The sequence below is a fragment of the Microbulbifer agarilyticus genome (assembly GCF_020171345.1).
Classification (GTDB): Bacteria; Pseudomonadota; Gammaproteobacteria; order Pseudomonadales; family Cellvibrionaceae; genus Microbulbifer; species Microbulbifer agarilyticus_D.
In genome coordinates this window covers 461,371-519,041 of record NZ_JAIUZM010000002.1, presented here as the reverse complement: position 1 = coordinate 519,041, position 57,671 = coordinate 461,371, and the positions used below count along the sequence as shown (strand labels likewise).

The following is a 57,671-nucleotide window of genomic DNA, read 5'->3' as shown; positions in this document are numbered from 1 at the left end:
AGCAAATTGATGCACTCATGGCCAAGGTACGCCCGTGGGCAGAGTCGCACTTCGAGGATATTCACGCGGTCGAAGATGTTCAGTGGGAGTTCCACCTCTACCCAATCCACGGTATTGGCAAGTAAGGTATTTGGGGAAGACAACCGGGGGAGACTGATCCCCCGCGCTCTCCGAACACGAATAATGATAACGACTGCAAGAGTACCGTATGGACAAGCGCCTTCTGATATTAAAAGCATTTCAGCTTACCCTGCCGCGCGCCGCTGCGGGCTGGCTATTCGCGCTGCTCACAAGTAATTTCAATCGTATTGCCATTTACGACCTCGGCATCACCGCCGTGGTAATTACCAGCCTGCTGGGGCTCTATCATTTCCTCTCCCCATTCCAGGTTATTTACGGTCGTATCGCAGATAGGATTCCAATCTTTGGGCTCCATCGAACCCCCTATGTATTGATTGGCATGACGGTCTCCGCGATCGCGGTCGCCACACTACCCTACATTGTGGTTCCCATGTCGCAAACACCCAACGAATTTCTCGGGGTGACTTTTCCATACATCACGTATATCGCCGCATTTATCGTTCTGGTTATCTTCGGTATTGGTTTTGCCGGAGCCGGCGCCAACCACCTGGCACTGGTTGCCGAAGTGATTCCCGAGCGCAGCCGCGGACTCGTGACCGCGCTGATCTGGACCATGCTCATCGTCGGCATGATCGTGTCGCTGCAGTTCATTCGCCACTATATGCCCGTCTACGATGAGCAGACTATGCGTGATCTGTACCTGCTTTCTATTCCGGTAGTGGCAATCACCACGCTGCTCGGTTTGATCGGTGTCGACAAACCACGCACAGCGGAATCTGCTGCCGCATCGGATAACAAACTGGACGCGGAAGAACACGCTAGCCTGAAAGACTTCGCAGTGGATGTCGCCAGTAACTCGACGGTTAGAAACTTCTTCGCCTTCATCTTTCTGTTTATGTTTGGCTACAGCCTGCAAGACAACATTCTGGAAGTCTTTGGTGCTGAAGTACTACAGATGACGGTCGGCGAAACTGGCCGCTTCCAGCAAATTTGGGGCACCGGTGCAATCATCGGCATGTTCTTGATGGGATCTCTGGTGTTTCGCGGTGGTATATCCAAGATCAACGCTATCACCTTTGGTATCACCGGCATTGGCTTCTCGATGTTCGCTCTGACCGTAGGCGCCTACCTCCCTTCAGAAACCCTCGTTAACTATTCGCTTGTCAGTATGGGATTCTTCAATGGATTTGCTCTGGTAGGCACGCTCACCAGCATGATGGAGTTCACGACAGACAAAGAGCGCGGTGCTTATATCGGCCTTTGGGGACTGGCCATCGCATTTGCCAACGGCCTCGCCTCCATGGCTGGCGGCCAGCTGGTGACCTCGTTGATCGAAAGCGGCATGTTCAGTGCCTCAGACGGCTTCGCCATCATCTTCTTCGTTGAAGGACTTATCAGCCTGTACAGCCTGTACTTCCTGTGGCGAGTGAATGTTGAGAGCTTCCACAAGCGCATCAGCAAAGATGGTCTCAGTAATGCCATGGCGTCTGACCTTGGTTAACCCTGCAAATAATTCAAATAAAGGTGCATCGAAATGAAAGTAAGTGAGGGTCAGGCAAAATTGCAGTTTACCCTGCAAAAGATCGCCATCGCCTGGAGCTTTTGCATGGTGGTGACGAGCTTCAACCGCATCGCCATTATTGAAATGGGGTTGCCGGCTGCAATCATCTCTCTACTGATCGGGGTCTACACCTTGTTCGGCCCTATCCAGCCAATCATCGGCCGCATGTGCGAGCGCTGGCCGATCTTCGGCTATCGCCGTACTCCATACATGCTACTGGGCACCCTGCTCGGCAGCTTTGCATTCCCGCTGATGCCCGGCGTACTTGTCGATATGCAGGCGGGCAGCACCCTGGCGTATTTCTACTGCCTGCTGCTGTTCTGTGCTTTTGGTATCTGTATTGCCATGCAGGCAAATGTGTTCCTCGACCTGCTCAACGACGTCACCACCAAGGAAAGTCGCTCACGCGTGGTCACCCTCACCTGGACGGTACAGGCCCTGGCCATGGCGGGATGGGCGTGGGTGTTTGGTGCACTGATGCCGGTGTACAGCCTGGAGGCCATGCAGGACCTCTACAACCTGACCCCGATCGTGATGATCAGCATTACGATTCTTGGCCTGATCAAACTGGAAACCCGACTGACGCCGGAACAGCTTCAGAAAATTAAGACCAACCCGCCCAAGCCGGTAAAACTACTTGAGCCGATGAAGGAGTCCATGGCGGTACTCGCCTACAACCATCAGGCGCTGCTGTTTTTTGTATTCATTATCTTTTCCCTGCTGTCGGTATTTCTGCAAGACATGTTGCAGGAACTGTGGGCGGCGGACCTGTTCGGCCTGGCTGCGGGTGAATCCACAATCTATCAGCGCTTTTACAACGGTATTCAGACTGTCGGTATGGCGGCTTGCGGTATCTTTGTCGGCGTAACGGCGAAAAAGCGCTTACAGGCAAAGAAAGCGGCTGGTCTTTCCGTCGAAGATGAAAAAACCCTGCCACTAGATTTCGGCAAAAAACTGATGCTGATTGGTGCATCGCTTTCCATTGTCGGATTCGGTCTACTGGCCTGGGCCGCCTGGCTACAAAACCTGACCCTGTTCAACGTGTTTTACTGCTACAGCGCCTTTGCGCTCGGGCTTCTGGTATTCCCCTCCATTAGCTTTATGGCAGACATGACCGTCGAAGGCCAGGAAAGCCGCTACCTCGGTTTGTGGAGCCTCGGACAGGTAATTGGCTTATTCCTTTCCTTTACCGTCAGCGGATGCCTGTATTCCCTGCTGGTAGAAAGCCAAGTACTTACCGCCAATATTGCTTTCGCTCTCATCTTTGTCTTGCAGGCACTGATGGTTGTCTTCAGCTACCTGGTTGTACGCAATGTCACCATCGAAGGCCTCAACGACGCAGCAGAAAAAGAACCTGACGCTCCAATTACGGCCGACTTACAACCAACGACCAAATAACACCGAATAAGTAATACCCAAAAACGGGAGAGACATAATGAACATTCAAGATTACCTGGACATTCTCCGCTGCCCGCACTGTACCGCTGAAAACAAGGGCCTCCTGTCTGAAGTGAAAAGTGATTGGCTGGGCTGCAGCGACTGTGGCCGTCAGTATCCGATGGTTGAGGGTATCCCAGTGATGCTTCCTGAAGAAGGTGACAAGTGGCAAGGCGTTGCGGCAAGCGAGCTCCCCACCATCTCGGAGCACGACCGCTTCGTTAACAGCGCTGACTGAAATTCTGGCACCAAGGTGATGGAGCAGATCTGCCACGATCGCTCCATATACCCTTAAGACCGCGCAAGAAATAACAACGAATAAACACAAACGCGACTGACAACAGTGGCGTCCGGCTTAGGTATTGAGATATGTGGAAGACAGACCTGTTTCCAACGCAGCTCGTGGGCAGCTATGTAAAACCCCGCTGGCTGGCAGACCATAACAAGGTTTACCAGAAAGAAGGCACCTGGTGGAACGTAGAACAAGATCTACTTCCTGAAGCCATCGATGATGCTGTGCGCCTGGCAGTCTACGATCAGAATATGGCCGGCATGACATTCGCCACCGACGGTGAAGTACGCCGACAAACCTTCAGCGGCCACTTCTACAGCCTGAAAGGTATCGATCAGGAAAACCCGGAAGAATTCACCAACTTCCACAACGATATTACCGAATATCTGAAAATGAAGCAGAAGGCCACCAATGTCGGTGCCGATCTGAAAAAAGAAGAAGCACCCAAGCAGACCCACAAGGTTTTGTTCCCCGCAGTACGGGAGAAAATCCAGTGGCATGGGCCAATGGTTGTCAGCGACATTCCATTCCTGAAGCGCTATGCCGCAAACCGCAGCAAAATCACCGTGATTGGTCCTGTTACCCTCTCCTACCGACTGGTAGATGCAGGCGTGTACCCAGACCAGGCGGCTTTGTGCTTTGCGATTGCCGATGCCCTGAATCAGGAGCTGAAGGCACTGGCTGCGGCCGGTGTGGATCTGATCCAAATCGACGAACCAGAAGTGCACTTCCGCTACAGCCAGTGCCAGGACTTTGCTGTTGAAGCCATCAACCGCATGGTTCGCGGCGTAGACTGCCTGACTTCTGTGCACGTTTGCTACGGCTACTCAAAGAATATCGCACTCAAAGAACCAAGCCCTATCTACCCGAAAGCGGTATCGCTGGTTGCCGAGTCCGACATTGATGCCATTCATACTGAGTACGCACAACCCGGGCATACACCAGACTTCCTGCAGTCTGTTGGCAACAAGCTGGTTGCCATCGGTGTTCTCAATCTGGACCCACAGGGCCAGGTGGAGGAAGTAGAATCCATTCGCAAGATGATTATTGATGCAATGGAAGTGATCCCGAAAGAGCGCATCAGCCTGGCACCGGATTGCGGCATGTGGTTCCTCGAGCGCGACTTTGCATTCCGCAAAATCCAATCCATGTGTCTTGCTGCAAGCTCCCTCCGAAACCAGTTTGGTTAAAGCTGGAGGATTTGTGGGAACCCGAAAAACCCTTGAGGAACTGGTTCGGCAACTGCAGCTGCAACTGAACCCTGCTGTATCAGTGGACCCGGAGTTTATGGAGAGTATCCGGGTTCACTGCTACAGGGATGTGGCTGACCCAGCTGTATTAGACAACCTGAACAACTGTTTTCAACAGCAGCGCCCTATTCCTCAGTACACCCCAGAAAGCTATACCGCGTTTATTCTATCTAAGCCGTCTTTCACCGACAGCGTGATTGAAATCCATGCGTTGGAATGCCTTGGCGATGATGGTCATCCAAATGGCGAGCTTTGGGTAAAATTGAAGTCTACAGCGGCCCTGGCAGCCGCGCATGATCTTCCGCAGGAGAAGACAGCCTTACCGCTGGCAGAGCTGCAGACTACCCTGCTTGGGGCGGTCGAATTACCCAATGTAACGCCCGCCATTCAATCCAGCGGCCCCGAGTGGCTGTGCAGCACATTGGTGTGTGGCGAAGACACTTGGTTGTTACCAGCCATCGAAACACCACTGGATGTGCCCGAGCGCTTCGCCGGGCACTGCTACATCAAACTCGTAACCGAAAACCACCCTGCCGGGCGAACACTGCGCACAGTATTAGATGAGACAAGTAAATGAGTAAGTATCATGTGTATGGACTGGGCGCAGCCCTGGTCGATACAGAAATTGAAGTATCCGATCAAGATCTGCAGACGCTCAAGCTTGAGAAAGGCCTGATGACACTGGCAGATCGCGAACAGCAACAGCAACTACTTGGCCAGCTGGAAGATCATCTGATCGCCGCGAAGCGCGCCAGTGGTGGCTCCGCAGCAAATACCGTGATTGCCGCCAGCTACTTTGGCAGCAACACCTTTTACAGCTGCAAAGTTGCGGCCGACGACAATGGCGATTTCTATCTCAACGACCTGGATGCTGCCGGTGTCGACTATCACCGCACCCTCCAGCGGGAGTCCGGCGACACCGGGAAATGCCTGGTAATGATTACCCCGGATGCGGAACGCACCATGGTGACCTATCTGGGTATCAGTGAGACGCTCTCTTCCGTAGAGCTGCACCCAGAGGCGATTGCCGCTGCGGACTACCTCTACCTGGAGGGTTACCTGGTAACCTCCCCAACCGGGCGCGCGGCGGCCATTGAGGCCAGCCGAATCGCGAAAGCCAACGGTACGAAAGTCGCCATCAGCCTGTCCGACCCGGGTATCGTGCAGTACTTCCATGACGGACTGCTTGAAATGATTGGTGAGGGCGTCGACCTGCTCTTCTGCAACCAAGACGAAGCCACCGCCTTTACCAAAGTGGACTCCCTGGACGCAGCGGCTAAACAGCTCAAGCAATACGCCAATTGCTTTGCCATTACCCTGGGCCCCGAGGGCGCGCTGGTGTTTGATGGCAACGAAGCGGTAAAAGTCGCCTCCAATCCGGTGAAAGCGATCGATACCAATGGCGCCGGAGACATGTTCGCGGGAGCGTTTCTCTACGCCATCACGCATGGACATGACTTCACCTATGCCGCAACGCTGGCCAATCGCGCTGCGGGCACTGTGGTATCGCAGTTCGGTCCACGCCTGAAGGCTGGACAGCATCAGGAAATTTTGCAGGAGCCGGTTGCGGTCTGACGGCAAGTTCGTACTAGGGGTATCCCGAGCCATCAGGATACCCGTCTTATCTCGTCCTCAATTCTCTCTCAGCTCTTTCCTATCCTCACCGCTGATCGCTCTTCTACCTCACCGCGGCCCTCTCTAAAAACAAACGGGCATAAAAATGCCCGCCGAAGCGGGCAAAGTCACACTCAATAAGGCAAGAATGATTAGAAGCGGTACCCTACTGTCAGGCTGCTCATACGGCCCATACGGTTAACGATGGACGGGGCCTGATTCTGGGTCCAGATAAACGGACGGTAGGCACTGGAGGGCGTGTCATCATCCATCAGATTTTTCACGCTGAGCTGGCCATACCAGCTGTCACCCTCGATACCAGTTACCAGGTTGGTATCCCAGTGATCGTCGATCCACAGGGTGTTTACGGTGTTGATGTAACGCTTGTCCTTCCAGACAGAGCTCAGGTCCATATAGAACTCGGCGCCGTTGGCCATGTCGCGCGAGTAGCGCACGCCCGCATTGAAGGTATTCCGGTAGTTGTTGATCATCGTCTTGCCGGACAAATCACCATCGGAAACCATCAGGTTACTCATGACTTCACAGCCGCCACCGAGGACTGGCAAACAGAACGGGTAAGCAGTCGCATCGAGCCCCATCGCGTCGTAATCCACGTAACCGAAGGTCACACTTTGCACACCCTTAACCACCTCCGCATCGTTGAAGGTGTAGGCTGAGTGGAAGGCCCAGTTATCACTGATCTGGAAGGCAGTCTCGATTTCGATACCACGAATTTCCACCGCACCCAGGTTCGTGGTGATCGCCGCAGGAATGGTGGCACCGTTACTGAACTGGGAGAACTGGCGAATATGCTGGTCATCCCAATCGATACGGTAGGCAGCGATATTCATGTAACCGCGACCATCCAGAACGGTGCGCTTCGCGCCCAGCTCAAAGGTAAGGTTGGTTTCCGGATCGTAGAGCATCTCGGACTCTACCGGTGTACCACCATTGATGCCGCCGGACTTGGTGCCCCTGGCAATATTCAGGTAGAAATTAGTGTATTCATCGTAGGTGTAGGTCGCGATCAGGCGCGGTGACACCCAATCCCAGTCACCTTGAACCTCACCCTGGGCACCGGTGAAGTGCAGGACGTTGTCCGCAACCTTGTCTTCACGGGTATAGCGCGCTTCCACACCCACGTTCAGCTTGTCGGTCACGTCATACGCGAGCGCCGCGAATGCGGAGGTCATCTCGGTGCTGTGGTTGGTCTGGGTAATCTTGGTTGCATTACCGTTCTCATCCACCGCCAGGATGGAAGATGCAATAGACGCGGAGTTAATCTCATCGCCGAACGGGCTGCCGCTCGCCGGCAGTGCGCTGGAGGTCAGCCACTGATCAAGCTCCACTTCGGAATACAGCAAGCCTGCGCTCCACTGCAGTGGGCCAGCATCGTTGGACTGAATGCGGAATTCTTGGCTGAACGCGGTGCGGTCATCATTGGGCTGACCACCGTAGTTGTAAGCCATGACATTCAGCAGATAGGCGTTGGTGCCCCCCAGATTCACAGTCGCAACATGGTTAGGCATCATGTCCGTAGGCGTCACCGGGCCAAAACCGGTATCTACCGGAATCACCGGAGCAAATACCATGGTGGGCGCCATATAAGCGTTGGCGTAGCCCTGCAGGGAGCGGGTCACGGTGTCCGATGCCGCAGTGATGGACGTCAGGGTAACGTCGGCGATATCCCAATTCACGCGCAGGCTGTACAAATCAGACTCATTAGTCACACCGAACGCATTGCCGGCAAAACCGTCCGGGTCGGCCGCCTTGGCTTCACCATAATAAGCACTCGGTGCGCCAGTCACCGCCGCCATCCCGGCTGGGGTCAGCGTGTTAGCACCCGGGATATAGTGCACATTTGGAATCAGGAAAGGCGCACCACCGGTAACCATGGTATTGATCTCAGCGGCGTGCTCGGCGTTGGGCGTTACTTCGTAGCCCGCGTTGTGATGCTCGTGCACATCCACGTGCGCCACGGAGAGGTCAAGTTCGAGGGTGTCAGTCGGGGTAAACACCACGCGCAGGCGCTGTGCTTCGTTGTCGATACCACCCAGATAGGTATCCCCCTGCTTGAAGGTAGAACCGGACTCGGAATCCACCAAATCCAGGCTGACCGCCAGTTTGTCGCCAATGGCGCTGGCGATACGGGCCTCGACGCCCGACTGGCCTTCGGCACCAGTGGTCGCTTCGATCTTGGCTTCGAACTCGTCAGTAGGCTTGGTGGTGATGTAATTCATGGCGCCGGAAAAGGCGTTGCGACCATAGATCGCAGACTGGGGGCCGCGTACCACTTCCACGCGTTCCAGGCCCATCATCGGCATGAACGTAGAAGCGCGGCCGGAGACATAGACACCGTCGACGAACATGGCCACGTTGGTGTCGTCACCGATCAGGCCGGGCTGGCTCATACCGCGAATGGTAATAGCGCCGGTGGCCATGGTGCCCGAGGAATCATAAACAAGACCCGGGGAACTGCGCACCACATCGCGCAAGTCCTGCATGGCGGAACGCTCAATGTCTTTCTCTGAGAAGGCATTGATGGCCACAGGAATTTCCTGAAGGCTTTCCGTCCGGTTACGGGCGGTAACCGTGACTTCTTCTAATACTGGCTGTCCTCGATTGATGTCAGCGTCTGGTTTGACCGCTTCATCAGTAGCTGCCATAGCGGTTGTTGTGAGGCTTCCGGCCACTACCGCAATGTAGAGCGGCTGCTGCTTGAATTTGGACATTGGTCCCTCCGAGGCTCAGTTAGATTTTTTATTAACGCCTGAGTGGTCTGCAATAACTACAAGGGTAAATGCATGAACTGGAATGATCCAATGTCCCTTTGCTGACGTAACCCGTATTTGGCTTTTAATTACATCTCCAACACAGTACCAAGCAGCAAATGTGCTATCAATATAACTTTTAACCCAAACACACGCCTAATTTGAGAAAAGTCAATTTTGGCAACTGTCCTAAATTAGGTATTTCCAACCAAAAGATTTCCGCCCAAGCAGCGGGCGCAAGCTGGCCAACAAACAGCCTCTTAGCACCAAAACAGGTCTCCGAATACCACCGGATGTGGCGCCAAATTAAACCTACCTAGAAAACAAAACCCCCGCTACGACGCTCGCAGCGGGGGCTTTTCACACTAGAGAGCAGATATCGCCTTAGTATTTGTAGCTGTCAGGCTTGTAAGGGCCCTCAACTTCCACGTTGATGTACTCAGCCTGCGACTTGGTCAAGCGGGTTATCACGCCGCCAAAGCCTTCGACCATATCTTTTGCTACCTCTTCATCCAGTTTCTTGGGCAGCACCTTCACGTATAGCTGAGCTGTCTTTTCCTGCTCTGGGAGGTCGGCGAACTTCCGCTCCCACAGGTAAATTTGGGCCAGAACCTGGTTAGCAAAGGACCCATCCATAATGCGTGAAGGATGACCAGTGGCGTTGCCGAGATTTACCAGGCGACCTTCGGACAACAGGATCAAGTGATCGTTTTTACCGCGATCGCGGTAAATCTTGTGCACCTGCGGTTTTACTTCCTCCCACTCGTAGTGCTCGCGCATGAAAGCAGTATCAATTTCGTTATCGAAGTGACCGATGTTACAAACCACTGCGCCATTTTTGAGAGTTTGCAACATGGCTGCGTCACACACGTTGACGTTACCGGTGGTGGTTACCAGCAGGTCAGTAGTGCCGAGTACCGCGGTATCAATATCCGCGATTTCGCCAGTGTTCACACCGCCTTTGTAGGCGGAAACCACCTCAAAGCCATCCATGCAGGCCTGCATGGCGCAGATCGGGTCAATCTCGGTAACCTTTACAATCATGCCCTCTTGGCGCAGTGACGCGGCAGATCCTTTACCGACATCACCATACCCAATAACCAGCGCTTTCTTGCCGGACAGCAGGTGGTCAGTACCGCGCTTGATCGCATCGTTCAGAGAGTGACGACATCCATACTTGTTGTCGTTTTTGGACTTGGTTACCGCGTCGTTTACGTTGATCGCCGGCACCTTCAGCTCGCCTTTGTCGAGCATCTCAATAAGGCGATGAACCCCGGTAGTGGTCTCTTCACTGATACCGTGGATGCGATCGAGCAGCGCCGGGTACTTTTCATGGCACAGCTGAGTCAGGTCGCCGCCATCATCCAGAATCATGTTTGCGTCCCAAACATCACTGCCATCTTTCTCGGCCAGTACAGTTTGCTCGATACACCACCAGAATTCGTCTTCGGTTTCACCCTTCCAGGCAAATACGGGAATACCGGCGGCAGCGATCGCTGCAGCCGCATGATCCTGGGTGGAGAAAATATTACAGGAAGACCAGCGCACCTCTGCCCCGAGCTCTACTAGGGTTTCGATCAGTACCGCGGTTTGGATGGTCATGTGAATACAACCCATGATCTTGGCGCCTGCCAGCGGCTGCGACTGCTTGTACTTGCGGCGCAACGCCATCAGTGCGGGCATCTCCCCTTCTGCGATCGCAATTTCCTTGCGCCCCCACTCCGCCAAGTTGATATCGGCAACTTTATAGTCTGTAAAATTTGTCATTTCTATTTCCAGATTCGCTAGCCGGTAGAGGTAAATCGCACACCTCATCCAACCGGCTTGAATAATATTTCGAGGGAATAAGACCCCCGCACGACTCGCACTGGGGGAACTCAGTTAACCGGCAACCGCACGCTGCAGGGCTTCTACCTTGTCGGTCTTTTCCCAGCTGAAAGCGGTAAAGGTCGTTGATTTTTCCTCACCACCCTCTTTCCAGGTGTAGGTGTGCTCGAACGGCTCGCGCCCGAAGTGGCCGTAAGAAGCCGTCAGCTGATACATCGGATGCTGCAGGTCAAGCACGCGGGTAATCGCGTATGGTCGCAGGTCGAATACCTCGCGAATCGCCTGGATCAGTTGCGCATCAGAAACTTTGCCGGTGCCAAATGTGTTAACCGATACTGAAGTAGGCTCGGCAACACCAATCGCATAAGAAACCTGTACTTCACAGCGATCGGCGAGGCCGGCAGCAACGACGTTCTTGGCAACATAACGGCCAGCATACGCAGCGGAGCGGTCTACTTTTGAGGGGTCTTTACCGGAGAAGGCGCCACCGCCGTGACGGGCCATACCACCGTAGGTGTCTACAATAATTTTACGGCCAGTAACGCCGGCATCACCTACCGGCCCACCAATTACAAAATTACCGGTTGGGTTAATGTGGTACTGGGTACCTTCATGCAGAAGTTCGCTCGGCAACACCTCGAGGATGATGTTTTCCATCACCGCAGCCTTAAGCTCTTCTTGAGAAATGTCTGGCGAATGCTGAGTAGACAGTACTACCGCATCAATCGCTTCCGGTTTGCCATCTTCGCCATAGTGGAAAGTCACCTGACTTTTCGCGTCAGGACGCAACCACGGCAGGATATTTTTCTTTCTCAGGTAAGCCTGACGCTCCACCAGGCGGTGTGAGTAATAAACTGGTGCGGGCATCAGGGTCGGGGTTTCGTTAGTGGCATAACCGAACATCAAACCCTGGTCGCCAGCACCCTGATCTTCAGGTTTTGCACGGTCAACGCCCTGGTTGATATCGACGGACTGTTTGCCAATGGCATTGATCACTGCACAGGTTGAACCGTCATAGCCAACCTCGGAGCTGTTGTAGCCGATGCCCGTAATTACATCCCGCACCACGTCTTCCAGATCGACATAGCAGCTGGTTGTCACCTCACCCACCAACATGGCAAGTCCGGTTTTCACTACGGATTCAACTGCCACACGGGCGTCCGGATCCCGCGCAATAATTGCATCCAGCACGGCATCGGAAATTTGATCGGCCATTTTGTCCGGGTGACCCTCGGAAACAGACTCCGAGGTAAAAACGGAATATTCAGACATAGGTGCATCTACCTTATTAATTGCTTTAATACGGACGCCGACAACAACCGGTGAAGACGCCATACACCCAGTCTACCTAGACAGATCTACATCAAAATATTTTGATATAGTTGTTTTTGATAAATCGCAATTTCCCTCCACATCTCACACGTGGGGGCATGTAATCGTCGGGAAAACCTGAGATATTCACTTCGTCCTATACCAATAAAATCAACGCATCATAGGTCCTGCATGGATATTTCGGCCGCCCTGTACACGCTGATTATTTACAAAGCACTACTGCTGTTAATCGGCTTCTGGTCACAGAAACGCACCACCAATACCAAGGACTATTTCCTCGGTGGGCGCAATCTTGGGCCGGTTGTTGCCGCCATCAGCTACGGCGCCAGCAGCGCCTCAGCATGGACATTACTCGGCATGAGCGGCGTCGCCTTTGTACTGGGCGTTTCCGCGATATGGATCGCCGCTGGTGCTGTCTTGGGCTGCATTTTCAGCTGGATATGGATCGCGCCCCGCTTGATGCGCTACACCCGCGAGAAAGATCAGATCACCCTTACAAGCTTTCTTGCGGAAGATCAGCGTACCGATAAAGCCGACACACATCAGGGTGTTCGCATCGTGGCTTCACTGGTGATATTGCTTTCGTTCGTGGTCTACATTGCTGCCCAATTCCAGGGGGCCGCCACCACGTTTTCTTCCGCATTCGACATGCCGCTTATCGAAAGTCTGATACTCGGTGCCGTGATCATCACCATTTACACCTACCTGGGTGGCTTCTGGGCGGCCAGTATCACCGACACCGTGCAAGGTGGGCTGATGCTGTTTGCAGCGGTATTGCTACCCACCGTTGCATTTATGAATATCGGCGGCTGGGAGGCGATCCGTGAATCCTCGCTGTTCACCCCGAAAGCATGGTCATTGACTGGAAAGAATGTCGGGCTTTCCGCGTTTGGATTTATCGCCGGCAGTCTGGCTATCGGCATCGGCACGCTGGGGCAGCCGCACCTCCTGCATCGCTTTATGGCTCTCAGAGATGCGCGCGCACTTAAGCAGGCGCGGGTGATATCAATCAGCTGGTTTTCCATCGTATTTCTGAGCATGTTCAGCCTGGGCCTTATGGGCAAGATATTGCTGCCCGACCTGCAAGACCCGGAAACACTGTTCTTCGAGCTTTCCTCTTTACTCCTGAATCCGTTGGTAGCCGCGGTATTACTCGCTGCAGTGCTGTCCGCCATTATGTCTACTGCCGATAGCATGCTACTCGTAGTAGCCTCAACAATTTCTTACGACCTCCGGTTGCAACGGCTTATGCCACAACGGGCGCTACTGGTATCACGCCTGTCTATGCTGGCCGTCACCGTCGTCGCCGTACTGATCGCGCTCTTCTTGCCTGCCACGATTTTCGAGCGTGTGCTGTTCGCGTGGATCGCAATTGGCTCCGCGTTTGGCCCCACCATTTTGGCCCGGCTGGCGGGGATGCAACTCGCGCCTGCCAGCGTGATACGCTCCATTGCCACAGGCTTCATACTTGCAGTGGTTCTGTCACTTTTCCCGAACACCACCGGCGACTGGGCGGAGCGCTTGATCCCGTTTACCGCGGCCACGCTGGTACTTTTATTCCCTTTCTTCGTTATGGGGTTGTCCGTACGCGTTAACCGTAAACAAGCAATTGAGTAACGCGTTAATGGACCAAAAATGCCCGCCAGACACTCCCCCATTCCAGGCTTGACGCGAACTCGCCGCTGTCACAAGCACAAAAAAAGCCGCGCAAATGCGCGGCTTTTTTGTGTTCTAACTTTTGTGTTCTAACTTTTGTGTTCTAACTTTTGTGTTCTAACTTTTGTGCTCTAGCTTTTGTGCTCTGACTGTGTTGTCTAAGCTTGGGCGACGCTGTTTGTCGCCCGTTATATCAGACCGGCTCCGTTGACGCCGGCTCCTCCGCCGACGCAGCGACAGCGCGTCGGGTCGGCGCGATCAGCGGTACCGTATCCAAAGCCCACTTGAAGTGTGGGTTCAGGCGGCGCGCAGGCGAAGGAATGGTAAACACCTTTTCTCCTTCATATGGCTTCATCGCCTTGGTATCAATTTTCCAGCCCTTCTCTTCGATATGCTTGCGGCGAATCATTCGCCAGGCGCTCATAAACTTGTCCTGTTCCACCGATACTTCATGTTCGAGAGATTCTGGCAGGTAGTTCGGGGAAAGATCTGCAACAATATCGCCATCCTCGCCAAAGACCCGCTTGGTACGCTTTTTCGCCCCGCCATCGAATATCGGCCACTTGAAGAAGTTGCGCACCTGCACCGCGAATGAGCGTGTGGTGTTTTCATCGATCGGCGTGTTCGCATCAAAGATGATCATCTCCATCCAGGAATTAACCTTGATATGCAAGCGCACACAGTGGCCGGGCAAGTAAAACGCTGGAGTTACATAGGTCGCCGCTTTATCCGCACGGAAAAGTTTGTTTAGACCAAAGTTGCCTTCCAGCTGAGGAGGGTAAAGTACATTATCAGAGGAGCCCCAATACTCGCCGCGATTGACCTTGAGAATTTCATTCTTGTCGGCCATTTCCGGATATCCGAATCCGGGGTGCACAAACGCGGTATGGGCAATATCGATACCATTCTCTACCACCCGATCGACGGAGCCTTCCCAGTTGTACTCTACTTCGACCGGACGCCAATTGGCCTTGTCTTCATACTCTGGGAATTCCGGTATTGGGTAGCGTTCTTCTTCTGGAAGATCACCGAGGAACACCCAAATCATTCCGTAACGTTCTTCTGTGGGATAGGCGTCGATACGCGCGCGTTCTGGGATCGCAGATCCTTCGCCGCGGGATGGGATAAATTGCACCTTACCTTCGGCATCAAACTCCCAGCCATGGTACGGGCAGGCAACACAATCACGCTTGGTGGTCCAACCTTTCGACAGTGAACCCCCGCGGTGGATACAAACATCGCTGAGGCAATTTACCTTGCCGGATTTGTCCCGGAAAAGGACAAAGTTCTGGCCAAGCATTTTCACCCGAACAGGTTTATCTTTTACCGTTTTTGACCACTCCGCCACGTACCAAAGGTTCGTCAACATGATTAGCGCCTCAGTGTGTTATTGATCTCGACATTTTTACGTAATGCTGTTCGTCAACGATCACTTATTTTTCTGATAAAGGTTACGTTTTGTCACGCATTTTTGTGTCAGGCTTCCTGACCTGCATTGAGTAAACTTAAATTGTGCTCACCCAGTTCCGGCAATCGCGTATTTACTAGTGCGGGCTCCTCGAGAAACTTAATTGGCACTCCAAGATGCCGGTTCCCCTGCTCGTCCTCAAAAACCATTTCACGGCTTTTTAAGTGCGGATCGTCCAGCGCCTCATGCAATTGACGTACCGGCGACCAGCAAACATCCAGGCTATCAAACCAGATTTCCCACTCGGCCAGGGTGCGGCGGGAAAACTCAGCTTGCAGATAAGCGATCGCCTCACTCTGCTCACCGGGCGCACGCTTGCAGATTTCTGCGAGCTCAGGACGCCCTAATTTGGCAAACAGGTTTTCAGCAAACTTCACTTCGCTGCCGCCCAGTGTCAAATAGCAGTCATCACTGGTGCGATAAATTCGATACATAGCATTCCCGCCCCAGGAACGCTCATCCTTGACCACCGGAGACCGGCCTTCGGCGAAAACAGGCCCCACCGCATTGGGCAGCCATGCAATCAGGCTGTCCTGCATGGAGATATCCAGATAGTCGCCTTTCCCGGTCTCGCTACGGCGCAGTAACGCCATCAGTATGCCCGATAGCGCCATCAATGACCCGGCAATATCGGCCACAGGCATGGCGGGAGAACACGGCTCACCATTGCTCCCCTCATTGAGGAATACTGTTCCGGATTCTGCCTGGATACTGAGATCATGCGCCGGCTTTAAGCGTTTCTCTCCAGTCTGGCCAAATGCGGAAATCGAGCAATAGACCAGTCGCGGATTGCGGGCGATGAGGGTCTCGTAGTCCAACCCCAAACGGGCCATGGCACCAGGACGGAACCCCTCGACAAACACATCAGCGCTATCGATGAGCGCAAGAAGTTGCGCCTTCTGCTCGGGGTTTTTCAGGTTCAGGCAGACGCTCTTCTTACCGCGATGCGTATTTCTGAACCAAACCGCTTCACCATTTTTACGCAGCCCGATGTTACGGGTTGGTTCGCCACTTAACGGCTCTACCTTGATCACTTCGGCACCGTGATCTGCCATCATCATGGTCAGGTGTGGGCCGGGTAAAAAGAGAGAAAGGTCGACGACGCGGATACCTTGTAACTTCATAGAAAGACTATCTCTTGTCAGTGCCGATACGCGCCCTACTCAGATGACTCGATCCGCGGCCAAACGTGCGACATCTTCCGCTGTGTACCCGAGTCCATCGAGGAGTTCATTGGTGTCTGCGCCTAGTGGCGAGCAACCGGTTCCAGAGGGCCTGTTTCCGTCAAATTTTAACGGGCTTGCCAGCACCCTGAATTGACTATTATCAACATGTCCCACCGGCTGCAGCATCTGGGTTTGCGCCAACCAGGGGTTATCCATGGCCTGGGCAAAGGTGTTTACCGGTGCAATCGGCAACTTGCCGGAAAAACGATCTATCCAATAAGCGTTCGGCTGACTGGTAAACTCGGCGTCGAGTATTTCCGATAGCGCTTCCCGGTGCTGCCTGCGATCAGCCGGTGAGCTAAAGCGGGCGTCCGCCAGCAGGTCCTCTCGGTTCAGGCCTTCCGCCAGGATCTGCCAAAACTTCTCTGTCATCGCCATGACGAAGACCCAACCATCGGCGCTGCGATAAATCTGGCAAGGTACCGCGGAGGGATGGCCCGAGCGTGCGACACGCTCCGTCTCATGGCCTCGGTTCAAATACCAGGTGGCGGGGTATGTCAGTTGGGTAACCGCAACGTCAAACAAGTTGACGTCCACATCGCGCCCCCTACCCCCACGCAAGGTACCCACCAAAGCACCCAACACCGCCATCGCCAGTGTTACGCCGCTCATAAAATCGACCATAGACAGCCCAAAACGCGCGGGCGGCGCCCCCGGCTCACCGGTAAGGTCCATAAAGCCGGCTTCCGCCTGCATCAGATAGTCATAGCCGGGCCAGTTGGCGCGGTCGTTGTCCCTGCCGTAAGCAGACAGGTGCCCGCAGATAATTTCCGGCTTAATAGCCCCCAGGTGATCATAATCCAACCCGAGCTTCGCGGGCTGATCCCCGCGGAGGTTGTTCATTACCACATCCGCACTGCGTACGAGGCGTTCGAAGATTTCGCGCCCCTGTGGACTTTTCAGGTCCAGCGTCAGGCTCTTCTTGCTGCGATTGAAGGTCTGAAAGAAGTCGCTGTCGTTATCACCCAGAAAATACGGACCGGATTTGCGCGCGATATCGCCACCGGTCGCGGGGTTTTCAATCTTGATGACTTCCGCCCCCATGTCCGCCAACTGCATTGAGCCAAACGGACCCGCCCCGTACTGCTCAACAGCAATGACACGGATACCAGACAGGGGTTTTGTCGTTTCCATCAGATGGCCTCACGTGCCGCCAGTTGCTTGGCAATAATGATGCGCTGCATTTCGTTGGTGCCCTCGCCCACACACATCAGCATGGCATCGCGATAATAGCGCTCAATTTCGTACTCGGTGGAGAAGCCATAGCCGCCGAAAATCCGCATCGCTTCCTGTGAACAGAACACCCCCGCTTCGCTGGCAAAATACTTGGCCATACCTGCTTCCAGATCGCAGCGTTGGCCGCTGTCATACATGCGCGCTGCCTGGTCCACCAGCAGCTTGGCCGCCTCAACCTTAGAAGCCATTTCGCCCAATTTCAGCTGAATAGCCTGATGCTTAATGATCGGCTTGCCAAAGGTTTCGCGCTCCTGGGCATAACGCAGCGCTAGCTTCAGTGCCCCCTGTGCGATGCCTGCTCCGCGGGCGGCAACGTTAATGCGCCCAAGTTCAAGACCACCCACTGCAATGTGGAATCCGCGACCTTCCTCACCTCCTACCAGCTGATCGATGGGAACACGAAAGTCTTCGAACACAACCTCCGCGGTATCAATCGCGCGATAACAGGTCTTCTTGATCTTGTTGATGGTGATACCCAGCAGCAAATTACCTTCATCATCCTTGGTGCGGATGACCAGCATGGACATGCCTCGATGACGTGGCTCGGCATCGGGATCGGTTTTTACCAGCAATGCAAGGCAGTTACCGTTGAGCGCATTGGTGATCCACATTTTGCTGCCGTTCACCACATACTCGTCACCCTCGCGACGCGCCACGCAGCGGATGGATTGCAAATCCGTACCGGCGTTAGGCTCAGTCAGTGCAATACCGCCACGCAGCGTACCCTCGGCCATCAGTGGCAAATACTGCTGCTTTTGCTCTTCGGTACCGAAACGCTCAATTGCAGCGGCCATAATGAGATGCGAATTAAAGATACCGCCAGGCGCCATCCAGGCTGCGGAAATTTTCTGCACGATCCGTGCGTAGGTCGATGCCGACAACGAAAGTCCGCCGAACTCTTCACCAATGGTGGCACCGAACAGGCCGAGCTCCTTCATGGTCTCTACCAATTCGTGCGGATACTCATCGGCCAGGTCTTTTTCCCGTGCAATCGGTGCGACATCATTGGCAACAAATTTATCAATGGTATCGAGGATCGCGGCCTCGTCTTCTGCACTCCAGCTCATCGCCGTCTCCTGAAACTATTCGCACTCAGTAATTTACTTTGTCTTCCATTTCCGCGCCGCGCTTCCAAACCAGCACCTTGCGGACAAAAGAACACACCTCAGTTCCGTCTTGATTGAAACCACGGGTTCGCACGGTAACAATGCCCTGGGTTGGGCGAGACTTGGACGCGCGCTTCTCCAACACTTCCGATTCGGCGTAAAGTGTGTCGCCAACAAACAGTGGTGCAGACATGCGGATATCGTCCCAACCGAGATTGGCAATGGCTTTTTGGCTAATGTCCGTCACGCTCATACCCACCATCAGGGCCACGGTAAATGGACTGCAGACGAGTGGCTTGCCAAACTCGGTACCTGCGGCGTATTCCTTATCGAAATGCGCAGGGTGGGTATTCATGGTCAGCAGCGTAAACCAAGTGTTATCGGTTTCGGTGATGGTGCGACCTGGACGGTGTTCATAGGTATCACCCACGGTAAAGTCGTCAAAGAAACGTCCAAAAGTTTCCCGGTACCGATTTTCACCAACCTGTTTTACTTCTCCAGCCATAGCTATTTTCCTACTGCGATTCAGACTAATTCTTTATCCGCGTCTGATCGGGCGATCAAACGACGAGCACTATCAACGATGGGCTGATCAACCATGCGGCCATCGACAACGACCGCGCCACCATTCGCCTGCTCAAAGGCATCTAGCATTTTCCGGGCAGTTGCAAGCGCTTCCTCAGAAGGCGCAAAAGCCCGATGAATGGGATCAATTTGTGCGGGATGAATTGCCGCTTTACCGGAGAACCCCAATGCGGAGACCCGGCGAGTTTCCTGTTCCAATCCCGCAGAATCCTGCACACTTAGAAAGGGAACATCGATGGTCGGCAAGCCGTGGGAAGCCGCCGTCACAACAATCTGCGAACGCGCCCACAACAAAGGCTCCCAGGAAAACTCAGCACCTATTTGAGCGGCAAAATCGGCACCACCAAACATGACCGCATCCAATTTGGATTCCTGACAAATTGCATCCAACGACAGCAGGCCGGAGGCACTTTCAATCAATGCGATCCAACGCGCATCTCCGCCAAGCAAGCTGTTGGCTTGGGATATATCATGTTGCGTTTCGGTCTTCGCCAGCATTAAGCGCGCAGGCAGCCGGCTCTGTGACAGGGCTGCCAGATCGTCCTTGCCTGCCTCTGTCCCTACCGCATTAATGCGAACACACAGGCGTGCCAAAAGCGCCGCGTCACAGCTAGCCAAAAAGGTGCATACTGCTGCGCGCGCATCCGCCTTGTTTGCAACCGGTACGGCATCCTCAAGATCGATACAGACGACATCCGCAGAACTGGCGAGCGCCTTTTCAAATCTCTCCGGACGATTGCCCGGTACGAACAGGAGGCTGCGAACATCAAACATTAGAAACGCTCCCAGCCACGCAGTGGTTCACGGATTTGATTGGCTGGCACCTGTGCAGCAAACGTATCGGCAATAGTCGCCCGGGTCGCAAACCAGACGCCGTCTTGGGCACGGGCATACTTCAGGAATCCATCGAGTGCGCCAATACGCCCGGGCCGCCCGATAATGCGCAAATGCAGTCCCAGCGACATCATGCGGGTTTGCTCTGCACCCTCCTGCAACAAGGTATCCAGCGTACGGCAGGCATAGTCGAGCCAGGCATCTGGCGTGAGTGATGGTGCCGTCCAGAATTTCATATCGTTGGAATCAATGGCATAGGGCAATACCAACATCGGGTCGTCAGAGCCCTGCACCGGCGCCCAGAAAGGCGCGTCGGCACTGTAGTCGTCCATGTGGTAATCGAAGCCCTCTTCCTGCAGCAGGCGACGGGTGTTGTCTGTGTGCAGGTAGCGGCTCAGCCAACCGCGGGGGCGCTGTCCGGTAGTCTCGGAGATGGACCTAATGGCATCGCGGATAAAGGTTCTCTCCTCATCCTCGGCCATGGCAAACTGATGCTGCCAGCGGTAACCGTGGCTACAGACTTCGTGCGCACCATCGCGAATAAATTGAGCAATCTGCGGCGCCCGTTCAAGGGCAACCGCAGCCGCACAGAAGGTTGCCGGCACCTGGTAGCGCTCCAGCAACGTCTGTATGCGCGGCCAACCCTCGCGAATGCCGTACTCGTAATTACTTTCATTGGCGTGGGCACGAATGGGCTTACGCGGGGCAACCCCCAGCTCATCAACGGGCTCTGGGCCGCGGTCCCCATCGAGCAGCGTGCTCTCTGAGCCTTCCTCAACGTTAACAACAATCGACAGTGCCAGCCGCGCATTGTCCGGCCACGCTACTTGCTTGCTCATACCCGATAATCTCTCACAAGCGGATCAGTGATATTCCTCACCGCCGGAGACATTCATTGCCTCCCCGGTGATATAGGAAGCTTCGTCGGAGCACAGGAACGCGCACGCTTTAGCGATATCTTCCTGCAACCCCGGGCGCCCCAGCGGGATACGCGCACGCATATCTTCCATATAGCGGTCGTGCCCTTTCCCGGTCACTTCGGAAAAGTGCGCGTTTTGCCAGGCACCGAGGCCGGTGGTCACATGGTTTGGGCAGATGGTATTTACCGTAATTCCCTCGGGACCCAGCTCCTGTGCTGCAGAACGCGTGAGCCCGACCATTCCATGTTTTGATGCGGTATAGGCAGCGGCATGGGCAAAGCCGGATTTGGAGGCCTGGCTGCCGATGTTGATGATTCGACCACCCCGTCCCTGTCGTAACATGACTTCTGCAGCGTACTTGATACCGAGAAAGGTACCGCGCAGATTGACGCCCAGTACGGCGTCCCACTTGTCTACGGCCATTTCAACGATGGGTTCCATCAGGTAGCCAATGCCGGCGTTGTTGACCCAGATATCCAGACTGCCGAAATGCCCCAGGGCAAATTCCGCTGCGGACTGCACTTCCTGAGGCTCCAGCACGTTGCAGGAAAAGGTGGCAATTTCGCCGCCGGCATCGCGAATTTCACAGGCGATTTCTTCCATTTCCGCCGTGGTACCAACCGCGTTTTCCGGCAGGTTCTCGCCCTGCCCGCGGCCGATATCCGTCAGCACCACTTTGACGCCTTCCGCTGCCAGGCGCCGCGCCATCGCTTCGCCCAACCCCTTGCGGCGGCCGGCTCCCGTAATCACGGCAACCTTGCCGTTCAGCTCCGGATATTTGCCCAATGCTTCCATCTGCCACGCTCTCCGTTGTCGTTGATCAAATAGCTTCGGTCAAAATGAACTGCGGGTTGTCGGCAAACTGCTGGAACTCCGCCGCAACGCGCTGCATCGTCTCGCTGGATACATCCGCGCCCAACTTTTCCATATCGTTTACTTCGAGCAGTTCAACGTATTGGTATGGGGAGGACGCGTCAGACCCGAGCAGGCCGGTGCTACGCAGTACAGAAAATTGATTGACCGATGCCAAATCGCGCACCGTGGGCAAATCGGTAGTGTTAGCCCACTGCTCGTAATCGGACGGATTAACACCGGGTTTGAGGTTGAACAGCACAACGATCATGGTAGCCATGGCAGGCGCTCCGACGGTTAAGTGAATGTCACCAACATCCTATTCTTGAGATATTGTTATGTCAATATAACATTTGGTGCGCCAACTCCGCCTGCAGCAAGGTATTTCAAGCCGCTAAAGAGTCGCCTTTTGGCACCGAAAAACTCAAATAAGGAACCACCGCACCCGCGAACAAACACACTCGAAGGCACGGCAAAAGAGAAATCAGGCTTTCGCAGCCAGGCCCTCAGCAAACTTCTGGTAGGCCACCGCCATTTCCTGCAAGGTCTCACTGATCGCATCCACGGCGTTGACCTTCTGCCACCAGGCGGAAAGCGCGGGAAACGCTGCGAGCGGTGCATCCACCCCCACTACCGGGGACAACTCCTCCAGGTAGCGCATGGTGGGCGCCAACGCCAAATCCCCCAGATTCAGCGCGCGCGCACTGCCAAAGTCGGCCATCAAGCGCTCACCTTTCGCCAGCTCGGCGTGGAGACCTTTTGCCATTTCATCTCGATCGACATCGCCGCCGGCCATCACTGCTCGAAACAGCGGGAACAAGGCATTTACCGCCAGATGCAGGTCTGCATAGCGCGCCAGCATACGCATTTGCGCGCGCTCGAGCGGCGATTCAGGGAGCAGCGCACTGCCACCGCTTACCGGTGTTTCCGCGAGAAATTCCATAATCGCCCAGCTCTCGGCAATCGCCTCCCCGCTTCCCAGCTCAAGAACCGGCAACTTGCCCAGAGGAAACCGCTCGTAAAACGCCTCGGTGCGCAGTGGCACGGGCGACGGCAACACCTCAACAGGCAGGTTATCCAACCGCACCTGCATGCGAACACGGGTGGCGTAAGGAGAGTGCGGGAGACTGTAGAGCTTCATGGGTGCGAGCTTCATGGGTGACTTCCTCGATTGGCGCCTTACTGGATTTAATAAATGAGGTGCAAGCCATAAGCTGCGTTTGCCAGCAGCCCCAGCCAAATTAGATAGACAAATGGTCGGCAGGAGGCGATAGAACCATGAATGGTCTGATTGACAGAATCACTGCTATCACCGGCCATCAGCTTGCCCCACGCAGCGCCGAACGCCACCAGACGCATACGTATCAACAAGCCACACAGCACCAGCAAGGCAAAAATACCCAGCTTGATCGCCAGCCAATCCGCCGCAAGAATGAAATTGGTTGCCAGTGCGTAGCCCGCGAGCCCCAGCAAGCCCACGATCAACACGACACGCAGATAGAAGTCGAGACGGGTCAACACGGGGATAAAGGGTTTGCCGTGGGCGAAATGCAGGGTTGCCACCAGTGCAAACCACGCAATACACAGCCCCCAAGATAGCCACAGCCAGAATGGTGCCACCGCCCACTGCCCGGACATGTACGCCAACTGCAAACCAAGCGGCAGGATCAGCGGCATACAGAAGCGCGGCCCCTGGTCGCATCCCATCATGATGGTAAGCGCCGTACTGCGCGCCTGCGGGGAAAGATCCGACCGGGTGACGTAGCGACTTGCGTAAAAAGTGCCCAGATCACCACCAAGCCAATAAACAAAGCACAGATTGTGCAGCAACTTTACAAACAGATAAGCACTCATAGGGATAGCTTCTTATTGGTTTCCCCTCACCATACCGCAAGAAAACCCCCGCGCATTGCTATAAGTCAAAACCCAGGGGCCGGTGGATTGCTACCATGGCCCGATATGACGCCGTAAGACGAACTATGAGCCCTTGGCGCCCATCACAGGGTAACCGTCATCACTCAACCACACTGCAGGTATTCGCTATGGAAACCACAACGAAAACAGCCAAAGAAATCTACCTGGAAGTGAAAGCCAACCCCGCTCGCAAACGCTTTGGTTTCGGCCGCAAGGCCGCACTCGTGAATGTGGACCCACAAAAGGCCTATACGCGTACCGACCTGTTCAAAACCGCGTACGAGACCGACCCCAACCAGATGCATTACACCAATGAACTGGCCAAAAGCTTCCGCGCCAAAGGCTGGCCGGTCATCTGGACCCATGTGGCTTATATGGAGTCCGGTGAAGATGCCGGCATCTGGGGTACGCGCACCGACACCCCGGACTCCCTGCAAAATATCAAATTCGACTCCACCCGCACCGAGTTCGACGATCGGCTGGAGATAGACCGCCTGCGCGATGTCATTTACTGCAAGAAAATGCCCAGCGCCTTTTTTGAAACCCAGCTGCAATCCCTGCTGGTGTGGCATCAGGTGGACACCGTGATCATTACCGGCGGCTCCACTTCCGGTTGCATCCGCGCGACGGCGGTAGACAGCCTTTCCCGCGGTTATCGCACCATCGTTCCGGAAGAGTGTGTCGCGGACAAGCACGAGAGTTACCACTTCGCCAACCTCACCGATTTGTCGCTCAAGTATGCCGATGTGGTGGATGTAGCAGAGGTGTTCCAGTGGCTGGAAAACGGCAACAACGAATAAGCAATATCGAGACTGACCATGCGATCCGACCCCGGCTTCTACGACTACTGGCCCTACCTCGAAAGACCCAAGCTGCGCTGGCCGAATGGAGCGCGCGTGGCGTTCTGGGTAGCACCAAATATTGAGTTTTATGAGCTAAACCCGCCGGCAAACCCACACCGCAAAGCGTGGCCGCAACCCAGTCCTGCAGTGCCGGGATACAGCATCCGTGATTATGGCAACCGGGTCGGCCATATGCGGCAGATGGCCCTGCTGGACAAATACGGCATTCGCGGCTCCATTTCGTTGTCTACCGCACTGTGCGATCACCATCCGGAAATCATCGATCTCTGCCGCGAGCGCAACTGGGAGTTCTTCAGCCACGGGATTTACAACACCCGCTATACATACGGCATGTCCAGCGAACAGGAACGGGACATGATTCGCGATTCAATGGAAACGATTCATCGGCACACCGGCCAGAAGTGCGCCGGATACCTGGCCCCGGCGCTGTCGCATTCGGAAGAGACTCTCGACCTGTTCGCGGAAACCGGCACAGAGCTGTTTGGCGATAAAGGTGGCTTTTACACCTGCGACCTGTTCCACGATGACCAGCCCACACCAATCAACTTGCGCAGCGGCAAGCGCTTCGTGTCCGTACCCTATTCGCTGGAAATGAACGACACCATTGCCTACGTGGTCAACAAAGTGGAACCCCGCCGCTACGGGCAGATGCTGCGAGATAATTTTGACCGCCTTTACCAGGAGGGCGCAGAGAGCGGCACCGTGATGTGCATTCCCACGCACAACTACCAGGTAAGCTGCCCCCACCGCCTGCGCGCGTTTGAAGAGGCGCTCGAATACATCACCGGCCACTCCGACGTTTGGGTAACCACTGGCCGCGAAATTGCCGAATACTACCTGCAGAATTATTACGACACCGCGCGGGCAGACATCCAAGCAAAAAATGCTTCCGCGGCTCAGGAGGTACAGCCATGAGCGAGAAATCAGCCATGAGCGAAAAAAAGGCCATGAGTGATACAAAAGCCCTGCCTCCAGAGCACCTCCAATACCCCCAGCGTCACTACGGCATGGACCACGACCTCTACTCCTGGGAAATGCTGACCAATCGCAAGCCGGTACACTGGCAACAGGGAAAACTGGCCCTGTGGGTCAACGTCAGCCTGCAGTTTTTTCCGCTCAATCAACGCGGCCTGCCATTTCCACCGGCCGGGGGCATGACCATGCCCTACCCCGACCTGCGCCACTTTTCTCTGCGAGACTATGGCAACCGGGTCGGCATCTACCGCATTCTGCGCGCACTGGATAAATACAACATCAAGCCGACGTTTGCCGTGAACGGCGAACTTGTACAGCGTGCGCCATACCTGCTTCACCTGCTGCGCGAACGCGGTGACGAACTGATTGCCCACGGCTGGAATATGGACAGCCCCCACTACGGCGGGCAATCGAAAGGCGTGGAAAAAGAATTGATCTCCCGCACTCTGGGCTCCCTGCGCAAAGCCAGTGGTCAGGAGGTTCGCGGCTGGCTGAGCCCCGGCAAAGTGCACAGCGAAAACACCCCCACCCTGCTAGCAGAACAGGGCGTTGAGTATTTTTGTGACTGGGTAAACGACGACATGCCCTACCGCTTCAACACCAACAGCGGTGCGCTGTGGGCGATGCCTCTTTCGACAGAACTGGAAGACCAGTTCATATTGCGTAACAACCTGCACTCCGAAACCTCCTACGCGGAACAGATAGAAGATGCGTGCCGTTTTCTACTTTCTGAAGCGCAAACCCTGGGTGGCCGCATTTTGGCTCTCAACATCCACCCATGGATGCTGGGGCAACCTCATCGAATTGCGTATCTTGAGCGTGCATTCGAATTTATTACCGCACAACCGGGCGTGTTTAGCGCACCGGCACATACTCTTCTGCAGCAATGTGAACAGGCGATGGTGGAGCCGGCGTAAGCGCCGGCTGCCATTTGATATAAAATGATATATCATTAGCGCTTTTCGCCGGGCAGAAGGTCTCGATGCTATGGATGCCATCAATACGCTTTTCAGCAAGCAGCAATTAGAATCGCTGTCGGAAGAGTCGCATTCCCCCCTGTATTTCCAGCTTTACACGCTGCTGAAGAATGCCATTTTAAATGGAACCCTTGAGCACGGTGACCAAATGCCTACGGAACTGCAGTTGGCGGAATCCTTCAGCGTATCCCGCATTACCGCCAAGCGCGCGATGGACGAGCTGGCAGCAGAGAGCCTCGTAGAACGCCGGCGCGGTAAAGGCACGCACGTCATTTATGAATATCAGCAACAGCCCGTAAAGGCCCCACTGGTAGGCATGCTGCAAGAAATCGAAAGCATGGCGCGGCACTCCGAGGTTGAGGTGCGCAGCTGCGAGTTTCTGCAGCCCTCCGCCGAAATTCGCGAGGAGCTGGGTCTGGAAACCGGTGACACGGCGCTGCTCCTGGAACGCACCCGCTCTCGTGATGGAGCGCCCTTTGGTTACTACGTCAGCTGGACTGCCGGCCTGGAACGCAAAGTAACGGCCAAACAGTTTGAGAAAACTCCGCGACTCGAGGTGTTCCGCAAGCAGGGCCTGGAAATTTCTCACGTAACCCAGACCCTGAGCGCCGAAGCCGCCACGCAGGAAAGCGCGCGCGAACTGGCAACCACCGTCGGCGCGCCACTGCTTAGCCTGACACGCCGCTCCTACGCAAAAGTGAATGGCCAGGAACAGCTGGTGGATCTGATGCACGTGCTTTACCACCCCGACCGCTTCCAGTACCAGATGGATCTGAAAGCAGACGAGCTCTGATTCCGGCAAGAAATTTGTTTAGCGGGCTATGGCTGCATGAATAGGCCTCATGAATGGGCCTCATGAATAGGCTTCAGGCATAGCCCCAAATTACCGCACCCGGCCACTGCCCGCTGAAGTCTTGTAACTGTACCTGCCACTCCTTACTACCCTGCACCCAGCGGTACTCCCGCAGCAGGCCATCGCGCAGCAGGTATTCGGAACCATTGTCATACTGGCCACCGGAATAGCGATAACGCTCAACCGGCTCGCTGCTAACCCCTACCGTCTCCCCTACCGATTCCCGCCCCAAGTAGTCCAACCGACGACTGGAGACATCCGGCATAAACAGATTGTCTCGCTGCCCCGGGTCCTGAATCCACGGCACTAGGATTTCCCCGCGCCCGCCAGCGGCGGCAAGTCCGGTAAGGAGCTGACCTGCGAAAATCCGCATGAGGGGGAAGAAATGCATTTCAGCCGCAGAAAAGCTTTGCGCTGGTGAGCCCGGGCGGCGAAAACGATAGCGCGCGTTACTGGGCTTACCTTGATTACTGGGGTCGCACCGGTAGGTCGCTACTGCGAGTGGTACATCGCCATCCTCACACCATTTCAGCAGCCCCCGCATACCGCCGGATTTTTCGATCCTTACGCAGGCGCTTATGCGCAAAGACAGGGATGGCACCTCGCGCACGCTGGAGATTTCATAGCCGCTACCAGACTGTCGCAGCTGCCATGTCTCCGCGAGTGGTACCGGGTTGCCGTCGCATTGATATTCATAGCGCCCGGTTGCCAGAGGAGGAAAAGTGTCGTTCGGTATCATTCCGCCGTGTCCGCAGCCACTTGTAGCAAGTGATCCGTGGACTGATGCGCACGATCACGCAACAGATGCGTATTGGAGGAAAGCATTTTGTTGACCGCAGCGCGCGGGTGCAGTGCCGCCACCGTCAACTCCCCCTGTTGGCGCGTCATAATCGGCTTGTTGATGTTGCCGTCGAAGTGACGCTCACGCCACGGTTCCAACAGGGTAAACTCCCGCTCCAGGCTGGCCACAAGCCCACCATCGGTACCGGGCATTGCCGCAACCAGACAGATGCGGTTTTCCGCAGCCCGCGCGGCCATTAGCAGTGGTAAGTTTTCGTCTTTTCTGCTGCCGCGACTCGCTCGCAGCGAGGGCACCGCCAATACGCAGTGCGCACCCTTGAGCGCCGCCATACGGGATAGCTCTGGGTAGAAACAATCTTCCCCAACCAAAAGTGCAACCCGCGCCCAGGGCAAGTCAAACACCTGTAACACACTGCCCGCCGGCGCCAGTCCCATAGCACAACGATGCAATTGCGGCTGCACCAGCCTACGCCCGCTTTCATCGAGCAGAATGCCGACGTGGTGCCAGCCGTGCACACCTTCTTCGATCACACTTGTACAGATAGCGATGCGCTTTTTACGGCTTACCTCGGCCAAGCGCTCTTCTGCCAAGCGGCACATTTGCATGGTGCGCGCCCAATCTTGTGCGGGATCCACAACCGGGAAACACGCCGGCAATACCGCGAGCGCGACATTTTCCGGCAGATCCACAACCAGCTCCTCGGCGCGCCCTATCGCCTCGACACCAATACCCTGCGGGCTTATCAATGCGACTTTTACCTCTTCCTCAGCCTCACTCGAAGGCGTCAACGCACTCTGCTTGAGCCCCTCATACAGCGAAGACTGACGGCGGGCAAGCGCGCCCATGCTCAACCGCAGCCGGGCATCTCGGTCAGGCAGCTCGGCCATCACCACTTGCTCAACGCCCCGTTTGCCCTCAACCACTGGGCGCCCATCCACGCCGACGACCTGGCTTTCGCCCGCGCCATACAGTAATGACTCGGGAATCGATGTCATTGCACTAACCTGCGCCAGCTCCTGTTCCGGCACCAGCGGCCCAACCTTGTTCGCCGCCACCATAAATAGCCGGTTCTCCGCGGCACGCGCCCGCACATGCAGGCTCGCCTCATCAAACGCAAAGGAATTCAGGGAATTGCACAACAGATCGGCCCCGGCCAACGCCAGACGCCTAGAAGGCTCGAAGCTGATGCCATCGCGACAGGCGATAAACCCGATTCTTCCGAGCTCCGTATCCACGAGCCCCGCCGCCCGGGTCGCGGGTGTGAAGAAGTCGTTCTCATGCCCCATTAGGCTCTGCTTGTCTGCCTCCCCGAGCAGATCACCATTTGGCCCATAGAACAGCGAGGTCACGGTGATGACCGGTTTCTCTCCCTTCTTGTACTGACGCCGCAACGATACGTTGATCAGCACATAGCTCTTGTGCATTTGTGCGCGCGCCGCTATGGCCCGCAGGAACATGCCATCCAGGTCCAACGCGCACTCCCAGGCCTGGTCCAGATCACGATACCAAGAGATCCGGTTACAGAACTCCGGCAACACCATCAGCTTGGCCCCATCCGCAGCCGCGCGATCAATCATGCGGATACAGGTGGCTAGGTTTTCATCAACTTCCGTTCCGGTAGCAAATTGCAGTGCGGCGACCTTAGGCATAGTTCCCCCGGCATGGCTATTTCCCGGCAAAGTTATACTCCACCGGGACACTGGATAAATTCCTCTTTTGAGCCAATTGTACTATTGATATAACTTTATTACACTACCCCTCTAGACCGACCCAGTTAGACCGACCCAGTTAGACCGACTTAGCCGCAACCGCTGGCATAAGCTACCGGGCTATTTAGAGGCGTTCTCTATCTGACCACAGAGGCAACGTGTGCCGGCCACATTTACCCCGTAGCCATGTACACTCATGGACGGTCTCGTAATAAAAATGAAAACAGCTGGGAAAATCCGTCAACAGCGAGGCGCTGCACAATGGATACAAACAACCTGACCCCAAACAACCAAGCATCGAGATCCTGGCTTGGTGCCCAATTGGCAGCCGGCATTTCCCGCGGCAACTTTGCCACCTACCTGTTCGCCGTATTTATTTCCTCCGGGTATGCGGGAGCCCTTGCGGTGTTACAGCCCGGGCTACTCCATGTAATGGGCATTGCCCAGGACACTCAGGCGATGGTGACCGGTTACCTCAGTGCCATGCAGGAACTTGTTTTTATTCTGCTGCTTGGCTCTGCCGGAGCACTGTCCGATCGTATCGGCCGCCGGCCGGTCTACGTGTTCGGTCTCGCCCTGACCGGTATTGGCTTTGTCCTCTACCCGCACGCCAGCTCGATTACACAGCTGTTCGCCTACCGTATGCTGGTCGCGGTTGGTAGCGCCGCGATGATCGGAATGATGGTGACGGTGGTTGCCGACTACGCGAGCGAATCTTCCCGCGGTCGCGCCAATGGCCTGCAAGCCCTGGCCGCGACACTGGGCGCCTTTATCCCCCCTATTCTCGCCAGCCTTCCGCAAGTATTTAGTGGTCGCGGCATGGATGAACTGGCAGCGCAGCAACTGACATTTGCCGTAGGCGGCGCCCTGGGAATTGTCGCCGCGGTTGTGGCGCTGTTCGGGCTGGCACCGAGAGTTATTCAGACCGCCTCTGCGGCCAGAGAATCACTCGCACAGACACTGCTGGGCGGCCTCAAGGCGGCGCGGGATCCGCAAACCGCCCTGTCCTATGGTGCGGCTTTTATTTCCCGCGGCGACCTTGCGGTAACCGGAGCCTTTATCTCCCTTTGGCTGGTGCAATACGGCACGCGCGAACTCGGCATGACCGCTAGTGAGGCGATGTTTCAACTGGCAGTGCCGCGGGTACTGGCAACCGTCGCCGGTGCCCTGCTGGGTTCGGTGATTATGGGGCGCATTGCAGACCGCACTTCGCGCGTAAACGCTGTCGCCCTGGCATCCGGGCTCGCCGCGATTGTGTACAGCGCGGTATTCCTGATCCAGGATCCGACCGCCAACTGGGTGATCGGTCTGCTATTTGTGATGGGTATTGCTGAAATCAGTGCATTCGTCAGCAGTCAGGCGCTGGTGGGCCAGCAGGCACCGGAAGCCTACCGCGGTGCGACTATCGGCTTCTTCGGCGTTGCCGGTGCATTTGGTATTTTACTCGGCACCTCTGGCGGCGGTGTTCTGTTCGCAAAAGTTTCACCCAGCGCGCCCTTCGTGCTGTTCGGATTCCTCAATTTTGCCGTTTGTATCTGGAGTATTTGGCTCAGCAAGCGGCTAACTCGTCAAACCACAACACCTGAGTCGTCGACCGTCTCTGCCGTTGCAACCAGCCAATAGAGAACTATTGATATGGAAAACACTGAAAATCTGACAGAAGAATTTTTCACTCATCTCGCCGGCGATACAAATATCGACACCAGCGAAATCTTTGACGCGGTAATGACCACCCGCGACAAAATTTGGGAAAAAATACAAAGCAGCCTGTCACTGAAAGAAGACCTCCGTTGCGCGGACCTGCACAGCTTCGACAACCTGAAGGGTGAACACATTGGCCGCATGCGCACCTTCACCGGCGACCAATCCCCGGTGGACTGGATCATTCACTCCAATATCGGCACACCGCAGAATACATTTACCAATATTCATCTGACAATCTATCTGGACGACTCCGTGGATGTGCCGCACCTGGGCATGGCGTTTGGCACCCTGCCCGATGCATTTTTCTATATCGACCCGATGCCGCGCTACGAGCCATTGAGCTACCCCGAGCACCTGCGGGAATACCTTGCTCCCCTGAATGACATTTACATGAGCCTGCAGGCAGAAATTTTCGAGGCCGGCGTAAAACCGTTTAATGCCGCAATGCCATTTATCCGCGGTTCCCTGTCGCCTGTGGCACTGGCCGGTATCGTTCCACTGGACTTCTACCGCGAAAAGGTGGAGCCGAAAATTTTCGCTTACGTAGATCATTGGCTAAAGCTGGTTCACGAAGCAAAGGCTGTACAGGATGCAGAAACACGCGCGCAACTGAAACAGCGCGACGAATTGATCCGCCGCAATATCGTGCACCTTGACCCTGCGAACCCCATCGCTGAGCGCTTGGTCGGCAAGCCACTGGCGGATCGCCTGGTACGTATTCTGTGTGCCGAAGAGCGCAGCGAGTAACTCTCCAGGCGAAGAGCAAGAGGCAAGCATGTCGGATTCATTGAGGCAGTTACTGACCGGAGATCAGGTACTTTCCGTACCCGGCATCTATGATGGCCTGAGCGCCCGACTGGTGGAACAAGCCGGATTCAAGGCGGCCTTCCTGTCCGGGGCATGCTTGTCTTTCGCCCGTTTCGGCCGTCCGGATATGGGCATTGTCAGCGCCGCCGAGGTGGCAGAATCAGTAGCGGTGATTCGCGAACGCACGCCCATGCCGCTGATCGTGGATATCGATACCGGTTTTGGCAATGCGTTGAATGTACAGCGTACCGTGACGACCTTTGAGCGCGCCGGCGCCTCTGCGCTGCAAATGGAAGATCAGCTGATGCCCAAGCGCTGCGGCCATATGCGTGGTAAGCAGGTCATTAGCCGTCAGGAAATGGTGGGCAAGATTCACGCGGCGCTGGACGCGCGGCACAGTGACGAGACATTGATCTTTGCCCGTACCGATGCGCTTGGGGTCAATGGGTTTGACGATGCGCTGGAGCGTGCGGAGCACTACCTAGAGGCAGGTGCCGATGCGATTTTTGTTGAAGCGCCGGCAAACCTCGAACAAATGCAGATTATTGGCGAGCGTTTGGGCAGCCGGACGCCCCTTATCCATAACCTGGTTGAGGGTGGCCAATCCCCTGTCCAGTCGGCGGATGAACTGCAAGCACTGAACTACCGCATCGCCCTGTTCCCCGCGTCACTGCTCCACCTGTTCATTCCTGCAGCACAGAAATTGCTGGCGCAGCTCGCTCAAAGTGGCCACCTCAACGAACTGCGCAATCAGATGATCGACCTGGCCACAGTGAACGACCTGCTCGGCGCCGACGAGCTGCTGGCGGCGGGCAAAAAATATCAATACGAATAAAAAAACGGTACGCAATTATGAGCCGTGACTACTCGCTTCCGGAACTTGCAAACTACATCGACGGTGCATTTTCCACACCGGCTATCGACCGCGAGCGCAGCTTGCACGACGCCAATACGGACAAACCCATTCAGGGACGCCGCAACTCGAACCGGGAACAGATTCAGGCCGCACTTGCCACCACCGACCGCATTTACCAGGCAGGCACCTGGGAAGACACGCCTGCTGAGGAGCGCGCAGAGCACCTGGAAGCGATGGCGGTAGAACTGAGCGGTGCGGAATACGCAGAAACCATCAGTACGGCCGACAGCCTCACATCGGGCGCGATTGTACGCACCACCCGAAAAATGGCCAAGATGCTGCCGTTCGTATTCCGCGGCGCGGCTGCTTATCTGCGCGAAGGACATCTGGACAAACAAGTACCCGGCCCGCGCGGCCCGGTAGACTATCTGCGCCGCCCCTGGGGCCCCGCACTGCTGATTGCTCCATGGAATGGCCCAACCGCGATCGGCTCTCACAAAGTGGCGAGTGCCCTCGCCGCGGGTGCGCCGTGTATTCTCAAACCTTCCGAATTTACGCCGCACTCGGCCATCATGATGGCGCGCGCCGCAGACCGGGCGGGGCTGCCCAAGGGCGTATTTCAGCTGACGCTGGGTGATCGCACTGTCGGCGCACAGCTAGTAGAGGATCCGCGCATCAAAGCCGTCTCATTTACGGGCGGACTTGCCGGCGGGCGCGCGATCGCGCGCGCATGCGCAGACGACTTCGTGCCTACGCAATTGGAACTCGGCGGCAACAACCAGCTCGTTGTATTTGCCGATGCCGACTTGGACCTCGCCGCTACCGGCATTGTGTATGGGATGACCAATCTCAATGGACAGTGGTGCCGCGCGCTTGGACGCCTTCTGGTACACGAATCGGTGAAAGATCGCCTGCTGGATAAGGTTATGAGCCAGCTGGCGAATGTTCGTATCGGCCACTCCCTCGATGAGGAAAGTGATATGGGGCCGCTGGTACACCGCGGTCACTTTGAGCAGGTGCAATCGGACATCGAGCGTTTGCGGAGTTGCGGTGGGGAGATACTGACGGCGACTCCACTACCACAGCTGGAAGGTAACTTTATTGCCCCGACCCTGATCGATGGTTGTCGCCCCGAGGATACCCGCGAGGAAATTTTTGGCCCCGTTGCCACGATTCACACGTTCCGTGATGACAACGAAGCACTCGCCCTGGCCAACGGCACCGACCTTGGTCTTGCCGGCTATGTATATAGTGAGAACGAAGAAAAGGCCTTTGCATTTGCCCGCAAGATGCGTACGGGTGGAGTAAAGATCAATGGCTACAGCTTGCTGAGTATCGGTGAAGGAACGCCGCGCGGAGCCTGGGGACTGTCAGGGCTTGGTGAAGAGGGACATGGCCAATCCATTGAATTCTTTACCGGAGCCCGGGTAGTTGGTCTTTCTCCGCAGGATCCACTGGGTGGGCGCTAATGCGCCCCTCTAAGAACCAGAGTATCAATCTACCAGTGCAATAGACATCTGTTGCTCGGGCTTTGAAATCTCGATCACTGCCTTGGAGAATTTAGGCGGGCCAAATTTTGGCACATGGCCATTAGACAAGCCCACCGGTTCTTTCGGGATTCCGATAAAATTCCGATCCATTTCACCATTGGCATTATTATCATGATGGACGGCGATCGCCAAAGCACCATAGGGTAGCGTCATCATAACTTCGAGTTGACCGTTTTGGAGATTTTCCAGACCGGCTATCAGCTCATAGACCTTGGTTTCGCTAAGAAAGGTATCTTTGGAATCGTACACAGAAATATACAATTTCCCGACCTGAGACTGGATATTGGCGATGGTAAGCGTTACGGCTGCGATACCTTCTCCATCGGCCTCGCTACTAACCGCCTCAGCAATTTCAGAAACTCCGGTGGCCTCACTAACTTCCGCTGCAACCCCACCACCGTAAAGGGCGACAAGCCCGGCAAAACAACCACACAGTATTCGATTGATCATTACAGAGCTCTCCTTGGTGTAATAGGAATATCGACTCAGCGGATTACATTGGCCACATACCACTTGTCCTAAAAACGATGACCATACAATCTTCAGATAAGCGGCGCATCTTTTTCAACTTGCAATCGGCGCCAGGTATCCGCCCTGCCCCCGGTAGGTACATCGAGCATTGATCCTACCATGTTGCCGACTTCCATCAACGCAGTCAGGTCGATACCGGTATCGAAACCCATCTGCTCAAGCAGCATAACCACATCTTCGCTAGCGGCATTACCGGTCGCGCCCGGGGCAAATGGACAACCACCAATGCCGCCGATGGCGCTGTCAAACTTGCGTACGCCTGCGTCCAGAGCAGCGTAGATGTTTCCAAGCGCTAACGCCCGGGTATCGTGGAAATGGCAGGCCAGACGCTGTGCCCCATATTCACGTGCCAGCGCGCCCATCAAGCTGCTCACAACCATCGGGTTGGCTGCACCAATGGTGTCTGCGATGTTCACATCGTCCGCACCAAACTCGAACAGCTGCCCGGCAAGATCCATTACCTTACCCGGATCCGTAGCGCCCTCGAACGGACACTGCCAAGCCACGGCAATGCACCCTACTGCGCGGATACCATCGGCCTGTGCTGCCTGGAAAATCCCCTGAGCTTGTGCCAGTGAATCTTCAACAGACATGCGCACATTGCGCTGATTCATGGTCTCTGTGGCGCAGATCACCAGTACCACCGTGTTCGCACCGGCATTGCGGGCCAACTCATAACCCTTTGCATTTGGAATCAGCACCTGACGATCGACACCGGAGTCGCCGGTAATTCCAGCGAGCACCTGATCGGTATGGGCCATCGCCGGTACCGCCTTTGGCGACACAAATGCCCCGGCTTCCACCGAGCGTACGCCGGCATTTAGCAAGCCTCGGATTATTTGCACCCGCTGTTCGACTCGCAGAACACGCTGTTGATTTTGCAATCCGTCCCGCGGGCCCACGTCGTTGATCAGTACCTTTTCACGCATCGGTCAGCTCCGTTGCATCCGGCTCAAGCCGCATCGCCATCGTTTTTCAGTGCATCGATATCGGCCTGGGTATAGCCGCACAGATCACTCAGGATCTGATCCGTGTGCTCACCGATAAGTGGCGCGGGCGAGAAGGTATCCTCATGGGTTCGGGACAGCTTGATCGGATTCCCAGGTGCCTTGGTTTTCTTGCCATTGGGGTGTGCGATATCCACCACCATATTGCGGTGCAGCACCTGCGGATCATTCAGTGCTCGTTCCAGGTTGTTAATGGGGGCACACGGAATGCGCTGGGCTTCCAGCTTTTCCAGCCACGCATCCGTGGTGTCAGTAGCAAAAATTTCCGCGAGCTTTTCATCAATAAACGTCTTGTCGGCAAAGCGTCCCGGCTGCCCATCGTATTTTGGATCGTCAAACTCGGGCACCTGTACTACCGGCTTGAGGTTCTGCCAGAAGTTGTCGGTAATCACCGCGATAATCACGAAGCCATCCGACGTGGCGTAGCTGTTGTACGGCACGTGCACAAAATGCGCGTTGCCAATCGGGTATGGATTTTTACCGCTCAGGAAATGCATGGTGGCCATGTAATTCAGCATGGATATCTGACAATCCACCATGGAAATATCCACGTGCTGGCCCTTGCCACTCGTTGCCCGCTCGGCAATCGCCGCCAGAATACCCATGACAGCGAACATACCACCACCCAGGTCGCCAATGGGGATACCAGCGCGCACCGGGTTGGCCGGGTCTTCACCGGTAATCGACATACCGCCACCGTACGCCTGCGCCACCTGATCAAAAGCCGGACGCTTGGCCCCCGGGCCGTCAGAGCCAAAGCCCGATACGCAACAGGTAATGATGCGAGGATTAATTGCATTGAGTGAGTCGTAATCGATCCCGAGGCGCTCCGGAACGCCGGGGCCAAAGTTACTGATGACCACATCCGCCTGCTTCACCAAGTCGTAAAAAACCTGACGGCCGCGCTCGCTCTTAAGGTTCAGCGCCACACTGCGCTTGTTGCGGTTCAGGGTCAAATAGTAAGCGCCAAATCCATCGATGGAGTTTTCGGGATCACTTGCAAGGAGCTTACGCGTACCCTCGCCCGCCAGCGGCTCAACTTTGATCAGGTCCGCACCCAGGTCAGCGAGCAACATCGCCCCATAGGGCCCAGAAAGCATATGGGTCAAATCCAATATACGAATGCCATTCAGCGCCTTGCCCATAGGACAACTCCCAAGACTATTCCAATGAGTACATAAAAGTAGCTAGGTTCGTCGTACCTTCCGATCCACTATGACTATCGCAATGCAATAGAGATGAGGATCCTGTGGATATGCGGAAGGTACGGGATTGCAGCTAGAGAGACTTGCCGGTTTCCGGATTCACTGGCGTTTTCCAGAAGAAAACCATCAACCCTATATAGGCAAGGAGAATAACGGAGGCCGTCACTGGAAACACGTTATAGAAGACCCATGGTTCCCGGAAAATTTCCCAAAGTACCATCTGCTCTGGTAAATACCAGAAAACGCCGCCTACGGCGATGGCGTAACGAATAGCCAGCCCTGCTTCTTTTTGCTTGAACTGTTTGGCAACAATGATCGCAGACCAAAGTACTACCAATGCAAAAGACACATAATTCACCGGATGGTGTAGGCCGAGAATCCGTTCATCATTAACCGCCAACATCAAGGTATACATAAACCAGTTGACGAAAAGTAATTCTGTAGCCGCAACGCGGGCATACTGCGGCTTGTAACCTTTTGTAGGTTTACCGGGGCGCAGCCCGAAAATCTTGCGGACCCAAAGAATCAGTCGGCAACGAATATCCTTGTTCATACCCATATAAATCATGAGCATGAAACAGAAGAGCGTACTGCTCTGCAGAAATACGTGCTCACCCATGAAATAGGGTCTGGGTATGGAGGAATCTCCCGCAAACAAGGCGGCGACATCCGATTTCAACAGGTACTCTGGACCGGCTTCAGTCATTGCCAAGGCAAAGTTGTTTTCAGCTCCAATAAAATGCAGGTACATCTCAAACCAGAACACCCAAACAAGTGAGCCACCGACAAATCCCATCCAGGTGCCACGAACCTCGTTTTGTTCCAGCCCCTTCCACACCATGATTAATCCGAGCATACCAACCACAAACGCGACAGCGTAGGCGATCGTAGAAGGTATACCAGCGTAAATTAAGGTAACGAGGTACATATGGGCGACCATCTTTTCCAGAATAACCCAGCCCAGGGCGAGCCCACCTAATGCAGGTGCGCTATATAGTCGCGACTTCTCCAGCTGAGGAGATTCAAGTGCAGAGACGGTCATTGCAGTTACCTCTTTTTATTACTACTTGCTTGTTTTTATACGCTATAAAACTTGTTTGATTCCACTTTCGGCTGGAGAATAACGCCCGCAACATGCTTTCACGTCACGGGCGCATTCACCATGCTTAGAACGTGTAGCTCAGTCTCAGACCTGCAGTTCGTGGGTCAGGCAATAGCAATTCTATCCCCTGGGGCGTGAAAGCCGCTCCAGGAAGATGCCCGTAATCCACGTTGTTAAGCCCGCTCTTCACCTTGTCGTCATCCAGCAGGTTGTTCACATAGAGCACCAGATCGAAACTATCGAAGTTCAGGCCGCCCTGGAAATCTACCAGCCAGTATTCCGGCAACCAGGCGTTATTGCCACGATCGAGGTAACGCTCCGACTCATAGTTACCCAATAGCTCGGTGAAATATCCGACGCCATTAGCAAACTCACCATCGTATCGCGCAGAAAGCATGGACGCATGTTTAGCGGAATTTAGGAACTGTGTCCCGGAGTAGTCACCCTCGGCAGTGCCTGTCCACAATTTATCCAGGGTACCCGGACGACCCACGTCGGCGATGGTGTAGTCTTTTACCTCTGTATCGCTCAGTACATAGCTGGCAAGAAAGGTCCAGTTTACGGTTGGGCGATAGATGGCACTTAGCTCAAGGCCTTGCAATTCACTTTTACCGGCATTGGTAACCACTGAATTTTGGGTGCCCGTATTTGGATCGAATACGAAGTGGGAAATCTGCTGGTTTGTATAGTCATACAAATAAATCGCGCCGTTAAGCTGCAGCCGATTATCAAGAACATTACTCTTGAAGCCCGCCTCATAAACCGAAAGTTCTTCCGGCTTGTACTCACCTGTAGTGATGATGCCATCGCCATCTGCGGTAGACATTCCGCCGGGTTTAAAGCCCTCCGAGAAGGACGCGTACACCATCAGGTTATCCAGTGCCTGCCAGTCCACACTTACCCGCGGCACGAAGGAACTGTCGGTGCGGGAATAAGTTTGGACGCCTGGATCGGTGGGCATGAAAGTTACCGGATCCAGGACCGGAATCCCCATCAGACCGTTAAATTGGGTACTCAATGGCACACTGCGGTAATCAATATCCTCTTCCAGATAACGCCCTTCTGCGGTCAGGCGCCAGTTATCCGCAAGGTTGTAATTTAAGGCGAAGGCCAAAGAGACGTGATCGGTATCGCGAGTCATGGGGATGGGCAGCGGTGTCGGTGACGTACTGTGATTCACCAATCCAAAACCGCCCATCCATTGATCGAGATAGGCATCCCAGAAGGTCTTATCGACGCCTTCGCGCAGCCACCACTGCTGGTTCATCAACGTATCCATCGTTTCTGACCAATAGAGGGCGCTTGCCAACCAGTCGAGCTTACCGGAACTACCCGACAGGCGGAACTCCTGGCTGAATTGAGCCGAGTCGAAACTGGTATCGCTATTCGCGTTCACCCCATACTGCGTGTATTCACCAGGAAAACCGGGTGGAATGAACATACCGGAACCTGGCCCCAGTGACTGCAACGTAAAGTTAGTGCGGTCAAAATCGGACTGGGTGCGGGAGTCGTTGTAGTTGGCTCCAGTGAGTGACAGGAACTCAAAACTATCCATCTCGAGTTTCAGTTCTAATGAAGTGCGAGCGCCGCGCACGGTCGTGCCGGCAAAATCGCGACCGGTAAGCGGGTTGGACGACAGGTCAATTTCACTTTCTGAAGCGCCGCTCAACTCACCCACAATGACCGCCCCACAAGCCGCTGGGCCGCCAACAAGGTGGGCGTACGGAGATGACATCGCACAGTCGGCCGCGGTAGTACCGGTGCCCGCGATCGGCCGTATCTCTGCGTAAGGGCTGACGGAACCAAGAAGCGCAAAATCAAAGGGAGAAGATCCGGTATGCAAGACGGACTGTCGTTGGACAATTGGTCGCTGAGAATATTTGGCCTCGCTATATTCAGCGCGCCAGTATGCAGAAAATTGTTCGTCAGGTGTCCAGTTCAACGCTGCGGCAATACCATCAGAATCTACGCTACCGAGGTCACCCGACGTATTGGGATTCTTGTAATAGCCGTCAAATTCTGTTTTAGCCACGTTGAGTGAGGCAGCCAAAATACCCGGCACGATCGGCATGCTGCCGCTCGCCTGAATTTTACTATAGCCATGCTCGGTAGCATCCGCTGCAAAGCGAACTTCCGACTCTTCGCCGGGACGCTTGGTAATATAATTCACGGCGCCAGAAAATGCTGAGCGACCATACACCGCACTTTGCGGTCCCTTTACGACCTCCACACGTTCCAGATCGAACAGATCCAGGTTAGGACCGTTGCCGCTGCCTCCAGTGGTCATGGATTCCGATGACACATCGATTCCATCAATCAACAGTGCCACATTGGAACGACCTCGAGAATTCGACAGCCCTCGCAGAGAGATTCGAGTATCGTTGGGCAGCAACCCGGTTTCGAAGTCCAGTCCAGCGGTGTAACGGGCAACACCTTCCAATGCGGAAATGCCTTTTTCCTGCATCTGCGCGCCGGTCAGCACGTCTACTGCTACCGGAACGGTCTGCAGGGATTCTTCCCGCTTCCGTGCAGTTACCACAACTTCTTCAATGGCAAAGTCGTCACCACGCGCGGCCTTTACCTGCCGAGTCTGCTCTGTGTCTGCCATGGCGCCTTGCACAGCGACGCAAGCGGCAACAGCGAGAGAGAGTTGATTTCGATTGAACATAGCCCCTCCAAAAGAATTCTTTATTGTTTTTACTGCTCGTTACCTGGCTAACCTGATACCGCTTGCGATTGGCCATTGCGAGACCGCCAAACACTCGGCGATCCCGGCAAATGTTATTATGTTATACTTTTATATCTTTTCAAGTGTTTTCTGGAGCTATTGAGGCCACACCACCCCACCTTACGCTATCTAAACGCCACAAGCTTCAACACTGTTAGCGCACAGAACACACGCATCGCTTAGATGCGGGATTGCTTAAAACTGTTCGAGCAAAAGACCCTTACCTGTAATTCTGTCCTCAATGCCACAGGCTCGTAGTGCATGCCACACGGTAGCGATATTGATTGGAATCAGGGGTTTCTGTAGCCAGTGCTCGAGCGTAGGGAACAGATCCAGGGTCGAGAGATTGGTACCACACTGGATGATTGCATCGACATCATCACCGTCCACCTCACGTACTGCATCTAACACTTCCTGGATAGGTGTTTCGGCGATGGAGGTTGCCGAGGGACGGTTCATCCCCTTCACGTTCACCACTTCGAAGCCAATATCGGAGAAAAAGCGGCGTACGTTGTCGTCACCCACCTGCGGGTACGGCGTAATCACGGAAATGCGTTTGGCACCAAAGCAATTGAGCGCGTCTTTAGTGGCACCTGCACCGGTGGTCAGGCCGAGATCGCCAATCTGATCGCGGATCTCGCGCTCAAAGGCGATATTCCCCTCAAGGCCACCCCAGAAGGTTTCCGCAGACATGCCCAGCATGATGTGGGAGACCTTTGCGGACAGCACATTGCGAATCGAGACCGGAATTTCGCCGCGCATAATGTCGAGAAAACGCTCAAACACCGTATTCTCATCATCACCACTGCGGCTCATTTCATCAGACCAGTTACGCAACTCGATCCAGAACCGCGATGGATGCCAGGTTACGCCATCCAGCCTGAGCTGTTGCAGGTCGTATTCAACGCCGGTATTGGTGGAAGGAATGATGACGCCGATTTGGGCGCGACGGGCGATCTGATAATTATCCATAACGACTCCGGAAAAACCTTAACGGAGTTATACCGGCCACCCGTGCTGACCGGCATGATAATTATCAAGAACCTTCTGCGACTGCCACTAGCGGTACAGGTTCTTTGGCTCGCGGTGCGCGCAGCGCTATGGCGAGCAGGAGCAGCAGCCCCATCAAGGCGGTGCCAATGTAGTAAGGCGCGTGAATACCGATACCCGCGAAGGCGGCGCCGGTAATCGCGGTACCCATACCGCGACCGAGTGTACCCAGCGCGTTATATAGCCCCATCACGGCGCCCCGGTTATCTGCCTGCGCTTCTTTCGAGGTCAGTGACTGCATTGAGGTCAGTACAAACGCCGCACCAATGCCCTGCCCCACCAGCGCAGCGGCGACTCCAGGCACGCTGGCGTGGCCCCCGGCCACGGTAACCAGGATGGCAGAAATACCAAACAGGATGGCCCCGGCACGCATCAGACGGCGCTCACCGAAGCGCCGGGACAGAGGCCCGATTAGCCCTCCCTGCACAATCACCATGGCAATCCCTGCCGCAATCAGCACCGGCACCAGATCTTTGGGCCCATGGGCGATATCGGTGGCATCCGCCCAAATGGGAAAAATCGACTCAACGAACCCCGCGGCCAGGTTGTACACGGTCACCGCACCCAGTAGCAGGCACAGGCCGCGCCGCTCGGCCACCCAGCCCAGTAGCTGGGAAAAGGACTGTGACTGCGTATTTGATTTTGCAGTGCCAGACAAACTTTCCTTGAGGAAAAATATCACCACCAGTAACGCGGACAGCGACAACCCCGCAGACACCATGGCCGGAAGCTGTAAGTTGGCATCTTCGAAGCTATCCCCGGCCAAATAGCCGCCCAGTGCAGGCCCTACGATAAAGCTGATACCAAACGCTGCCCCGAGCATACCCATGGCTTTCGCGCGATCCTGATCGGTGGTGACATCCGCGACGTAGGCCTGGGCCACAGACAGATTACCTGCCATCAGCCCGCTAAACAGTCGCGATATGGCAACCATCCAGACTGTTGTAGCAAAGCCCAGCAACACGTAACCCAAAACCGCACCAGCCAGGCTGACCACCAGAATGGGTTTGCGCCCAAAGCGGTCGCTCAAGCGACCCCATATGGGAGTGGAGAAAAACATGCCCACGACGTATAGCGCCATACACAGCGTGGCAATACCGGGCGTGGCGCCGAGCTGTAGCGCATAGTACGCAAGGATGGGCAACATGATGGCAAAGCCAATCATGTCCAATAACACAATAGCTACCGCGATATACATGCCGCTTTGTCTCCCCCGAAACCCTTGTTACAACTTGTGTTGCTACCTGTATTGCAACTTGTGTCACTACCGGTGTTGCGATCAGTGTTCTTCGAGCAGCCAGCCCATATTGTCGAACTTATCGTGAATACCGCAGCTGCGCAGCGCATGCCAGCAGGTGGCCACGTTAATCGGGAGCACCGGCTTTTGCAGCATTTTCTCCATGGCCGGGAACACACCTACGGTCGACAGATTGGTCCCCACCTGCACGATGGCATCCACATCGTCGCCATCAATTTCGCGCACGATATCCAATACGTGCGGTTCCGGTACCAGTGCAATGGCATCGTGGGCATTGGCACAGCGCAGGCCCACGAGGTGTTTAATTTGATAACCTGCGTCTTCAAAGAACAGGCGAACGTTCTTGTCGCCCACCGGCTGATACGGAGTGATGATCGACAAGGTCTTGCCTTTGCCTTCCGGCAAGCCCAGCGCCTCCAGCGCCGATATAACCGCGTTCGCTCCGGTAGTGAGACCCGTGTCTTCACCCACCAGTTCCTGAATACGATCAACAAAGCCGTCATTACCCTTAATGCCACCCCAGAAGGTCTCCGCCGACATCCCCATCATCACGTGGTCAGGCTTGCAGGTCATCAGGCTCTCGATGGAGTCACCAATGGTTTCACGCAAACGCTCAAGGAAGCGCATGAAGTTGGCATCATCACTAAGATCCGGATGGTCGATCATAAAGCGCGTGGTATGCCAGGTAACACCGCGCGGTAACAGGCGCTGGCAGTCGTATTCCACCGAGGTATTGGTCGAGGGAATCACCACGCCAATTTTCGCGCGATGCCCGATGTAATTATCGCGGTGGCCATTGCTCAGCTGGGATCTCTCCCGGGTTTTGGACAGATCGATTTTCTCAGGGAATGTCATCAGACTAAGCCTCGTATGCTTTATTGGACGGCCAAACTATCGCGCACGCAGTTGATCATGGAACGCTCCAGCAAAAAGGCCTTGGCCTTGTCCGGATCGGCGGCGGTTTCCATCAGCATCTGCTGGCGCTTGCGCTGGATATTCGGATCGCGCGCTTCCATCAGTTTTTTATTCTCGATGGTGTGACGCTGTACAAACTGCACCGCCAGCTCACGGCGCTGACGATCGTACAGTGAGAAGGCCGCGTCCGCGTCAGCGCCCTCCTGAATCACCTTCTGGAGTTTTTCCGCGAGATTGAAGGCATCGTGCAAACCACCATTCATCCCCATACCACCCAGAGGATTATTGATATGACAGGCATCGCCCACGAGTAGCGCGCGCCCTTGATAGTAGGTTTCGGCTACACGCTGGTTTACCGCATAGATACTGCGGTGATGCACATCGTAATCTTCCTCACGGGGATGCAAGCGTTTAAGGCGCGACTGCACAAACTCATCGGAAAGATAATAATTTTCTTCTGCCTCATTGGCAGGGAACACGGGCACCAGTACCCGCCAGAGTTTGTCGGTACGCAGGATTACACACCACTCTTCCGGGTCGGATACGTAATTCACATAGGAGAAATCTTCAAAGACCTCTTCGAATGGAAAGCTAGTACTAACCACGAGAAACTTCTCGTCGTAGGTGAAACCGGAGTAGCCGATCTCCGAGCGCTTGCGTACCACACTGCGCGCGCCTTCGGCACCGATAAGGTAGGAGCCAGCCAAACGCTGCTCACCCTGGGCCGTGCGTACAACCGCGGTCACTCCACCATCGTCCTGCTCGTAGTCCACCAGCTCGCAACCAAAACGTACTTCTGCGCAAGCGTATTCTTCCATCGCCTCGCAAATAAACCCGGTCAGTTCATACTGCTCCAACTGCAGGCGAAACGGAAAACGCGTATTTTCCTTGATCATGGACATATCGAAGGTGGCCACTTCACCGGTGGCACGATCGCGATACTGGTAGCGATCCGCACGCAGGCCGCGCTCCAGCATTTTCCCAATCACCCCTTCATCCAGATCGGCAATCATTTCCAACGATGGTGGATGAAAGGTGGATGCCCGCAGGTCGACGGGCAATTTGTCGCATTTTTCCAGCAGCAGTACGGGGATGCCCTGCTTCGCCAGAGAAAGCGCCAGCACGCCACCACTTGGGCCGGCGCCAGCAATAATTACGGGAGACTGATTCGACATAGTAACTCGCCAAATTCAATTATTGTTATCGATGATTCGCAGTAAAACGCTGCCAATCTCAAGTATCTAGGCTTGCTGTTCCGCCTGCTGGGAAGTGGACAGCGACTGCAAAACGTCTTGCACAGACATGACATCGGCATATTTTGCATGCATGTCAAACAGGTTGGCCGCGTGGGCTTCCGGGTTGCGATCCCCCACCGCTTCGCGCGGCACCACTACGGGATAGTCGTGCTGCAAACCATCAACCACCGTCGCGCGCACACAGCCACTGGTGGTGAGGCCTGTCACCACGAGGGAGTCCACCCCTTGCGTTTGCAACCAGGTGTCCAGCGAAGTCTTGAAGAAGCTACTGGCCCATTGCTTGGCGATCACCGGTTCATCATCCTGTGGCTGCAGCCGTGGATCGACCTGCACCCATTCGGAATCTGGGGTCAGTACATTCAAGTGATTAATGCGATCGCGAAATACGCGCGCCTGTTGTTCGTGGTGATACACCACGGTGGTAAACACCACCGGCAAGCCGAGTGCGCGAAAACGCTCGAGCAGTTGAGAGTTTGCCTGTACCACATCGGGGCAATCGGTACCGAGGGGGCAACGGGCACTGGTGAAACCGACGATCATATCGACCAGTAACAGTGCAGGCCTGGTGCCCAGACCGAGATTTTTTCGCTCAAGATCCACTTGCAAGCCCCCTTGGCCAAGTTGGCGGAAGTAAAATCGGTCGTTCAGTGTTCTTCGACCACTTCCATAAAAAATCGGCGAAGTAATGTCGCCACCGCAGCAGGCTGCTGCTCGCATACGTAGGTACCGGCATCTTGTGGCAAGGCCGATGCCATGCCGCGCGGCAACAGCTTCACGGTAGGCACCACTGCAGAACGCAGTTGATCTTGCCCACCGGCAAACACCACAGCAGGACAATCAATGGCCACCAGCTGTTCAGCTACTGCCTGTTCTGTGACCGCCTTGTAGGAGGCCTGGTAATACTCACCGCACGCAAACGCGGAAAGTGTTTCGCGTATACTCAGGGCCAAATCCGCTTGTGGGTCCTTGGCGCGCAGCCGCTGCCACATCGCCTGCCAGTGACTGCCCTCTTCGTCTGCCGCAATGGTCTTGGCTGCCAGCGGCAGCGCCTGTTTCTGGGCCTCGGATAACAGTGTCGGCCCACTCAGCGCCATCGCGCGCACAAATTCCGGATATTGAAAGGCCAACTGCACCGCAATAGCGGCGCCGGTGTGATGTCCAAATACCAGCGCGGGGCGATCAAATGTTGTGCTCACCGCCTGATAGATCGCTTCCGCAAACCCCGCGATCGAAATACTCCCTGCCAGTCCGTCACTTTCCCCAAACCCGGGAGTATCCACTGCAACTACAAAAAATGTGTCCGACAGTAGCGGCATCAAGCGCTCGTACATTGCCGATGAGCTGGGGGTTTGATGTAGCAACAGTAACAGCGGCAAATGCGCACTGCCGCAGTAGCGGTAATGGATTTGGCCCGCCGCGTGGTCGAGATAGCCTCTGCGCACTGTCCCTGTGGAATTCACCATTAGCGCGGCAGACTCCCAACATCCGCACTGATCCATTTCATCTCAGTGAACTCCTCGGTGCTGTAGTGACCACCACTGCGTCCAACACCTGAGAGACCGACACCGCCAATAGGCGCCAGTGCATTACTCTGGAATGCGTGCATGCCGATGTGTACCGCACCGGAAGCAATCCGCCGCGCGGCATGCAGTCCCCACTGCAGGTTATTCGTCAGCACTGCTGCGGAGAGCCCGTAGTCACAGTCGTTCGCAATGGCAATCGCCTGCTCCAGGTCTTCGGCCTGCACCACGCTGGCGACCGGACCGAAACTTTCCTCGCGCCAAGCACGACTGGTACGCGGAGGATCAAGCAGTACCGTGGGTTTGACCACCAGTCCCTGCAGCACCTCACCACCAGTCAACAAGCCCGCACCACCATCGATGGCTTCCTTAACGTGCTCGAGTACTTTTTCCACCGCGCGACCGTTGATCAGCGGCCCGTATACGGTTTTTTCATCGCGCAAGTCGCCAAGATGCAGCGATTCTGCCTCGGCCTTTAGCGCGGCGATAAATGGCGCATAAACTTCTTTGGCCACCACAATGCGCGAGTTGGCCATACAAATTTGGCCACTATGGGTAAAAATACCCTGCGCGGCGATCTTCGCGGCTTCGGCGGGGTCAGCGTCTCGCAACACCAGCAGCGCACTTTTGCCCCCGAGCTCCAGCTGCATACGCCGCATTTGTTTCAGCCCGGCCTGCCCTACGGCGATGCCGGTATTGGTCGAACCGGTAAGCGCAATACAGCGTACGCCGGGATGGTTCACTAGCTCGGAACCACATTCCGCACCAAACCCGGTAACGATATTCACTGCTTCTGGTGGCACGCCGGCATCCAACAGCAGGCGACCAAAGGCGAGTGCCGTTAATGGAGTTTCTTCCGAGGGCTTAACAACGAGGCTGTTGCCCGCCGCTAGCGGAAAGGCGCACATTTTTGTCAGCAACGACAGAGGTGCGTTATACGGAGACACCACACCGACCACACCCAGTGGCTCGCGAAAAACCATGGAGATTCGGTGCGGATCATCATTCGGGAAAGTTTCACCATAGAGGCGTCGCGCCTCACCTGCTGCGGTACGCAACAAGTCGACGGTATAAGAAATTTCACCGCGGGCCTTGGTAATCGTCGAGCCGCTTTCGTCAATCAGCGTATCCAGAAAGCGCGCCTCGCCTTCTGCGGCAACGAGTTCGGCCGCACGCAACAGGGCGGCTTCTCGCTGGGCCGGCCGCAGACGGAACCAGGCTTCAAACCCGCGCGCGGCAGCCGTGACCGCATCATCCACATCCTTGGCGCCTGCGCGCGGCACATAGCCCAAGACTTCATCGCTGGCGGGTGCGGTTACCGCAAAAGTGGTGCCACTTGCTGACGGGACTTCTGCCCCGCCGATCAGCATGTCGAAATTCTGCATAGTGGCCCCGCTCAGGCTGGCTGCGCGGAAGACTTTTCGCCGACACCGAACAGACTCTGTTCTGCGCCTTCTACTTCCATCTGGGCCGCCATCAAGCGGCCACGCTCCGCAGGGAATGCCTGCACAATACCCATCGTCATTTCACGCAGGTAGCGCGCCGGGTCGCCCATGGTGCCGGAGGTGCCGCTGGCTTTGAGTGCATTGGCTGCCACCTGGAAGCCCGCTTCCGCAACAACGCCCTTACACAGTCGCCACTGCTTCACAACTTCATGCTTATCGGCGATCGGGGGCTCACTGGTTTCAAGCTCTAACTGGCGGCGCAGCCACAAAAGTGAGGTTTGCACATCAACCATCATTTTGCCGATCAGCTCCTGCTGGTATGGCGCGGTGCCAATTGGCTTGCCGGTGTCGGCAAATTTTTTCTCGGTCAGGTGCTTCAGTACATTCTGATACGCGGAATGCGCGGAACCGGCATAACCGCATACCGCCGCCATCTGGTTGCCTACAAAACTACCGCGGCTCATTTGCATACAGCGGGTAAAGGCGCCGGGAATTGCAAGAGATTTGTCGTCTGGTACAAAGTAATCTTCCAGAACAATACCGCCGGAGCTGGTGCCGCGCATGCCGATTGCGTCCCAAGGCGCACGCGGGCGCACACCTTCACCATCGCGATCCACAAAGAATGTACACAGGCCCTCTGCGGTGTCGTAACCTTCCAGGCTGGCGGTCACCAGGTATTTATCCGCTACACCGGTGCCGGTACCGAAGGACTTAACCCCATTCAGCAGATAGCCGCCTTCCACCTTGCGCGCCTTGGTGCTGATGGTAACGGCAGCCTTTTCCGACTTGACGGATTCACTGGCGAAGTTTGCGAACCAGAATCCGTCACGCCCCATTCCGTGCAATACCTGTTCGGCAAAGTTGCGAACCTGTACAGATTCTTCTTCGTTAAACAGGCCCGCTTCCAGCGCCTCGATGGCGAGGAGCCCGCGGGAAGCCGCACTGCAGTGAAAAAAGAATGCCAGCGCGGTGGATGGGCAGGCAGAACCCAGCGCAAAGCAGGCCGCAGCCATATCGCGCAACCCGCCACCAAGACCGCCGTATTCGGTGGGAATGATTAACCCCAGCAATCCGGCTTCGCTGAACTGCTTGACGTGCGGCATATGAAACTGGGCGTTGGCGTCGACTTCACGTGCGGCCTCGCGTACCGCGGGCAATACAGACTCGACCACTACGGCACGCGCACGCTCTGCCTCAGTCATACCTTCCAGCAGAATTTCACCTGTCAGTTTCATCGACATTCCCTACCCCAATTATTCTTATTCATTCAACACATACGCACTCAAATACAAGTGCGCATGCTGCCCTCTTAATGCAAAACCCGGCTTTCGATTATTCGATCAGGCGATTAATCGACAGCCTTCAGCAATCCGCGCAGCGCTTCACTGCTTTCGGCGCCAATCAATCCGGTGATTTGATTCCAAACTTTGTCTACGTCTGGATCGAAAACGATTTCACGATTACGGCGGTCACGTTCAGCGAGCGCCGCGCTGTCTACCGCCTCCAGCGCCTTCTCACTGACGCCTTTCTCCAGCACGGCAAACCAGTGGTCCAGATAGGCATCGACAGCACCGTCAATTTTGGCAAACGCTTCCTTGGTGGCACGCTGTACCAGCATCCATGGAGACATAATCGCCAGCTGGCGAATATCCAGGTGTGCAGCACTCATGCCTTCCATATTGCGGGTAGCGGTACAGGTTTCTGTCAGCGGGGTGTAAACCTCATCCATGTAGGCAAGGTTTGCACCGAGGTCCAGGCGCGGCACAAGATCCAAGTGGAATGCGCAATGCTCGCCAGCACCCACAGAATCCAACGTGAAATGCGGTACCGCACTCTCGCTCGGAGTGAATGCGAACAACATATGGGAGTCGAGACCAATCTGCGGAACGACCAAGGCGCAGGTCACCACTTTTTGTAGCGGACCGCCCTCGTAGAGACGCACCTCGCCGACCTTGCCCTGGGCCATCGGCATATGGCTTTCCAGTGTCAGGTATGGGCCGTTATCGGCACCATAAACTTCCTTAAGGCCGAGCGTATCGATTAGTCGATCGCGTATTTTATTGGCCAGAGACTCAGGCAAAGAAGTTGCGCTCATAGGTGACTCCGAAGAAAAGTGCCATTGATAGGATAAGATTTTGGGCAAGCCGGCACGGTGTCACATTGATATTTCTCAATAAGACACCGCGCCATGTTGAAGTGATTAATGTGCAGTAATCGGACCACACAAATTCCAGGGTCGATTGACCACAAGATCGGTATTTCGGGAGACCTCTTTATTTTCTGCGGCCGCCGGATACAAGGTCACCGCCAAAATTGGCTGCTGATCTGCCACCCGATAAAGTTCTGGCTGGCTCAGCAAACCGTCAAAGGCACGTTCTTGCCATGGCGTGAGCACAGTAAAATCTCGCTGCAACGCAGCTGCAAACCCGGCCCCCAGCGGTGAAGCAATGGCAGCTACCAGCAAATTTATACGGTTTTCTGCCGAGCGCTCCAGCAGCCCGGTGCGCAACTCCCATGCGCCGAGGGGCTCCAGCGAAACCACAGCTGTATCGACGCCGGCCATCGCCAACAAGCGGAAGGTCTCTGGGTACAGACTGTCATCAGACGTGACCACCGCCACCCGACCAAATGACAAGACAATATTGTCAAAACGATCGACGGGCGCCGACCATTCGAAACGTGTGCTGCGATGCACCTGGCCCTGACTGAACACAACACCGCCTGCACCAATCACAACGGCACAATAGCGATTCTGCCCGTCCTCGCAACGCATTGGTAACGCAGTGGAGATATAGCTCTCCTCACTGCAACACAGGCGCAGCGTCTCGATCACTTCACCGGAAAAATCCAGCGACGCGGGAAGGTCCGCCGCAATCGCAGCCGCACCCATTAATGGCGGCACCGCCACCAGCTGGGCACCAGCTTCAATCGCTTTGCGTGCCGAATCCGCCGCCTCCCGCAGGCCGTCGCGTCCATCGGCGGTAAGATTAACGACCGCAGCTTGCACGGACTCAGCCCCCGACCATTCGGGGTAAGCTTGCGCACTCGGATTTTCGCCAATGGACTGGTACAAACCTGGGCGGCGACTGGCAAAAATATCTGTTCCGTCCGAGCGATGCTTGTCATCCGCCTGCGCGGGCTGAATGTCCGCGTAAATCACCTCCTCCTTGTCGAGGGATGCACAGGCCAGGACGGTGCCATCGGGCGCTACGATTTGGCTTTCACCGGCCCCGTGTAGGAACTTCTGCGGAATGCCTGTAGCTTCACTGACCGGGACCAGAATGGCCTCGGGCACGAGCGGGCCCACTTTGTTCGCCGCAACGATAAACACATGGTTCTCTGGCGCGCGCACCGGGACATGCAAAGATCCCTCATCGCTGGCGAACGAATTCAGGCTATTGCAAAGTACCTGCGCTCCTCGCAATGCCAAGGTGCGCGGCGGTTCGTTAATAACACCATCCATGCAGGAATAGAGACCAAAACGCCCCAAAGGTGTCTCAACCACGGGGCCCGGCTCTTTAGCGGGTTCGAGAAAATCATTTTCATGGCCGATATAAATCTGCTTGGTGTTGTCGGCGATCAGTTCGCCCTCCGGCGAATACATCAGGCTCGACCCGGTGACCGTGCCATCCTCCCGGCGCACGGTGCAATTAACCACAACATAGACCTTCAGAGTGCGCGCCTTGGCAGCTACCGCCTGCAAAAAGTCACCGCCCAGAGTGACGGACACCTCTGCACAATGCTCCTGACCGTCATACCAGGACAGGTGGTTACAGAACTCGGGCAGCACCACCAAATCCGGGCGAACTTCCGCAGCCTGATCCAGCATCCGCAACACCGTATTCAGGTTCTCACTGACATCAGTCCCCACATGGAACTGGACGGCTGCGACACGAATGGATTTATTGTTCATTTTACGACCTGCCTTTGCGAATGCTCACCTCCCGACTGGACGGGAGTCTGGTTACCAATCAATCAGCGACTTGCAGTAAGTACTATCGATAGAACTCGTAGTGGGCTACCGGAAAGAATCTACTAGCAAACTACTGCTAACCTACTACCAATTGTTATAAAACTCTATCATTATATCATTTCAAACCAAATCCAAATAATATCGACAGATCTGACAAGGCATCACGGTTCGCACCAGTACCAATGTTGATCTAACCGTTATAACGAGGCGCCGCCATGGCTAACCAGCAGGAACACCGGTTTTTAGGGCTCAAGCTAGAGAATGATGTCTCGCGCTCCAATGTGCTCACCTTTTACTTCGCTTGTCTGGCGACCATCATGTTCGCCTCCTTCATCCCCCAGAGCCAACCCTTCCTTCTGACAGAGTTTCTCAATATTCCCCCAGAACGCCACGGCATGGTGAGTGGACTGCTCAATTTCTGGGCGGAGATTGTGATTATCATCTCGGTCGCCATATTCGGCCCCCTTTCCGACCGTTTCGGCCGCCGCCCTATCACCGGGTTCGGCTTTCTGGTGATGTCTGCAGGTATTGCGCTTTACCCCCACGCCGAGAATGTCACCGAGTTACTGGTCGTTCGGCTGGGCTATTCCGTGGGACTGGCCGCAGTGACGACCACCATCGTTGCCCTCATTGCCGACTATGTGCGCAATGAAAGCCGCGGCCGTGCGACCGGCCTGCAAGGCGTAATGAATGGTGTGGGCGCAATGATCTGTGTGTTTTTGCTGCTGCAATTACCAGCGATCCTACAAAACAGTGGTGCGACCGCCCAGGAAGCCGGTATCCAGACCTACGGCCTTGTAGCCATCGTCTCGTTTGTCACCGGCATTTTGATGTTGATTGGACTGAAGCCCGGCAGCAGCCAGGCGGAACCCAGTGAGCACAGTGAAAGCTTGATCAGCATCACCCGCAACGGCCTGCGCGCGGCGCGCGACCCGAGCATCGCCCTGGCCTACGGCGCCTCGTTTGTAGCGCGCGGCAACCTGATGATTGTCGGCACCTTTTTCACATTGTGGGTCACCAATTACGGCACTGCGGAACTGGGTATGAGCCGAGCCGAGGCACTGGCGCGTGCGGGCATGATTGTGGGCATCGCCCAGGGCTGCGCATTACTGACCGCCCCGGTATTCGGCATACTCGCCGACATGATCTCGCGCATTCGCGCACTGATCATCGCACTACTGATTTCCGCAATCGGCTACGGCTCAACCATTTTCATTACCGACCCCTTTACCACCGGCATGATTATCTGCGCCGCACTAATTGGCCTCGGTGAAATTGGCTGCATTATTACCAGCGGCGTTCTAGTGGCCCAACAGGCGCCGCAATCGCACCGCGGTGCGGTGATTGGTTTCTTCACCCTCTCCGGTGCAGTGGGCATTCTGGTTGCGAGCGTGGCTGGCGGTTACCTGTTCGATACCTGGCGCGCATCCGGGCCATTTGTATTCTTCGCCGGCGTTGCCCTACTCGTCTTGTGCTGGGCAATTGTCTTGGAGAAGCGCTTGCAAAAACGCCTGACACCATCCGAGCGACCGCTGACTCCGACTGGTGACATGCCTGCGTAATCACATACCCGCCAAGAAACAAACCCCAATAAAAAAGCCCGCAGATGCGGGCTTTTTTATCCTGTGAGAAGAGTAATCAACGCAACCCACTACGCCGGCGGTGCGTCATACTCGGCAAACAAATCACGTTTGTTTAAACCTGCAGTAAGAAAGCGCCAGAATGCCTTGCGCCCGGTTAGCCACGCCACCCGGCTACCGGATTTTTGTGCATTCAATACGCCACGCACCAAATACGGGCTAACCGTCTCCACCGTATCCCCGAGGATATTCAGGATCTTGCGGGTCTTCTGCCACTCAGGCGAAGCAAGGTCGTAATCCCCAACCAATAGATCCGTCACCACAATACCGGGACTCAAAGTATTTACCTGCACGTTGGTGCCCTTGACCTCTTTCTGCAGTGAAGTGGTCAGGTAATTGAGCGCGCGCTTGGTTGCTCCGTAGGCCGCCATACCGGTGTTCGTTTGGCCGGTACTGCCGAAACCTTCCATATTCCAGATTTGCCCGTGGCCCTGTTTCAACATCCCCGCCAGCGTAACCTTACAAGCCAGCAGAAGTCCGGTCAGATTGGTGTCGACGATCGCACGCAAATCTTGCGCAGACTGTTCATGCAGCGGCTTCCGCACAATGCTCATACCGGCATTGTTAATCCAGATATCCACCGCACCCTGGCTATTGGCGAAATCCCAGAGCTTGGCCAGATCGGCCTCCGAAGTGATATCACAGGCGATTCCCGCTACCGCGTCCTTGCCATGCTGGCTTTGCAACTCAGCGACCACGCTATCTACCTTGCTCTGGCCGCGCGCACTGATAATTACGCGGCACCCGCTTGCCAAAAAGTTTTCCGCGAGCCCTCGCCCTATTCCTCGGGTACTACCGGTTATGACCACAGTCTTCATCGAGTCACTCCTGTTTTCGTTGTCAGGGAAACGTTGATGCGCCGGTGACAGAGTTGGCCGCCGCCTTTATTTTGAGTTATTGTTATATCATTATCATGTTTAACGCAACTTTTGGTGTGAACAGGGTGGCGTGAGCAGAGCTAACCTTTACCTGAGATAGATCCGGAATGGCCGAACGATTCCCCGAAAAAAGCAACCCCACGGCGACGAGCTACCCCACTTTTCCCATAGGCTCCGTGGGCTACAACCTGATGATGATGCGCGGTACCTGGCACGACCAGGTCGAACTGTTTCATCTAGACGGCCGCCCACTGGAAGACGACACCGCAGCTGGCAGTGGCACGCCGGGACCAAGCCCGTTTGACAACCTGGTCTACCTCGACTTTGACGGGCACCGCCTGCAACTGACCAATGTGCACTTCCGCGGACGAGAGCCCACCGCCAAAACCTTTACCGGCCAGCTGCGCGACAACCTGCTGGTGTTTGATCCGCTCGGCCCCGGCGCTTATGAAAATGTCGGCGTCTCCGGCGGTGTCGGCATCCTGACCTTCAATGCGCTCAGGCTGAACCCCGCCTGCGAGGTCTATATGGAACCCGATTTCATTATGCTCACCGCCCCGGGCCAACGGGTTCGCCATACCGTTCTGTACCGTGAAGGTGTTGCCACCCGCACGCTTACTGCGCGCGGTGTACGCCTTTCGCCAACCTGCGATCAACGTCATGAACTCGATCCAAGAGGCAAGACCGGCCCGGTCCACGAAGAGCCCTTCAGCGCATCCATCTGGAAACACCTCGCTTGATCCAATGACATCGCCGGTAGTACGAATAATTCGTGCACCGGTTGATAAATATCATCCCTAAAATTTCATCGCCTTTTTATCCTGCATCGAGCTGCCACAGTTTTGCACTGTGGCAGACCATCAAAATTAAAGTGATTTTGGAGCACTGAATGCAGGGGTATCGGATTTGGGAATGCCTGGTATGTGGCTGGGTTTACGATGAATTAAAAGGCGCACCCCAGGATGGCATACCACCAAAAACCCGCTGGGAAGATGTCCCCGATGACTGGCTGTGCCCGGAGTGCGGTGTAGGCAAGAGCGACTTTGAGATGATCGAAGTCCATACGCAGCCTTCAAGTACCGCAACCAGTACCGCAGCTAGTACTGCAACCCAGAACGATAGCCCGGGAACTCAAGAAGCAGCCGCACACAACGCAGATTTAGCTACTTTTGCCGACATCGATTACGCGCGCAAACCCATCGTCGTTATTGGCACTGGACTTGCGGGCTATCAACTGGCGAAAGAACTTCGCAAGCATGACGCCAGCACGCCCCTCTTTATGATTACTGCGGACGATGGAAACAGCTATTCAAAGCCGCAGTTAAGTACCGCATTCCAAAAACGCCGCTCACCTGAGCAGCTGGTCAGCTCCACTGCCCGAGAAATGGCTGAGACGCTTCAGGCCAATATCCTGACCTTCTCGAAGGTAAGCGCGATCGACACCGATGCCCACACGGTGACAATCGATAGCGGGCAACAGCAGTCTCACCTGACCTACGACAAACTAGTGCTGGCACTGGGCTCAGAGCCAATTCATGCCCCGGTAGCAGGCAACGCCGCCGGTTGCGCATTCCATATCAATGACCTGCAAGATTTTCAGCGTTTTTACACCGCGGCCAGCGGTGCAAAATCGGCGTTGGTGATCGGCGGTGGCCTGATTGGCTGCGAATACGCGAACGACCTCGTTCAGTCCGGCTTCGAAGTGCACGTGGTTGAGCCGCAATCTCAGGTGCTCGGTAATTTGCTGCCGCCCGATGCCAGTGCACTGGTACAGACAACACTGAGCCAAGCGGGGGTCAGCTTCCACCTTGGCACCACGGTCAAGTCACTCGATTATCGTGGTTCCGGTATTCAAGTGGTGCTTGAGAATGGCACACAAATTCAAGTTGACCGGGTGATCAGCGCGATTGGCGTGCGCCCCAGAGTTGAACTGGCGCAACACTATGGTATTCCCTGCAACCGCGGCATCCTAACCGACCGCTTACTGGCCACGGAAATCGAGGATGTCTACGCGCTGGGTGACTGCGCCGAGGTAGATGGCCACAACCTCTGCTATGTCGCACCGCTACTCGCTTCCGCACAGGCGCTGGCGCGAACTCTGGCCG

The 57,671-nt window shown here is 55.4% G+C and carries 51 protein-coding genes (2 of these 51 only partly in view); 19 read left to right on the top strand and 32 right to left on the bottom strand.

The genetic code is table 11. From position 1 onward, the window contains the following. The 7 genes from LCM31_RS09355 to LCM31_RS09325 all read left to right on the top strand — a co-directional run. On the top strand, positions 1-125 hold the 3' portion of the coding sequence (locus LCM31_RS09355; RefSeq protein ID WP_224869441.1) for a class I SAM-dependent methyltransferase. The gene continues 676 nt to the left of window position 1, outside the view; only the last 125 of its 801 coding nucleotides appear in the window; its start codon lies off the left edge, out of view; the stop codon is at positions 123-125. A gap of 83 nt (positions 126-208) precedes the next feature. Then, a complete protein-coding gene (locus LCM31_RS09350) occupies positions 209-1,582 on the top strand; it encodes a BCD family MFS transporter (protein WP_224869439.1) in 1,374 nt (457 codons plus the stop codon). Between the two features lie 33 nt (positions 1,583-1,615). Continuing rightward, a complete protein-coding gene (locus LCM31_RS09345; RefSeq protein WP_224869437.1) occupies positions 1,616-3,040 on the top strand; it encodes a BCD family MFS transporter in 1,425 nt (474 codons plus the stop codon). Between the two features lie 37 nt (positions 3,041-3,077). Beyond that, a complete protein-coding gene (locus tag LCM31_RS09340) occupies positions 3,078-3,317 on the top strand; it encodes a Trm112 family protein (RefSeq protein ID WP_224869435.1) in 240 nt (79 codons plus the stop codon). A gap of 131 nt (positions 3,318-3,448) precedes the next feature. Then, positions 3,449-4,561: a cobalamin-independent methionine synthase II family protein gene (locus LCM31_RS09335; RefSeq protein ID WP_224869433.1), complete on the top strand. Its 1,113-nt coding sequence runs from the start codon at positions 3,449-3,451 to the stop codon at positions 4,559-4,561. Further along, positions 4,554-5,198, top strand: a complete 645-nt coding sequence (locus LCM31_RS09330; protein WP_224869431.1) for a hypothetical protein — start codon at positions 4,554-4,556, stop codon at positions 5,196-5,198. The genes LCM31_RS09335 and LCM31_RS09330 overlap by 8 nt, the downstream gene beginning before the upstream one ends. Further along, complete coding sequence (locus LCM31_RS09325) at positions 5,195-6,196, top strand: adenosine kinase (protein ID WP_224869429.1); 1,002 nt, start codon at positions 5,195-5,197, stop codon at positions 6,194-6,196. Before LCM31_RS09330 ends, LCM31_RS09325 begins: the two co-directional genes overlap by 4 nt. Positions 6,197-6,387: 191 nt before the next feature. On the opposite strand, the gene LCM31_RS09320 is transcribed toward LCM31_RS09325, so the two are convergent. From LCM31_RS09320 to metK, 3 genes are all read right to left on the bottom strand, one after another. Continuing rightward, positions 6,388-8,967, bottom strand: a complete 2,580-nt coding sequence (locus LCM31_RS09320; protein ID WP_224869427.1) for a TonB-dependent receptor — start codon at positions 8,965-8,967, stop codon at positions 6,388-6,390. Between the two features lie 423 nt (positions 8,968-9,390). After that, positions 9,391-10,773, bottom strand: coding sequence for an adenosylhomocysteinase (ahcY, locus tag LCM31_RS09315; RefSeq protein WP_224869425.1), 1,383 nt, complete (start codon positions 10,771-10,773; stop codon positions 9,391-9,393). 114 nt (positions 10,774-10,887) lie between these two features. Then, positions 10,888-12,105: a methionine adenosyltransferase gene (gene metK / locus LCM31_RS09310; protein WP_224869423.1), complete on the bottom strand. Its 1,218-nt coding sequence runs from the start codon at positions 12,103-12,105 to the stop codon at positions 10,888-10,890. A 231-nt stretch (positions 12,106-12,336) separates the two neighbouring features. Here metK and LCM31_RS09305 point away from each other — a divergent pair, with 231 nt between their 5' ends. Continuing rightward, positions 12,337-13,782 carry a sodium/proline symporter gene (locus LCM31_RS09305; RefSeq protein ID WP_224869421.1) on the top strand — a complete coding sequence of 482 codons (1,446 nt, stop codon included), beginning with the start codon at positions 12,337-12,339 and terminating at the stop codon, positions 13,780-13,782. A 232-nt stretch (positions 13,783-14,014) separates the two neighbouring features. Here LCM31_RS09305 and LCM31_RS09300 read toward each other — a convergent pair whose 3' ends face one another. The 11 genes from LCM31_RS09300 to LCM31_RS09250 form a co-directional block, all read right to left on the bottom strand. Then, positions 14,015-15,190, bottom strand: a complete 1,176-nt coding sequence (locus LCM31_RS09300) for an aromatic ring-hydroxylating dioxygenase subunit alpha (protein WP_224869419.1) — start codon at positions 15,188-15,190, stop codon at positions 14,015-14,017. Between the two features lie 107 nt (positions 15,191-15,297). Beyond that, on the bottom strand, positions 15,298-16,413 hold the full coding sequence (locus LCM31_RS09295) for a CaiB/BaiF CoA transferase family protein (RefSeq protein ID WP_224869417.1): 1,116 nt from the start codon (positions 16,411-16,413) through the stop codon (positions 15,298-15,300). 39 nt (positions 16,414-16,452) lie between these two features. Further along, a complete protein-coding gene (locus LCM31_RS09290) occupies positions 16,453-17,649 on the bottom strand; it encodes a CaiB/BaiF CoA transferase family protein (RefSeq protein ID WP_224869415.1) in 1,197 nt (398 codons plus the stop codon). Continuing rightward, complete coding sequence (locus tag LCM31_RS09285) at positions 17,649-18,818, bottom strand: acyl-CoA dehydrogenase family protein (protein ID WP_224869413.1); 1,170 nt, start codon at positions 18,816-18,818, stop codon at positions 17,649-17,651. The genes LCM31_RS09290 and LCM31_RS09285 overlap by 1 nt, the downstream gene beginning before the upstream one ends. 25 nt (positions 18,819-18,843) lie before the next feature. Continuing rightward, the gene (locus tag LCM31_RS09280; RefSeq protein WP_010130715.1) at positions 18,844-19,362 is read right to left on the bottom strand and encodes a MaoC family dehydratase; all 519 of its coding nucleotides are present in this window, start codon (positions 19,360-19,362) and stop codon (positions 18,844-18,846) included. A 20-nt stretch (positions 19,363-19,382) separates the two neighbouring features. Continuing rightward, positions 19,383-20,216 (bottom strand): HpcH/HpaI aldolase/citrate lyase family protein, encoded by an 834-nt coding sequence (locus LCM31_RS09275; RefSeq protein WP_224869411.1) that lies wholly within the window; start codon positions 20,214-20,216, stop codon positions 19,383-19,385. Next, entirely contained in the window at positions 20,216-21,115 is a 900-nt protein-coding gene (locus LCM31_RS09270; RefSeq protein ID WP_224869409.1) for a polysaccharide deacetylase family protein, read from the bottom strand. Before LCM31_RS09270 ends, LCM31_RS09275 begins: the two co-directional genes overlap by 1 nt. Positions 21,116-21,139: 24 nt before the next feature. Then, positions 21,140-21,991: an SDR family NAD(P)-dependent oxidoreductase gene (locus LCM31_RS09265; RefSeq protein WP_224869408.1), complete on the bottom strand. Its 852-nt coding sequence runs from the start codon at positions 21,989-21,991 to the stop codon at positions 21,140-21,142. A 25-nt stretch (positions 21,992-22,016) separates the two neighbouring features. After that, positions 22,017-22,328 carry an REDY-like protein HapK gene (locus LCM31_RS09260; RefSeq protein ID WP_224869406.1) on the bottom strand — a complete coding sequence of 104 codons (312 nt, stop codon included), beginning with the start codon at positions 22,326-22,328 and terminating at the stop codon, positions 22,017-22,019. Between the two features lie 204 nt (positions 22,329-22,532). Beyond that, positions 22,533-23,204: a glutathione S-transferase family protein gene (locus LCM31_RS09255; protein WP_224869404.1), complete on the bottom strand. Its 672-nt coding sequence runs from the start codon at positions 23,202-23,204 to the stop codon at positions 22,533-22,535. 32 nt (positions 23,205-23,236) lie between these two features. Further along, positions 23,237-23,902 (bottom strand): hypothetical protein, encoded by a 666-nt coding sequence (locus LCM31_RS09250; RefSeq protein ID WP_224869401.1) that lies wholly within the window; start codon positions 23,900-23,902, stop codon positions 23,237-23,239. A 188-nt stretch (positions 23,903-24,090) separates the two neighbouring features. On the opposite strand from LCM31_RS09250, the gene LCM31_RS09245 reads away from it, so the two are divergent. From LCM31_RS09245 to LCM31_RS09230, 4 genes are all read left to right on the top strand, one after another. Next, positions 24,091-24,762 (top strand): isochorismatase family protein, encoded by a 672-nt coding sequence (locus tag LCM31_RS09245; protein ID WP_224869399.1) that lies wholly within the window; start codon positions 24,091-24,093, stop codon positions 24,760-24,762. Between the two features lie 18 nt (positions 24,763-24,780). Further along, entirely contained in the window at positions 24,781-25,740 is a 960-nt protein-coding gene (locus LCM31_RS09240; protein ID WP_224869397.1) for a polysaccharide deacetylase family protein, read from the top strand. Further along, positions 25,737-26,717: a polysaccharide deacetylase family protein gene (locus LCM31_RS09235; RefSeq protein ID WP_224869395.1), complete on the top strand. Its 981-nt coding sequence runs from the start codon at positions 25,737-25,739 to the stop codon at positions 26,715-26,717. The genes LCM31_RS09240 and LCM31_RS09235 overlap by 4 nt, the downstream gene beginning before the upstream one ends. 70 nt (positions 26,718-26,787) lie before the next feature. Then, complete coding sequence (locus LCM31_RS09230; RefSeq protein WP_224869394.1) at positions 26,788-27,570, top strand: GntR family transcriptional regulator; 783 nt, start codon at positions 26,788-26,790, stop codon at positions 27,568-27,570. 73 nt (positions 27,571-27,643) lie between these two features. On the opposite strand, the gene LCM31_RS09225 is transcribed toward LCM31_RS09230, so the two are convergent. Together LCM31_RS09225 and LCM31_RS09220 are read right to left on the bottom strand one after the other, a co-directional pair. After that, positions 27,644-28,369: a hypothetical protein gene (locus tag LCM31_RS09225; RefSeq protein ID WP_224869392.1), complete on the bottom strand. Its 726-nt coding sequence runs from the start codon at positions 28,367-28,369 to the stop codon at positions 27,644-27,646. Beyond that, positions 28,366-30,081 (bottom strand): carbon-nitrogen hydrolase family protein, encoded by a 1,716-nt coding sequence (locus LCM31_RS09220; protein ID WP_224869390.1) that lies wholly within the window; start codon positions 30,079-30,081, stop codon positions 28,366-28,368. Before LCM31_RS09220 ends, LCM31_RS09225 begins: the two co-directional genes overlap by 4 nt. Positions 30,082-30,402: 321 nt before the next feature. On the opposite strand from LCM31_RS09220, the gene LCM31_RS09215 reads away from it, so the two are divergent. The 4 genes from LCM31_RS09215 to LCM31_RS09200 are packed head-to-tail and all read left to right on the top strand — an operon-like array spanning position 30,403 to position 34,977. Then, a complete protein-coding gene (locus LCM31_RS09215) occupies positions 30,403-31,764 on the top strand; it encodes an MFS transporter (protein WP_224869388.1) in 1,362 nt (453 codons plus the stop codon). A gap of 12 nt (positions 31,765-31,776) precedes the next feature. Further along, a complete protein-coding gene (locus LCM31_RS09210) occupies positions 31,777-32,592 on the top strand; it encodes a hypothetical protein (protein WP_224869386.1) in 816 nt (271 codons plus the stop codon). A 28-nt stretch (positions 32,593-32,620) separates the two neighbouring features. Then, complete coding sequence (locus LCM31_RS09205) at positions 32,621-33,487, top strand: isocitrate lyase/PEP mutase family protein (protein WP_224869384.1); 867 nt, start codon at positions 32,621-32,623, stop codon at positions 33,485-33,487. 17 nt (positions 33,488-33,504) lie between these two features. Continuing rightward, positions 33,505-34,977, top strand: a complete 1,473-nt coding sequence (locus tag LCM31_RS09200; protein ID WP_224869382.1) for an aldehyde dehydrogenase family protein — start codon at positions 33,505-33,507, stop codon at positions 34,975-34,977. A gap of 24 nt (positions 34,978-35,001) precedes the next feature. On the opposite strand, the gene LCM31_RS09195 is transcribed toward LCM31_RS09200, so the two are convergent. From LCM31_RS09195 to LCM31_RS09125, 15 genes are all read right to left on the bottom strand, one after another. Continuing rightward, on the bottom strand, positions 35,002-35,508 hold the full coding sequence (locus tag LCM31_RS09195; protein ID WP_224869380.1) for a DUF2141 domain-containing protein: 507 nt from the start codon (positions 35,506-35,508) through the stop codon (positions 35,002-35,004). A 92-nt stretch (positions 35,509-35,600) separates the two neighbouring features. Further along, positions 35,601-36,518 (bottom strand): hydroxymethylglutaryl-CoA lyase, encoded by a 918-nt coding sequence (locus tag LCM31_RS09190; protein ID WP_224869378.1) that lies wholly within the window; start codon positions 36,516-36,518, stop codon positions 35,601-35,603. A 23-nt stretch (positions 36,519-36,541) separates the two neighbouring features. Then, positions 36,542-37,741 carry a CaiB/BaiF CoA transferase family protein gene (locus tag LCM31_RS09185; RefSeq protein ID WP_224869376.1) on the bottom strand — a complete coding sequence of 400 codons (1,200 nt, stop codon included), beginning with the start codon at positions 37,739-37,741 and terminating at the stop codon, positions 36,542-36,544. A 133-nt stretch (positions 37,742-37,874) separates the two neighbouring features. Continuing rightward, complete coding sequence (locus LCM31_RS09180; protein ID WP_224869374.1) at positions 37,875-38,843, bottom strand: hypothetical protein; 969 nt, start codon at positions 38,841-38,843, stop codon at positions 37,875-37,877. Positions 38,844-38,967: 124 nt separating this feature from the next. Further along, positions 38,968-41,571, bottom strand: a complete 2,604-nt coding sequence (locus tag LCM31_RS09175) for a TonB-dependent receptor (RefSeq protein ID WP_224869371.1) — start codon at positions 41,569-41,571, stop codon at positions 38,968-38,970. 255 nt (positions 41,572-41,826) lie between these two features. Then, on the bottom strand, positions 41,827-42,603 hold the full coding sequence (locus LCM31_RS09170) for a maleate cis-trans isomerase family protein (RefSeq protein ID WP_224869370.1): 777 nt from the start codon (positions 42,601-42,603) through the stop codon (positions 41,827-41,829). Positions 42,604-42,667: 64 nt separating this feature from the next. Continuing rightward, entirely contained in the window at positions 42,668-43,879 is a 1,212-nt protein-coding gene (locus tag LCM31_RS09165; RefSeq protein ID WP_224869368.1) for an MFS transporter, read from the bottom strand. Positions 43,880-43,960: 81 nt separating this feature from the next. Further along, positions 43,961-44,794: a maleate cis-trans isomerase family protein gene (locus LCM31_RS09160; protein ID WP_222228621.1), complete on the bottom strand. Its 834-nt coding sequence runs from the start codon at positions 44,792-44,794 to the stop codon at positions 43,961-43,963. Positions 44,795-44,814: 20 nt separating this feature from the next. After that, positions 44,815-46,029, bottom strand: coding sequence for an FAD-dependent oxidoreductase (locus LCM31_RS09155; RefSeq protein WP_224869366.1), 1,215 nt, complete (start codon positions 46,027-46,029; stop codon positions 44,815-44,817). A 66-nt stretch (positions 46,030-46,095) separates the two neighbouring features. Continuing rightward, entirely contained in the window at positions 46,096-46,710 is a 615-nt protein-coding gene (locus LCM31_RS09150) for an isochorismatase family protein (RefSeq protein ID WP_224869364.1), read from the bottom strand. 44 nt (positions 46,711-46,754) lie between these two features. After that, complete coding sequence (locus tag LCM31_RS09145) at positions 46,755-47,573, bottom strand: alpha/beta fold hydrolase (protein ID WP_224869362.1); 819 nt, start codon at positions 47,571-47,573, stop codon at positions 46,755-46,757. Continuing rightward, positions 47,573-49,015, bottom strand: a complete 1,443-nt coding sequence (locus LCM31_RS09140; RefSeq protein WP_224869360.1) for an aldehyde dehydrogenase family protein — start codon at positions 49,013-49,015, stop codon at positions 47,573-47,575. The genes LCM31_RS09145 and LCM31_RS09140 overlap by 1 nt, the downstream gene beginning before the upstream one ends. Positions 49,016-49,026: 11 nt before the next feature. Beyond that, the gene (locus LCM31_RS09135; protein ID WP_224869358.1) at positions 49,027-50,310 is read right to left on the bottom strand and encodes an acyl-CoA dehydrogenase family protein; all 1,284 of its coding nucleotides are present in this window, start codon (positions 50,308-50,310) and stop codon (positions 49,027-49,029) included. A 113-nt stretch (positions 50,311-50,423) separates the two neighbouring features. Continuing rightward, positions 50,424-51,170 (bottom strand): hypothetical protein, encoded by a 747-nt coding sequence (locus tag LCM31_RS09130; protein WP_224869356.1) that lies wholly within the window; start codon positions 51,168-51,170, stop codon positions 50,424-50,426. Between the two features lie 105 nt (positions 51,171-51,275). Beyond that, positions 51,276-52,988 (bottom strand): nitrilase-related carbon-nitrogen hydrolase, encoded by a 1,713-nt coding sequence (locus LCM31_RS09125; RefSeq protein ID WP_224869354.1) that lies wholly within the window; start codon positions 52,986-52,988, stop codon positions 51,276-51,278. A 275-nt stretch (positions 52,989-53,263) separates the two neighbouring features. Here LCM31_RS09125 and LCM31_RS09120 point away from each other — a divergent pair, with 275 nt between their 5' ends. Further along, the gene (locus LCM31_RS09120) at positions 53,264-54,610 is read left to right on the top strand and encodes an MFS transporter (RefSeq protein WP_224869352.1); all 1,347 of its coding nucleotides are present in this window, start codon (positions 53,264-53,266) and stop codon (positions 54,608-54,610) included. A gap of 89 nt (positions 54,611-54,699) precedes the next feature. Here LCM31_RS09120 and LCM31_RS09115 read toward each other — a convergent pair whose 3' ends face one another. Next, the gene (locus LCM31_RS09115; RefSeq protein WP_224869350.1) at positions 54,700-55,506 is read right to left on the bottom strand and encodes an SDR family NAD(P)-dependent oxidoreductase; all 807 of its coding nucleotides are present in this window, start codon (positions 55,504-55,506) and stop codon (positions 54,700-54,702) included. A gap of 167 nt (positions 55,507-55,673) precedes the next feature. Here LCM31_RS09115 and LCM31_RS09110 point away from each other — a divergent pair, with 167 nt between their 5' ends. Both LCM31_RS09110 and LCM31_RS09105 read left to right on the top strand, forming a co-directional pair. Further along, positions 55,674-56,306, top strand: coding sequence for a hypothetical protein (locus LCM31_RS09110; RefSeq protein ID WP_224869348.1), 633 nt, complete (start codon positions 55,674-55,676; stop codon positions 56,304-56,306). A gap of 149 nt (positions 56,307-56,455) precedes the next feature. Further along, positions 56,456-57,671: the 5' portion of an FAD-dependent oxidoreductase gene (locus LCM31_RS09105; RefSeq protein WP_224869346.1), read on the top strand. It continues 248 nt past the right edge of the window; 1,216 of the gene's 1,464 nt are visible here — the first part of the coding sequence; its start codon is at positions 56,456-56,458; the stop codon falls past the right edge of the window.

Bases quoted from the DNA above. Each gene is read 5' to 3' on its own strand.
- LCM31_RS09350 (WP_224869439.1), top strand. From the start codon at position 209: ATGGACAAGCGCCTTCTGATATTAAAAGCATTTCAGCTTACCCTGCCG.
- LCM31_RS09345 (WP_224869437.1), top strand. From the start codon at position 1,616: ATGAAAGTAAGTGAGGGTCAGGCAAAATTGCAGTTTACCCTGCAAAAG.
- LCM31_RS09340 (WP_224869435.1), top strand. From the start codon at position 3,078: ATGAACATTCAAGATTACCTGGACATTCTCCGCTGCCCGCACTGTACC.
- LCM31_RS09335 (WP_224869433.1), top strand. From the start codon at position 3,449: ATGTGGAAGACAGACCTGTTTCCAACGCAGCTCGTGGGCAGCTATGTA.
- LCM31_RS09325 (WP_224869429.1), top strand. From the start codon at position 5,195: ATGAGTAAGTATCATGTGTATGGACTGGGCGCAGCCCTGGTCGATACA.
- LCM31_RS09320 (WP_224869427.1), bottom strand. From the start codon at position 8,967: ATGTCCAAATTCAAGCAGCAGCCGCTCTACATTGCGGTAGTGGCCGGA.
- ahcY (WP_224869425.1), bottom strand. From the start codon at position 10,773: ATGACAAATTTTACAGACTATAAAGTTGCCGATATCAACTTGGCGGAG.
- metK (WP_224869423.1), bottom strand. From the start codon at position 12,105: ATGTCTGAATATTCCGTTTTTACCTCGGAGTCTGTTTCCGAGGGTCAC.
- LCM31_RS09305 (WP_224869421.1), top strand. From the start codon at position 12,337: ATGGATATTTCGGCCGCCCTGTACACGCTGATTATTTACAAAGCACTA.
- LCM31_RS09300 (WP_224869419.1), bottom strand. From the start codon at position 15,190: ATGTTGACGAACCTTTGGTACGTGGCGGAGTGGTCAAAAACGGTAAAA.
- LCM31_RS09295 (WP_224869417.1), bottom strand. From the start codon at position 16,413: ATGAAGTTACAAGGTATCCGCGTCGTCGACCTTTCTCTCTTTTTACCC.
- LCM31_RS09290 (WP_224869415.1), bottom strand. From the start codon at position 17,649: ATGGAAACGACAAAACCCCTGTCTGGTATCCGTGTCATTGCTGTTGAG.
- LCM31_RS09285 (WP_224869413.1), bottom strand. From the start codon at position 18,818: ATGAGCTGGAGTGCAGAAGACGAGGCCGCGATCCTCGATACCATTGAT.
- LCM31_RS09280 (WP_010130715.1), bottom strand. From the start codon at position 19,362: ATGGCTGGAGAAGTAAAACAGGTTGGTGAAAATCGGTACCGGGAAACT.
- LCM31_RS09275 (WP_224869411.1), bottom strand. From the start codon at position 20,216: ATGTTTGATGTTCGCAGCCTCCTGTTCGTACCGGGCAATCGTCCGGAG.
- LCM31_RS09270 (WP_224869409.1), bottom strand. From the start codon at position 21,115: ATGAGCAAGCAAGTAGCGTGGCCGGACAATGCGCGGCTGGCACTGTCG.
- LCM31_RS09265 (WP_224869408.1), bottom strand. From the start codon at position 21,991: ATGGAAGCATTGGGCAAATATCCGGAGCTGAACGGCAAGGTTGCCGTG.
- LCM31_RS09260 (WP_224869406.1), bottom strand. From the start codon at position 22,328: ATGGCTACCATGATCGTTGTGCTGTTCAACCTCAAACCCGGTGTTAAT.
- LCM31_RS09255 (WP_224869404.1), bottom strand. From the start codon at position 23,204: ATGAAGCTCGCACCCATGAAGCTCTACAGTCTCCCGCACTCTCCTTAC.
- LCM31_RS09250 (WP_224869401.1), bottom strand. From the start codon at position 23,902: ATGAGTGCTTATCTGTTTGTAAAGTTGCTGCACAATCTGTGCTTTGTT.
- LCM31_RS09245 (WP_224869399.1), top strand. From the start codon at position 24,091: ATGGAAACCACAACGAAAACAGCCAAAGAAATCTACCTGGAAGTGAAA.
- LCM31_RS09240 (WP_224869397.1), top strand. From the start codon at position 24,781: ATGCGATCCGACCCCGGCTTCTACGACTACTGGCCCTACCTCGAAAGA.
- LCM31_RS09235 (WP_224869395.1), top strand. From the start codon at position 25,737: ATGAGCGAGAAATCAGCCATGAGCGAAAAAAAGGCCATGAGTGATACA.
- LCM31_RS09230 (WP_224869394.1), top strand. From the start codon at position 26,788: ATGGATGCCATCAATACGCTTTTCAGCAAGCAGCAATTAGAATCGCTG.
- LCM31_RS09225 (WP_224869392.1), bottom strand. From the start codon at position 28,369: ATGATACCGAACGACACTTTTCCTCCTCTGGCAACCGGGCGCTATGAA.
- LCM31_RS09220 (WP_224869390.1), bottom strand. From the start codon at position 30,081: ATGCCTAAGGTCGCCGCACTGCAATTTGCTACCGGAACGGAAGTTGAT.
- LCM31_RS09215 (WP_224869388.1), top strand. From the start codon at position 30,403: ATGGATACAAACAACCTGACCCCAAACAACCAAGCATCGAGATCCTGG.
- LCM31_RS09210 (WP_224869386.1), top strand. From the start codon at position 31,777: ATGGAAAACACTGAAAATCTGACAGAAGAATTTTTCACTCATCTCGCC.
- LCM31_RS09205 (WP_224869384.1), top strand. From the start codon at position 32,621: ATGTCGGATTCATTGAGGCAGTTACTGACCGGAGATCAGGTACTTTCC.
- LCM31_RS09200 (WP_224869382.1), top strand. From the start codon at position 33,505: ATGAGCCGTGACTACTCGCTTCCGGAACTTGCAAACTACATCGACGGT.
- LCM31_RS09195 (WP_224869380.1), bottom strand. From the start codon at position 35,508: ATGATCAATCGAATACTGTGTGGTTGTTTTGCCGGGCTTGTCGCCCTT.
- LCM31_RS09190 (WP_224869378.1), bottom strand. From the start codon at position 36,518: ATGCGTGAAAAGGTACTGATCAACGACGTGGGCCCGCGGGACGGATTG.
- LCM31_RS09185 (WP_224869376.1), bottom strand. From the start codon at position 37,741: ATGGGCAAGGCGCTGAATGGCATTCGTATATTGGATTTGACCCATATG.
- LCM31_RS09180 (WP_224869374.1), bottom strand. From the start codon at position 38,843: ATGACCGTCTCTGCACTTGAATCTCCTCAGCTGGAGAAGTCGCGACTA.
- LCM31_RS09175 (WP_224869371.1), bottom strand. From the start codon at position 41,571: ATGTTCAATCGAAATCAACTCTCTCTCGCTGTTGCCGCTTGCGTCGCT.
- LCM31_RS09170 (WP_224869370.1), bottom strand. From the start codon at position 42,603: ATGGATAATTATCAGATCGCCCGTCGCGCCCAAATCGGCGTCATCATT.
- LCM31_RS09165 (WP_224869368.1), bottom strand. From the start codon at position 43,879: ATGTATATCGCGGTAGCTATTGTGTTATTGGACATGATTGGCTTTGCC.
- LCM31_RS09160 (WP_222228621.1), bottom strand. From the start codon at position 44,794: ATGACATTCCCTGAGAAAATCGATCTGTCCAAAACCCGGGAGAGATCC.
- LCM31_RS09155 (WP_224869366.1), bottom strand. From the start codon at position 46,029: ATGTCGAATCAGTCTCCCGTAATTATTGCTGGCGCCGGCCCAAGTGGT.
- LCM31_RS09145 (WP_224869362.1), bottom strand. From the start codon at position 47,573: ATGGTGAATTCCACAGGGACAGTGCGCAGAGGCTATCTCGACCACGCG.
- LCM31_RS09140 (WP_224869360.1), bottom strand. From the start codon at position 49,015: ATGCAGAATTTCGACATGCTGATCGGCGGGGCAGAAGTCCCGTCAGCA.
- LCM31_RS09135 (WP_224869358.1), bottom strand. From the start codon at position 50,310: ATGAAACTGACAGGTGAAATTCTGCTGGAAGGTATGACTGAGGCAGAG.
- LCM31_RS09130 (WP_224869356.1), bottom strand. From the start codon at position 51,170: ATGAGCGCAACTTCTTTGCCTGAGTCTCTGGCCAATAAAATACGCGAT.
- LCM31_RS09125 (WP_224869354.1), bottom strand. From the start codon at position 52,988: ATGAACAATAAATCCATTCGTGTCGCAGCCGTCCAGTTCCATGTGGGG.
- LCM31_RS09120 (WP_224869352.1), top strand. From the start codon at position 53,264: ATGGCTAACCAGCAGGAACACCGGTTTTTAGGGCTCAAGCTAGAGAAT.
- LCM31_RS09115 (WP_224869350.1), bottom strand. From the start codon at position 55,506: ATGAAGACTGTGGTCATAACCGGTAGTACCCGAGGAATAGGGCGAGGG.
- LCM31_RS09110 (WP_224869348.1), top strand. From the start codon at position 55,674: ATGGCCGAACGATTCCCCGAAAAAAGCAACCCCACGGCGACGAGCTAC.